The sequence below is a fragment of the Aliiroseovarius sp. genome, from assembly GCF_965228805.1.
GTDB lineage: Bacteria > Pseudomonadota > Alphaproteobacteria > Rhodobacterales > Rhodobacteraceae > JASBTN01.
This window is the reverse complement of record NZ_CBDDIE010000003.1, coordinates 718052-773872: the sequence shown is the minus strand read 5'-3', so window position 1 is coordinate 773872 and position 55821 is coordinate 718052. Positions and strand designations below refer to the sequence as shown.

The window sequence follows — 55821 nt, the reverse complement described above, 5'->3', positions numbered from 1 at the left end:
GGCTGGCGCGCATGCTGAGCGATCTGGAAAGGTTCGAGGCCGCCGGTCAAGCCTGACGACCCGGACCTGCTGCGCATGGCCCGGGTGGCCTCGGCCCCAGGGCTGGCCTGTCAGAGCGGCTCGGCAGGCGCCTCGTAGCGATTAAACCAGTCCAGGTCCTCGACCGTGATCCAGCCCGACAGGATGATGCCCGCAATGATGATCCACAAGACCGTCGCGATCCCCGTGACGATCAGCATCGTGCGTTTCACACGGAAATTGGCCGGGGCGCCCGCGTGGGTCCCCGGCACCACCTCGCCCTCGTCGCCCTGGGTGCGCAGGCGCACCGGCAGGGTCACGAACATGGTCATGAACCAGATCACGGCATAAAGCACGATGGCGGCGGTGATGGACATGGCTCAGACCTGCTCCAGCTCGACCAGGGTGCCGTTGAAATCCTTCGGATGCAGGAACAGGACCGGCTTGCCATGGGCGCCGATCTTGGGCTCGCCGGTGCCCAGCACCCGGGCGCCTTCCGCCTTCAGCTTGTCACGCGCGGCCAGGATGTCCTCGACCTCGTAACAGATGTGGTGAATGCCGCCCGAGGGGTTCTTTTCCAGGAACCCGGCAATCGGGCTGTTGTCGCCCAGCGGGTAGAGCAGCTCGATCTTGGTGTTGGGCAGGGTGATGAAGACGACGGTGACGCCGTGATCGGGTTCGTCCTGCGGCGCGCCCACATCGGCCCCCAGGGTGCCCGCATATTGGGCGGAGGCGGCCTCCAGGTCCGGCACGGCAATGGCCACGTGGTTCAGGCGTCCGATCATCTTCTGTCTCCTCTTTCTCCGTTGGCCCGCTTATGCCGCGTGGGTGCCCCTGGGGCAAGCCGTGACCCTACGTTGAAAACCCGTTGAATGGCCCGCAGGCGGCGTTAACGCCGTATTAGGTAAATGCATGTTCACTCCTTTGGCAGAAAGGAGACATGACATGAGCGATGATCTTGAACGCTATGTCCTGAGCCGTCCGCCCACCGCCGATAGGCCGCTCCAGGGCATGACCGTGCTGGTGGTCGAAGACAGCCGTTTTGCAAGCGAGGCGATCCGCCTTCTGTGTTTGCGCTCCGGCGCCCGGATCAGGCGGGCCGACAGCCTGGCCGCCGCGCACCGCCATCTGGCGGTCTACCGCCCCTCGATCATCATCGTGGACATGGGCCTGCCGGACGGCTCCGGTGCCGATCTGATCCATGAACTTTCCAGCGCCCAGCCCCGTGTGCCGGTGCTGCTGGGGATCAGCGGTGATATGGATGGTGAGGCGCTGGCGCTGGAGGCCGGTGCCGATGGCTTCCTGCCCAAGCCATTGGAGAGTCTGGCACAATTCCAGCAATCCGTACTGGCGCATCTACCCGCAGGCGAGGGGCCGACCGGTCCGCGCAAACTGCCCAGTGAGGTGGTTCACCCGGATATGCTGGCCTATCAGGATGACCTGACCCATATCGCCGAAGTGATCAGCGAAGCCCCCGACGGGCAGACGCTGGACTACATTGCACAGTTCCTGTCGGGCGTGGCCATGTGCGCTCATGACGATAGCCTGGAAGCGGCTGCCGTGAGCCTCGCCAATTCCCGCGCGAAGGGGCGGGGCACCGGTTCCGATGTCGCGCGGGTTGCGGGTATCGTGCAGGAACGGCTGGATCGCCGCGCCTCGATCTGACCCCTCTGCGGGGCGCGCGAATCGCCCCGCACATGTGGCGCAGGCTCCACCGGATTTCCCCGCGTTTTCCCCACTGCCTGCGCAATTTCGCCCCAATCACGCTCAAGACTGACCCCAAGCCCGCAGAATTTGTGCGGGACGTATGTGTAACGTAACTTTGGGAGGTGTCTTGATGATCTCGATTTCGACGCTCAAGCGATTTTTGGCGGAACAGGATGGCAATGCGGTGATTGACTGGACCGTCTTGCTGGCGGGCTCCGTGATGATGGCCCTTGCGGTCGTGATGACCATTACCGACAATGTCGACAGCATTACCGAGGACACCTCGGACCGGATGGAAAGCATCGAGGTCAACCCGACCGGCAGCGCCTGATCCCCCTGGATCAGCGCAACAGTCGCGCCCCTTCCGACAGGTCGATGCCCGGAAACACCCGGGTTTCCAGCTCTGCCTGGGACAGGCCGAACAGGCCCGACAGCACCGTGCCCGCATGGGCGCGGATATCACTTGTCGGCAACAGGTCGCGCCGGTCGTAAAGTTCCGCTTCGCCCAAGCCCGGCCAGTCCCCGTGCACCTGACCGCCCCGAACCGCACCGCCTGCCAGGATCATCGCACCGCCGGTGCCGTGATCGGTCCCGCGCGACCCGTTCTGCCGCGCCGTGCGCCCGAACTCCGTCATCGCCATCACGGCTGTCCGCTCCCACAGCGGCCCCAACCCCTCGCGCAGGGTCAAAAGCGCGCCCGCCAACGCCTTCAGCGGGGCTTGGATAGCGCCTGCCTGGTTGTTATGCGTGTCCCACCCCGTCAGCGAAAAGGCGGCAATGCGACTGTCGCCCCGCAGCTGCTCGGCTGCGAAAGCCGCCAGCTTCCGCGCGCCGATGCCCCGCCCAGAGGCACGCATTGACGCCTCCATGCTGCCCATCATATCCGCCTGCTCCACCAGGCCATCGGCGGGCAGGGCGCCGTCGGTCAGCATGATCGCCTCGTCCAGTGCGGCATTGAACAGCGGGTGGTCGTGATACATGCGCCCCAAGAGACGCTGGGCCTGCGGGGTCAGAAGCAGGCCGGAGCCCGGTGACCATGACGACACCGGGGCCTCGCCGTGCATGACCAGCATCTCGCCCTGGCCGACAGCAAATCCGGTGCGCGATGTTGCGCCCGGCAGCAACGCCAAAACCCGGTTCAGCCAGCCATCGCGAATGCGCCCATCCGGCGCGATCCCGGCCTCCAGCAGGTCCTGCCCGTCGAAATGGCTGCGCTTGTCCCGATAGGGGGTCGAGGTCGCATGCACCGCGCCCAGCTCCCCCGCCTGCCACAGAGGCATCAGATCGACGAGCGTCGGATGCAGGCCGAAGAACCCGTCCAGCGGCAGGGTATCTGCGTCCAGATCCGGGCGCAGCGCCGCGAAACCAGGATCGCCCACCGGGCGCAACACATCCAGCCCGTCCATTGCACCGCGCAGGATGATCACCACCAGGCGATTGTCCCCGGGGGCTGCGGCGAGTGTTACGGGCGTGACCAGCGGGCTGGCGGCCAGGCAGCAGCCCATCGTCGTCAACATCTTGCGGCGGGTCAGGGTCATGCCGGCCTCCTCCTCCTCAACGCATCTGGAAGGCGGGGGAGGCCAGGACCAGCCCGACGCCTTCCCATTTCGTCTGTGCCGCGCGGGCGGCAAATTTCGTCTCCGCATCCAGGCGTGATCCCAGCGCCTGGCGGGCCAGATCGCGCGGGTCGGGCAGGGCGGGGCGCAGCAGCGCGGGCACGGTCATCGCCCATTGCAGCCGCGCCGCCAACCCCTGAGGGGTGATCCAATAGCTGGGCTGTTCGGGCCAGCCATCCGGCCCGGCGGGCTGCTCCCACCGCTGCCCCATCAGCGCCATTGGCTGCAGTGCGCCTTGGCGTATCTGCTTGGGGTCCGCCCCCGCGATTTCGTCCGGAGCCACCCCCAGCGCGCGCAGACTGGCCGAGATGAACTCGATCGGTTGGCGTGCCTTTCGCGCGCGCGGGGCCCAGGCGGCGGGGTGCTCCAACAGCGCAGCATAAACGGCTGTCAGATCGCCGTCGGAGTCGCGATAGCGCGCCGCCAGATGCGCCACCAGGCCTTCATCCGGGGTATCGCTGATGAAATGCACTGCCAGTTTGCGTGCCAGGTGGCGGGCGGTGTCGGGATGGGCGGCGATGTCCTCCAGCGCCGCATGCACGTCCTCGATCCGCGGTTTGGCCCCGCCATAGCGCCTGCCCAGGATGACCTCGGCCCCCGGCGTGCCACGCCCGGGACGATAGACCACCTGCATCTCCTTGCTGAACGCATAGCCCGCCAGGAGCTTGGCCAGTTCCCGCACGTCGCGCTGGTCATATGCCCCGCCGACGCCCAGCGTATGCAGCTCCAGGATCTCGCGCGCCAGGTTCTCGTTCAGCCCACGGCCCGAGCGTTCGGCGGCGCGGCTGCCTTCCCCGACCGAGGCGAACTGATCCAGGTAGGCCAGCATCATGGGGTGTTCCACGGCCGCGCGCAGCATGTCGGCAAAGCGCCCGGTCAGGTGCGGGCGAATGGCATCCTGAGTAAAGGTCGCCCCCAGCGCCCGGGCATCGGCGCGTTTGCCGACCACGGTGAAATGATCGGCCCAGAACAGCTCCAACCGTTCGGCAAACCCCACCGGGGCGGCCACGTGGCGAGCCAGGCGTGCGGCGAACCAGGTCAGCCCGCGTTCGCCCATCTGACGCCGATGGGCGCGCAGGGCCTCGTCAGCGCCCGCCTTGCCCTCCTGCTTGTCGTGCCGCAACCGGCGGGCCGTGCGCAGATCATCCAATTGACTGTCGAACCCGGGGATCCGGTGGGGGCTCGCACCCTCCGTCGCGACGCTTGCCAGCAGCGCGCCGGGTCCATCCACCAACTGCGCGCCCGGCCCAAGCCCGGTGCCGAAACGTATCGCCGCAATGTCTGGGTCGAAACGCAAAGGCGCCTCCCACGCATCGGATGCAAATCACACCCATGATACGCGGAAGGCGCCCGTTTCCGTCGCGAAAATCGCGAGGTTTGCTTATTCCTGCGGAATGACGCGCAGGTTGAGCTCGCGCAGCTGTTCGTTCAGCGGCTCGCTGGGGGCGTTCATCATCAGGTCTTCGGCGCGCTGGTTCATCGGGAACATCATGACTTCGCGGATGTTTTCCTGATCGGCCAGCAGCATGACGATGCGGTCGACACCGGCAGCACAGCCACCGTGCGGCGGGGCGCCGTATTGGAAGGCGTTGACCATGCCGCCAAAGCGCTTCTTCACCTCGTCTTCGCCGTAGCCGGCGATTTCGAAGGCCTTGAACATGATCTCCGGCTTGTGGTTCCGGATCGCGCCCGAGACCAGCTCATAGCCGTTGCAGGCCAGGTCATACTGGAACCCGGTGGCCGACAGCGGGTCGGTCTCCAGGATGTCCATGCCGCCCTGGGGCATCGAGAACGGGTTGTGGTCGAAATCGACCTCGCCGGTTTCCTCGTCCTTCTGGAAGATCGGGAAATCGACGATCCAGGCAAAGGCGAACCGGTCCTGGTCGGTCAGGCCGAGTTCGTTGCCGATGACGGTCCGGGCGCGGCCCGCGACACCTTCAAACGCCTTGGGCTTGCCGCCCAGGAAGAAGGCCGCGTCACCCAGGCCCAGGCCCAGTTGCTGACGAATGGCTTCGGTGCGCTGGGGGCCGATGTTCTTGGCCAGCGGGCCGGCGGCTTCCATGCCACCTTCGACCTCGCCGGATTTCAGCTTGGCCTGGGCCTCCTTGACGGTAATGCCCAGCTCCTGCGCCACCGCATCGGCGGTCTTTTCGCGCCAGAAGATGTAACCCATGCCCGGCAGGCCCTCGCCCTGGGCAAACTTGTTCATCCGGTCGCAGAACTTGCGCCCGCCGCCACCGGGGGCGGGGATGGCGCGCACTTCGGTGCCGTCCTGCTCCAGCAGTTTGGCGAAGATGGCAAAGCCCGAGCCGCGGAAGTGCTCCGACACCACCTGCATCTTGATCGGGTTGCGCAGGTCGGGCTTGTCGGTGCCATACCACAGCGCGCTGTCGGCGTAGGAGATCTGCTCCCACTCCTGGTCCACCTTGCGGCCGCCGCCGAACTCTTCGAAGACGCCGCGCAGCACCGGTTGGATCGTGTCGAACACGTCCTGCTGGGTGACAAAGCTCATCTCCATGTCGAGCTGGTAGAAGTCGGTCGGCGAGCGGTCCGCGCGCGGGTCTTCGTCACGGAAGCACGGCGCAATCTGGAAATACTTGTCGAAGCCTGCGACCATCATCAGCTGTTTGAACTGCTGCGGGGCCTGGGGCAGGGCGTAGAACTTGCCGGGATGAAGCCGCGAGGGCACCAGGAAGTCACGCGCGCCTTCGGGGCTCGATGCCGTGATGATCGGCGTCTGGTACTCGCGGAAGCCCTGATCCCACATGCGCTTGCGCATCGACATGACCACGTCCGAGCGCAGCTTCATGTTCTCCTGCATGACCTCGCGGCGCAGGTCCAGGAAGCGGTATTTCAGGCGGGTTTCTTCCGGGTATTCCTGGTCGCCGAACACCATCAGCGGCAGTTCACCGGCGGCGCCCAGCACCTCCAGGTCACGCACGAAAACCTCGACCTCGCCGGTCGGGATCTTGTCGTTGACCAGCTCCGGGTCACGCGCCTTCACATTGCCGTCGATGCGGATGCACCATTCCGAACGCACCTTTTCCATCTCGGCAAACACCGGGCTGTCCGGGTCGCACAGCACCTGGGTAATGCCGTAATGGTCGCGCAGGTCGATGAACAGGATGCCGCCGTGGTCACGAACACGGTGGACCCAGCCCGACAGGCGAACGGTTTCGCCCACGTTGGATTTGTTCAGATCGGCGCAGGTATGGCTGCGAAAGGCGTGCATGGTCGGCTCCCGATTGGGGGTAAAAGAAGTCACGCGCCGATACACCCGCCTTGGCGGACAAAGTCAAGGCAATAGCGAAATCCTGACCGGTTGGTCAGCTTGTCACCAGTGATTTTTCCGCTAATCTGGCAGCATTGCGTTAGTGGATACGAAAAAAATGTGGATTACGCTTCTGGACCGCGTGTTGCGGAATGTCTTTCGTATGGGGCAGCTGACGGTGACCTGGCCCGACGGGCGGGTCAGTCGTTATGGCGGTGCGCCGGGGCCGTCGGTGGCCGTGTCCGTGCTGGACCCGCATCTGCCGCGACGCTTGGTTATGACGCCCGAGCTGGCTCTGGGCGAAGGCTATCTGGAAGGCGGGTTGACCGTCGCACAGGATGATCTGATGGGATTTCTGACCCTGGCCGCGCGCAATTCGCGGGCGCATGGGCGCGGGCGCTGGGCGGCGGCGGCATCGGGTGCGCGGACGGGGCTTCGGCGGTTGGCGCAGCGCAGCCCGCTGCATGTGGCGCGGCGCAATGTGGCGCATCACTATGACCTGTCGACCCGGCTGTATGAGCTGTTCCTGTGTGACGACCTGCAATACACCTGTGCCTATTTCGCCGACCCGGGGATGAGCCTGGAACAGGCCCAGGCGGCCAAGAAGGCGCATATCGCCGCCAAGCTGCGGCTTCGGCCTGGCATGCGGGTGCTGGATGTTGGGTGCGGCTGGGGCGGCACCGCGCTCAGCCTGGCCCGCGATCACGGGGTGCATGTGACCGCCGTGACCCTGTCCGAGGTACAGCTGGACTATGCCCGGGCGCGGGCCGAGGCGGCGGGTGTGGCCGACCGGATCGACTTTCGCCTGATGGACTACCGCGACCTGCGTGAACAGTTCGACCGCATTGTCGTCGTGGGCATGATGGAACATGTCGGCCAGCCGCAATACGGCGCCTTCATGGAACAGTTGCATGACTGTCTGAGCGCGGATGGCATCGCGCTTGTGCATACGATCGGTCGCGCCACGCCGCCCGGGCGGACCAGCCCCTTCATCCACAAATACATCTTTCCGGGCGGCTATATCCCCGCCATGTCCGAGGTCATGACCGAGGTTGAGCGTGCCGGGCTGGTGGCCTGCGATGTCGAGGTCTGGCGCGGCCACTACGAACGCACCCTGGCCGAATGGCGCGCCCGGTTCGAAGAGAACCTCGACCAGATACGCGCGCTTTATGACGAGGAATTCTGCCGCATGTGGCGTTACTATCTTTCCGCCGCCGAGGTCAGCAAACGCGAGTTGGGTCTGGGGGTGTTCCAGTTCCAGCTGGCCAGGCATGCGGGTGCGGTGCCGATGACGCGGGAGTATCTCTACCGGGTCGACAATGTGCCCGAGGTCAGAATGGCCGGGTAACGTTGCCCGAATAGAAATAGATCCCCATGCCGGTGGCGAAGATCACCACGCCCGCGATGGAATGCAGCGCCACCGCCATCGGGAAACTGCGACGCACCTCATAGGCATGGGCAAAGATCAGCCCGCCCGCGAAGGTCATCGCGGCGACGATCCAGCTCCAATACATCAGATGCGCCAGCGAGAAGAGCGCGGCCCGTCCATCCGGCAGGATCGGGCCGTAGCGGCGAAAGAACAGCGGGCGAAAGACCAGCTCCTGCGGCAGCGCCGAGACCACCGGGTAGAACAGCGCGATTGCCAGCATCATCAGCGGGCGTTCCCGCAGGATATTGAACAGCTGTCCGGGTGCGGTCAGCACCATCAACCCCAGGCAAAGGACCACCATGCCCGCGCCGAACAGAACCACCTGTCGCGTGTTGACCGGCCCCGCCCGCAGCTCGCGCCAGTGAAAGGCGCGGGTGAATTGCAAAAGGACGATGCCCACCAGGGTCACGGCAAACAGCGCCGGAAACATCGCCGTGGCGGGCAGCAGGGCAGCGATGGCGACGGGCGCCAGCACGAAAAGCAGCAGAAACTCGAACCACAGAACCTGTCTGGTCATTGCCAATCCTTCACCCGATCCGCCCGGCGGCCCCTAATCCATCCAAGAGGCCCTAATCCACCCACGTAACGAATTTCCAACAGCGACCCGCGTGAACGGCATGTCCGGGGTCAGAACCGCCTCGCGGACCTGGCCCGCATCCAACAGCTCCGCACGCAAGACGCCCGGCAACAGGCCCGAGGTGATGGGAGGGGTCAGCCACTCCCCGTCAACTTCGGCAAAGACAGAGGTAATCGTGCCCTCGCAGATCTCTCCGCGCGTATTGAGGAACACCAGCTCGTCCACCCCGTCGGGCAGCGTGGCCCGTGCCTGGTCATAGAGCGTGCGGCGGGTGGTCTTGTGGCGCAGGAAATCGTCACCGGGGTCCAGCTGGGCTTCGGCCAATCCCAACACCCAATCCCGCGGTGCCGCCCCCAAAGGCGCGGTGGTCAACCCGAACCGGCCGTCCGGGTCCAGCGTCAGTCGGCAACGCTGCGCCTCCCCGTCGACATCCACCAGTGCCCCACGCGCCGCCGCTCCGTCAAAGGCAATCCCGAACGCCTGCGCCGAATACGCCATACGCGCAAGATGCCGATCGAGCCGCCGAAACCCTTCCCCGGGGTGATACCCGAAGGTCTCGATCAGGGCGAAGCCGGGGTCATCCGGCGGGCAAAGCGTGCTTTCCACAGGGCTTCCTCGTATTCCGATGCGGCGGTGCTGTCCCAGACGACCCCGCCGCCCACGTTCATCACCGCGCGGCCATCTTCGACCATCAGCGTGCGAATGGCCACGTTGAAGCTCGACGCCCCGTCCGGCGCGGCCCAGCCGATCGTGCCGCAATAGATCTCACGCGGATCGGGCTCCAGGTCGTTCAGGATTTCCATCGCCCGGATCTTCGGCGCGCCGGTGATCGACCCGCAAGGAAAGAGCGCGGAGAAAATCTCGGCCAACCCGGCCCCATCCCGCAGCTTCGCCCGCACAAGCGAGGTCATCTGATGCACGGTTGCATAGCTTTCTACCGCAAACAGCTCCGGCACATGCACCGACCCGGGTTCAGCCACCCGGCTGATGTCATTGCGCAGCAGGTCGACGATCATCAGGTTCTCGGCCAGGTTCTTTTCATCCGTTGTAAGGAAGTCCCGCCGCGCGGCGTCTTCCACCGGATCGTCGGCGCGCGGCTGCGTACCCTTCATCGGCCGCGTCTCGATCACACCATCCGCCGAGGTGCGAAAGAACAGCTCCGGCGAGCGGCTGACGATATCGGGCAGCCCCTCCTGCAGCACCAGCGCCCCATGGCCGACCGGCTGCCCCTGCGCCAGCGCCCCGTGCAGCGCCTCGGCCCCGCCGCGCAGGTCCAGCTGCATGGGAAAGGTCAGGTTCGCCTGATAAATGTCGCCGGCCCCGATGAACTCATGCACCACCTCGAAGGCCGCTTTGTACTGCTCTTCGCTCCAGGTTGGGCGCGGCGGCGACAGCCCGACCGGGGCAGGCGCGACCTCCCCCTGGCACGGCGCGCGGAACAGGCCGAATTGCAGCAAGGGCAGACGCCGTGCTTCCGGCATCAGATGGGAAAGCTTCGGCTCCAGCGCATAGCCCAGCTCGTAACTGGCATAACCCGCGACCCAGAACCCGTCCGACCGCGCCTGATCCAAAGCGGCCAGCGCGCCCGGCACTTCCCCAGGCGTCACCGCCCGCACGACCCGTTCGGGCCGGTCGAACCATGTCCCGCCCCCCAAGGGGCCCTGATCGAAGAAAAGGCGCACAACTCACCCCGTTTGTCTGAGGAATCCCCTATACTCCCGCCAGCAGCGGGGAGACAGGGGAAATGCGGCATTTGACGTCGCCTTTCCGATCCCCCTTGCACCTTTCTGCGCGGTGCCTATAACGCAGGACAATTTGGGCGCCGCCGCGCCACTGACTCGCAACCCGGGGGACGAGAGCCATGCCGAAAAGAACCGATATCAACTCCATCATGATCATCGGCGCAGGGCCCATCATCATTGGCCAGGCCTGCGAATTCGACTATTCCGGCGCCCAGGCCTGCAAGGCGCTGCGCGAGGAAGGCTACCGCGTCATCCTGGTGAACTCCAACCCGGCGACGATCATGACCGACCCGGGCCTGGCCGACGCCACCTATATCGAACCCATTACCGCCGAGATGGTCGCCAAGATCATCGAGATCGAAAAGCCCGACGCGCTGCTGCCGACCATGGGCGGTCAAACGGGCCTCAACACCGCGCTCGAGCTCGATGACCTGGGCGTTCTGGCCGAACACAATGTCGAGCTGATCGGCGCCAAGCGCGACGCCATCGAAATGGCCGAGGACCGCAAGCTCTTCCGCGAGGCGATGGACCGTCTGGGCATCGAAAACCCCAAGGCCACCATCGCCAACAACATGGACGAATGCCTGGCGGCGCTTGATGAAGTGGGCCTGCCCGCCATCATCCGCCCCGCCTTTACCCTGGGCGGCACCGGCGGCGGCGTGGCCTACAACCGCGAAGAATATGAACATTTCTGCCGCACGGGCCTCGATGCCAGCCCCGTCAACCAGATCCTGATCGACGAAAGCCTTCTGGGCTGGAAGGAATACGAGATGGAGGTGGTGCGCGACACCGCCGACAACGCCATCATCGTCTGCTCGATCGAAAACGTGGATCCGATGGGCGTGCACACCGGTGACTCGATCACCGTCGCCCCCGCGCTGACGCTGACCGACAAGGAATACCAGCTGATGCGCACCCACTCGATCAACGTGCTGCGCGAAATCGGGGTGGAGACCGGCGGCTCCAACGTGCAATGGGCGGTGAACCCGGAAGACGGCCGCATGGTCGTGATCGAGATGAACCCGCGCGTGTCGCGCTCCTCGGCGCTGGCCTCCAAGGCCACCGGCTTCCCGATCGCCAAGATCGCCGCGAAACTGGCCGTCGGCTACACGCTCGATGAACTGGACAACGACATCACCAAGGTGACCCCGGCCAGCTTCGAGCCGACCATCGACTATGTCGTAACGAAAATTCCGAAATTCGCGTTCGAGAAATTCCCCGGCTCGGAACCCTACCTCACCACCGCGATGAAATCCGTGGGCGAGGCCATGTCGATCGGCCGCACCATTCACGAATCGATGCAGAAGGCGCTGGCCTCGATGGAATCCGGCCTGACCGGGTTCGACGAGGTGGAAATCGAAGGCGCGCCCGAAAAGGCCGCCGTGATCAACGCGATCTCGAAACAGACGCCCGACCGTCTGCGCACCATCGCCCAGGCGATGCGCCACGGGCTGACCAATGACGAGATCTTCGCGATCACCAGCTTCGACCCCTGGTTCCTGGACCGTATCCGCGAAATCGTGGACGCCGAGGAAGCCGTGAAGGCCAACGGCCTGCCGACCGACGAAAAGGGCCTGCGCGCGCTGAAGATGCTGGGCTTTACCGACGCCCGTCTGGCCATTCTGACCGGCCAGTCGGAAACCGAGGTCCGCAAGGCCCGCCGCGCCGTCGGCGTGAACGCGGTGTTCAAGCGCATCGACACCTGCGCCGCCGAATTCGAAGCGCAGACGCCCTACATGTACTCGACCTACGAAGCCCCGATGATGGGCGAGGTCGAATGCGAGGCGCGCCCGTCCGACCGCAAGAAGGTCGTCATCCTCGGCGGTGGCCCGAACCGCATCGGCCAGGGCATCGAGTTCGACTACTGCTGCTGTCACGCCTGTTTCGCGCTGACCGACGCGGGCTATGAAACCATCATGGTCAACTGCAACCCGGAGACCGTGTCGACCGACTATGACACCTCCGACCGCCTGTATTTCGAGCCGCTGACCTTCGAACACGTGATGGAAATCCTGCGCGTGGAACAGGAAAACGGCACCCTGCACGGCGTCATCGTGCAGTTCGGCGGCCAGACCCCGCTGAAACTCGCCAACGCGCTGGAGGCCGAGGGCATCCCGATCCTGGGCACCACCCCGGACGCCATCGACCTGGCCGAGGACCGCGAGCGGTTCCAGGCGCTGGTGAACGAGCTGGAGCTGAAGCAGCCGAAGAACGGCATCGCCTCCACCGATGCCCAAGCCCTTGAGATCGCCGGGGAAATCGGCTTCCCGCTGGTCATCCGCCCGTCCTACGTCCTGGGCGGCCGCGCGATGGAGATCGTGCGCGACATGGCCCAGCTGGAACGCTACATTGCCGAGGCCGTGGTCGTGTCGGGCGACAGCCCGGTTCTGCTCGACAGCTACCTGTCCGGCGCCGTCGAACTGGACGTCGACGCGCTCTGCGACGGTGAAAACGTGCATATCGCCGGCATCATGCAGCATATCGAAGAGGCCGGCGTGCACTCCGGCGACAGCGCCTGCTCGCTGCCGCCCTATTCGCTGTCCGACGAGCTGATCGACGAGATCAAGCGCCAGGCCCACGCGCTGGCCATCGCGCTCAATGTCGTGGGCCTGATGAACGTGCAGTTCGCGGTGAAGGATGACGAGATCTACCTGATCGAAGTGAACCCCCGCGCCTCGCGCACCGTGCCCTTCGTCGCCAAGGCCGTGAACAGCCCGATCGCCTCCATCGCCGCCCGCGTCATGGCCGGTGAGCCGCTGACCAACTTCGACCTCGTCGACCCGCAGATCGACGGTTTCGCGGTCAAGGAAGCCGTGCTGCCGTTTGCCCGTTTCCCGGGCGTCGACACGCTGCTTGGCCCGGAAATGCGCTCGACCGGCGAGGTCATGGGGTCCGATAGCGACTTCCACCGCGCCTTCCTCAAGGCCCAGATGGGCGCCGGTGCCGAGCTCCCGACCGAGGGCAAGGTGTTCCTGTCGATCAAGGATGACGACAAGACCGTCAAGCTGGTCGAAACCGCCCGCGCGCTGACCGAGCTGGGCTTCTCCATCCTTGCCACCAGCGGCACCGCCGCCTTCCTGTCCGACAACGGCATCGCGTCCGAGGGCGTGAACAAGGCCTACGAGGGCGGCCGCACCATCGTCGACGTGATGAAGGATGGCGAAGTGGCCCTGGTCATGAACACCACCGAGGGCACCCAGGCGGTGAACGACTCGCGCTCCATGCGCAACGTCGCGCTGATGGACAAGATCCCCTACTTCACCACCCTCGCCGCCGCCCACGCCGCCGCCTTCGCGATGAAGAGCCGCGAAACCGGCCGCGTCGGCGTGCGCTCGCTGCAGAAGAAGGCGGAGCTGGCGTAAGTCACGCAGCCTTTGACGAGACCCGAAGCGACCGTCCTACTGGGCGGTCGCTTTGTTTTAGAACGGCGCTCCGGGGAGGGTCAAACGACCTACTCATCAAGGCACAACTGGTTTCCTTTGTAGCTTTGAATACAAATGACCGTTCGCCATTAAGTGGTAGAATAGCCGTGTGAGTTATTTGGGGAATTAGGAGCCTAGTTTGATGAAGAGTATTTTGACTTCTGGTGTGCAAGTGGCGGCGTTCGTCCATAGCGGCAAGTCTGGTACAAAGGCCAATGATGATATTTGGTACCATCTTCGCACTGTCGACAAATTTGTTTACCACTACACGACTGCCTCTTCCTTCCAGAAAATCTTCGACACACGGACCCTCCGATTTTCAACTTTTCGGAGGATGAATGACCCCAGAGAGACTAAGGACTTTCCGTTTTCCTTTTCATTTGATGATGAGCGCAACGAAGAGCTGCACCAGCTCAAAGCTGACCTCGCTCAATGTGCCAAGACCTCTTGGTGCCTTGATCCTCCCCCACTGAAGTGGTCCGCCCCTATAGTTAGGAAACGGAGGATCAAAGATGGGAATTAAACGCCACAAACCGGTGATCCTCCCCCACTGAAGTGGTCCGCCCCTATAGTTAGGAAACGGAGGATCAAAGATGGGAATTAAACGCCACAAACCGGAAGAGATTGTCACGAAGTTGCGGCAGGTTGAGGTGCTATGCGGCCAAGGGATGCCGCGAGTTGATGCGATCCGCCAGGTGCAGATAACCGAGCAGACGTTTTACCGCTGGCGTAAGCAATATGGCGGTATGGGAACCGACCAACTGAAAGAACTCAAACGGCTCCAGAAAGAGAATGATCGCTTGCGCCGGGCCGTGTCCGACCTGACGCTGGACAAGCTGATCCTATCGGAGGCCGCACGGGGAAACTACTGAGCCCTTCGCGTCGCCGCGCCTGCGTTGAGCATGTGCGAAGCCAGTTTCACATCTCAGAGCGTCGCGCTTGTCGTGTCTTGGGACAGCATCGATCCACACAAAGACGGATGCCTGTTGGGCGTGCTGACGAAGATCGCCTGGTGGCCGACATGATCGCGCTGACGCGCCAGTATGGTCGCTATGGTTATCGCCGGATCGCCGCTTTGCTGAGAGATGCAGGCTGGCTGGTGAACGACAAGCGTGTCGAACGTCTGTGGCGACGCGAGGGGCTCAAAGTACCGATGAAGCAACCCAAAAAAGGGCGGCTCTGGCTGAATGACGGTTCTTGCGTCCGGCTGCGACCGAAGTATCGCAATCATGTCTGGAGCTATGACTTCGTTCATCATCGAACGGATGATGGAAAGGTGTTTCGCACCCTCAACATCTTGGATGAATATAGTCGGGAATGTCTGGCGATCCGTGTGCAGCGGAAGTTGAACTCGACCGAGGTCATCGACGCGCTGACGGACCTGTTCATCCTGCGTGGTGTCCCTGCTTTCATTCGCTCCGATAACGGCCCTGAGTTTATCGCACAGTCTGTCCGGGACTGGATTGCAGCCGTCGGAGCCAAGACCGCTTACATTGAACCGGGATCACCATGGGAGAATGGATACTGTGAAAGCTTCAATGCCCGGTTCCGCGACGAGCTGCTCAATGGTGAAGTCTTCTACAGCTTACGGGAGGCGCAAATCCTGATTGAACAATGGAGGAAGCACTACAACACCAAACGGCCACATAGTGCCTTGGGCTACCGCCCACCGGCCCCGGAAACCATCGTCCCGATGGAACCCAGGCCAATCATGCACTAACATTCAGACTGGACCACTTAGGTGGGGCTGATCAGGGGTTAGATGATGCCCAAGCCAACTTTCACCGCGGGTACTGCAAACCTCGAATGTGGGCGCAGTACGGAGAAGGGCACAAGGGTGTTTGCCTTGTTTTTGATCGGCGAAGGCTAGTCGCGAGCCTTGGAGACCTTGCGAGAGAGCAAAATCGACAGTTCTTCTATGGTGACGTTAATTACGCTGACATTCCGAGCAGCATTCTTCGAAAAGGCGCCGACCCTTACTCGATTGATCTCGACTTGGCGGAAAGGCTTGGGGTTTCGACCTTTGTTCGGCAGCACACCGTGAGGTATTGGCGAGAGCTGTATTTTCTCAAACATAGAGATTGGCAAACGGAGAACGAATATAGGGTGATGCTCTCTAACCGAGATGAAGACTATGTGTTTGTTAGTATTTTGGGCTCATTGGTTGGAGTCGCCTTTGGTGAAGAGTTTGGTTTCGATGCGAGCAATAAATATGCGGAGGAGTTTGAGAGAAACGGGATAAGAGGGTGCCTATTGCACTGGAAGGGGCACCAGCCAGAACCCCACCCTTTGATGTCTTCTAATGGTTGGGTTTTCTAACCCAACCGCCCCCACAAATCATACTCCCCCGCCTCATCCACTTCAACGCGAACGATCTCACCCACGGATAGCCCCTCCGTCCCCTCGTCGATGAACAGGTTCCCGTCGATTTCCGGCGCATCTGCTTTGGTCCGGCAGGTCGCAATCCCGTCCGCGTCGATGTCATCCACGATCACGTCCATCACCTGGCCAACCTTCGCCGCCAGCTTGGCCTCGGAAATCGCCTGGGCCTTCTCCATGAACCGCTCCCAGCGCTCCTGTTTGACCTCGGCGGGCACGTGGTCGGGCAGGGCGTTTGACCGCGCGCCGTCGACGTTTTCGTATTGGAAGCAGCCGACGCGATCCAGCTGCGCCTCGTCCATCCAGTCGAGCAGCACCTGAAACTCCGCCTCGGTCTCGCCCGGGTAGCCGACGATGAAGGTGGAGCGCAGGGTGATATCCGGGCAGTCGCGCCGCCAGGCGGCAATTTCGTCCAGCGTCTTGGCCGCCGCCGCCGGCCGCGCCATGCGTTTCAGCACCCCGGGGTCGGCATGTTGGAACGGGATATCCAGATAGGGCAGGATCAGCCCCTCCGCCATCAGCGGGATCAGCTGGCGCACATGAGGGTAGGGGTAGACGTAGTGCATGCGCACCCAGGCCCCCAGTGAGCCCAGATCCCGCGCCAGATCGGTGATATGCGCGCGATGGCCACGATCCTCCGCGTGCCGGATATCGACGCCGTAGGCCGAGGTATCCTGCGAAATGACCAGCAGCTCCTGCACCCCGGCCTCCACCAGCTTCTCCGCCTCCCGCATCACCGCGTGCGCGGGCCGCGAGGCCAGCTTGCCGCGCATGTCCGGGATGATGCAGAACTTGCAGGCGTGATTGCAGCCTTCCGAGATCTTCAGGTAGCTGTAATGGCGCGGGGTCAGCTTGACGCCGGTCGACGGCAGCAGGTCCACGAACGGGTCGGGGTCCGGCGGCACCGCGTCATGGATCGCGTCCAGAACCTGTTCATATTGATGCGGGCCGGTGACGGCCAGCACGCTGGGGTGCGTGCCGCGAATGTAATCCTCTTCCGCGCCCAGACATCCGGTGACGATGACGCGCCCGTTCTCGACCAGAGCTTCGCCAATGGCCTCTAGGCTCTCCGCCTTGGCGCTGTCCAGGAAGCCGCAGGTGTTCACCACCACCGCATCCGCGCCGGAGTAATCCGGGCTGATCGCATAGCCCTCTGCGCGCAGCCGGGTCAGGATGCGCTCGCTGTCCACCAGGGCCTTGGGGCAACCCAGCGAGACCATGCCGATCTTCGGCTGTCCCGGGCGCGCGGTGTCCTGGATCCGCGCGGGCGGCGCGAGGTCTGGGCGGAGGTTCGGCGGGTTCGTACTCATGGCCGGGGGGTATAGAGGGTCCGGGCCAGGCAGGGAAGGGTTGAATGCAGCCCCGCCCGGCGTAGGGTGGGCGCATTGAAGGAGTGATTTCGATGGACGACCCCGCCCGCAAGCTGACCCCGGCGAATGAGAACCCCTGGTATGTGCTGATGACGCTTTACGGGGAGCAGGAGGGGGACGAGATTGATTGGGGCCTGCATGAAAAGAACCGCAGGGCGTGGAATGCTTGGGCGGGGCAGGTGTTGAATGACGAGCAAAGGCAAGAAGCGGCAGGGGCGGTAGGCATCAAGGTCGGCGAATTATGGCCTGCAACGGGGGGCTTTCTCAACGTTGGCCAGATATATGAGAAGAGGAAAAAGGCCTTGGCTTCAAAGGGGTTTGACCTTCCCGCCATTCCCAAAGTCGAAAGCGCGGTTGACCTTTCCAATACGGAGTTCTCGGAAGCTGTGGTTCTTGACAAGTTCGTGTTCACACATGAAGTTTCATTCGAAGACTCTAGATTCGCTAAGGCAGCAAACTTCCACCTTGCTTGCTTTGATCGCACGGCCAAATTCAATGCCACAGAATTTCATGGTGGCGTCTCCTTCAGACGCACTCGCTTCAAAGCTTCTGCGTTATTTCGTGATTTAATGGCTTTGCATTGGGCCTTTTTTACTAAGGCCTCATTTCTTGGAGATAGTACATTCTTTCGAGCAAAGCTTTCTGGTGAGGTCTCATTCAAAGATTCTACCTTTTCGCGAGAAGCATCGTTCTACGGATCAACATTTCTCAATGGAGCAACGTTTCTAAGGACCACTTTTTGCGGATCGGTCGACTTCGACTATTCATCGTTCGAACACCTGGCAGCCTTTTATGGCGCATCGTTTAGCGGTTTTGCCTACTTCGGGGAGGCAACATTTGGGGAGTTCGAGGCTTGTGAAGTGCTTTTCTCTGAAAGCCAATTCGAGAAACCCACCACCTTCCGCAACGCCCATTTCTCCAGCCACTACCCCGATTTCTCCGGTGCGGTTCTTCACGACAAGACCACCTTCTCCGCTCGCGATGACCTCTGGCCCTCCGGCCCACAAGACGACCCCGAACAGGCCCGGGCCTCCTGCGCCGTGATCCGCCATGCGCTGGGCAAGCAGGGGTTGCCGGAGGAGGAGCATTTCTTCTTCCGGCGCGAGATGGGGTTTGCCGGACAGATCGGGCCGTGGTGGCAGCGGTTGCCGTATCGGTTGTTTGGCGCCGTGTCCGGCTATGGCCATTCCATCGAGTTGCCGCTGCGCTGGTTGATGCTGACCTTCGGGCTGCCCTTCGGCATCTACCTGGCCGCGCTGCAGGAGGGACCGCTCGGCGCCGATGATGCGTTCCGCGCCTTGGGGCTGTGTTTCTCCAACACGTTCCGGTTCTTCGGGTTTCAACGGCTCTATTTCGGCGAGTTCCTGCAAAGCGCGGATCAGCTGATCGCCGGGCTGGCCTCGGCACAGACGGTGTTCGGCTACACCTTTCTCTTCTTCCTCGGCCTCGGCCTGCGCACGCGGTTCCGCCTGCGCTAACAAAAAACCCGCCTCCAAATGGGGCGGGCTCCTCGTTGTCTCTCGGGCTGGCCTTACCGCTTGCGGTCGCGGCGCGAGCTCATGGGTTGGAAGGCGACGCCGACATGGGCCTCGCAATAGGGTTTGCCCTGTTGCACGGGCAACCCGCAGAACCAGAAATCGTCGGTCGCCGGGTCGCCGATCGGCCATTTGCAGGTGCGTTCGGTCAGCTGCATCAGGGTCAGCTTCTTCGCGCCCTTCTCGATCTCGTTGACCTTGGCCAGGGCCTCGGGGCTGATCTCGTTGGCCGAGGGCTGCGGCGGCAGCGGCTGGCCAGCGGGGATGATCGCCTTGCGTGCGGGCGCGGCCGGTTTGGCGGCCGGTTCCGGGCTGGCCTCGGCGGCGGGCGCGGGCTCCGGTGCTTTCTTCGGTGCGGCCGGTTTCTTCGGCGCGGCCTTGGGCTTGGGCGCGGCTTTCGCGGCCTCCGGCTTGTCCTTTGCGGGCGCCTTGCTGGCCCCACCACCCGAACGGTTGGACAGGCCCAGGCGGTGCACCTTGCCGATCACCGCATTGCGGGTCACGCCGCCCAGCTCTTTCGCGATGACGGAGGCCGACTGGCCCTCGCCCCACATCTTCTTCAGAATTTCGACGCGCTCATCGGTCCAGGACATATGGTTTCCCTCGGCATCCGGTCCAGATGGCCCGGTCATTCAACATGGGCGCATACGGCCCGGTCATTCAACAGGCGCCTATCCTAATCATCCCGGCGGCGGATACAACCTCTTTGCTTTGCGCTTTAAGCATTGCGGGTTTCGCGCCAGACCAGCACCAGTGCAGCGGCGACGATGATCGCCGCACCCATCAGGCTGGTGGGCACAGGAATGACGCCGAAGACGGCGAAATCGTAAAGACCGGCAAAGACCAGCGTGGCGTAGCTGAAGGGCACGGCAAACGAGGCATCGGCCCGTTTCATCGACTGGATGAACAGGCTCTGCGCTCCTGCCATCATCAGGCCAAGTGCGGCCAGCGCGGCCCATTGTTCCGGGCTGGGCCAGCGAAACACGAAACTCACCGCCACCGTCGCAACCGTCAGTCCGATCGCATTGTTGATCAGCAGGATTTGCAGCGGCCTTTCGCGCCCGGAGAGGCGCTTGATCAGGATGATCTCGACCCCCAGCACCAGCGCCGAGGCCAGCGCCAGCAAGGCGCCAGGTTGGAACGTGCCCGCGCCCGGGCGGATCAGCACCACCGCGCCCAGCACCGCCAGCCCGGCAGCGCCCCAGCGCCAGGGCCCCACACGTTCGCCCAGCAGGGGGATCGCCAGCACCATGGCAAAGACCGGGTTCAGGAAGGAGATCGCCGTGGCATCCGCCATCGGGATGAAGCTGACGGCGGCAAACATCAGGGTCACGCCGCTCCACCCGGCGATGGACCGCGCGGCATGGCTGCGCAGGTCGGGCTGCGCGATCCTGAGCCGCGTCACCGCCGCCACGCTGCCAATGGCCAGAAAGGCGAACAGGAACCGCCCGTGGCTGATCTGCAAGGGATGCAATGGATCGCCCAGGCTGTCCCCGCCCAGCAGCTTCGCCATCAGGGTCGTGCCCGCGATCAGCAGGGTTGCGGTCAGCATGAAGGCGGCCGAGGCGGCGGGGTTCTGTCCCGGGACCTGAACGGAGGTGTTGCGCGTTTCCATCCGCTACCGCTAACGCCCCCGCGCGCGATTGAAAAGTCTGGACAGCCAGCCCCGCGCGCCCTATGAGGCCCCCATGATCAAACGCCTGCATATCACTGCCGACCGACGCCGACGCACCCGCGCCTGACGTCCGTTTCCGTTTGATCTTGTGCCAAAGCGGCACACCCACCCCGAAAATGTTGACACGAGCCTGCCGATCCGGCACCCAAAGGCTTCTTTCTACGTGGAGTTTCCCATGATGCCGTCGCTTCTGCCGACCTACAACCGTGCAAACCTGGCTTTCGAACAAGGCGAAGGCAGCTGGCTGATCGAACGCGGTGGCGACCGATACCTGGATCTGGGTGCGGGCATTGCCGTGAACGCGCTGGGCCACGCGAACCCCGCCCTGGTGGCGGCCCTGACCGAACAGGCCGGCAAGCTCTGGCATGTCTCGAACCTCTACCAGATCCCCGGCCAGCAGGCGCTGGCCGACCGGCTGGTCGAGGCGACCTTTGCCGACACCGTCTTCTTCACCAACTCGGGCACCGAGGCCTGCGAGCTCTCCGTGAAGATGGCGCGCAAGTATTGGCACGACAAGGGCAACCCCGAACGGGTCGAGATCATCGGCTTTCATGACAGCTTCCATGGCCGGTCCTCCGCAGGCATCGCCGCCGCCGGTGGCGCCAAGCTGGTGACCGGCTTCGGCCCGCTGCTGCCCGGGTTCAAGCACCTTCAGCTGGGCGACATGGAGGCGCTGGCGCAAGCCGTCACCGACCAGACCGCCGCGATCATCCTCGAACCCGTGCAGGGCGAGGGCGGTATCATTCCGGTACCCGACGAGACCCTGCGCGCCATCCGCGCCCTGTGTGACGACACCGGCCCCCTGCTGATCTATGACGAGGTGCAATGCGGCATGGGCCGCACCGGTCGCCTGTTCGCCCATGAATATTCCGGTGCCACGCCCGACATCATGATGGTCGCCAAGGGCATCGGCGGCGGCTTCCCCCTGGGCGCGGTGCTGGCGACCGAGGATGCGGCCAGCGGCATGGTCGCGGGCACGCACGGGACGACATACGGCGGCAACCCGCTGGCCTGCGCCGTCGGCAATAAGGTGATGGAGATCGTCGCAGACGAGGCTTTCCTGGCCGAGGTGAACCGCAAGTCGGGCCTCCTGCGCCAGAAACTCGAAGGGCTGATCGCCGCCCACCCGGAGGTGTTCGAAGAGGTGCGCGGCCAGGGCCTCATGCTGGGCCTCAAATGCAAGGCGACCAACGTGGACGTGGTCACTGCGGGCTATGACGCCCATGTGCTGACCGTGCCCGGTGGCGACAATGTCGTGCGCCTGCTGCCGCCCCTCACCATTACCGATGATGAGATTTCCGAGGCCGTCACGCGCCTCGACGAAGCCGCCAAAGCCGTGGAGGCAAAGCTATGAACCACTTTCTGGACATTCACAAAACCGACCCCGCCGAGCTGAAGGGCATCATCGCCCAGGCCCGCGCCATGAAGGACGCGCGCATGGGCCGCCCCAAGGGCACCCCGGATGACGACCAGCCGCTGGCTGGCCAGATGGTCGCGCTGATTTTCGAAAAACCCTCGACCCGGACGCGGGTCAGCTTCGACATGGGGGTGCGCCAGATGGGCGGCCAGACCATGGTGCTGTCCGGCGCCGAGATGCAGCTGGGCCATGGCGAGTCGATCGCCGACACCGCCCGCGTGCTGTCGCGTTATGTCGATATGATCATGATCCGCACGTTTGAGGAAGCCGCCCTGCTGGAGCTTGCCGAAAATGCCACCGTGCCGGTGATCAACGGGCTGACCAACCGCTCGCATCCCTGCCAGATCATGGCCGACATCCAGACTTACGAGGAACACCGCGGGCCTATTGCTGGCAAGAAGGTGGTCTGGACCGGCGACGGCAACAATGTCTGCGCGTCCTTCATCCACGCCGCCGGGCAGTTCGGCTTTGATGTGACCTTTACCGGCCCCGCGCCGCTGGATCCGGAAGCCGAGTTCGTGAATGACGCCCGCGCCAAGGGTGCCAGGATCGAGATTGAACGCGACCCGCTGAAGGCGGTCGAGGGCGCGGACCTGGTGGTCACCGACACCTGGATCTCGATGCATGATGCCCAATCGGCCCGCGAACGCCGCCACAACCTGCTGCGCCCCTATCAGGTCAACGACCACCTGATGGCCGCCGCCAAACCCGACGCGCTGTTCATGCACTGCCTGCCCGCACACCGCGAAGAGGAAGTCACCAATTCGGTCATGGATGGCCCCCGGTCGGTGATCTTCGACGAGGCCGAAAACCGCCTGCACGCGCAGAAGGCGGTGATGCGCTGGTGCCTGGGGGTGTAAACCCCTCCGGGTTGCGCCCCGGCCCCTGCGCGGCTTCGCCGCTTGTGCCCGGGTCGCGGCAGGCTCGCTGCGCTCGCCTGGGATACGGGTGACCTAAGACCATAGGCTGCCACGCGGCCGCAAGCGATTACGCGCCACGCTTTCAGCGCAGAATAGAAGACCCCGCCCCTTTCGGGACGGGGCGGTCAGAAGAGATCCTTCTGAGCCTTTCACCTTTCACGGTCATCGGCGTCCCCGCCTGTACCGCACGTTAAGGTTAATGGGCCATTCCTTTCATCTTTCTTAAAATATCCCCGCCGGAGGCACATAATCGGAGCGAAGCGACACGCCGGGCACCGGCGTACCACCGCTGCGGCTGCGGCTCTTCGAGGGTTCAGCGATTTTATTGCCTTCGGCGAGGATACTTTTGGAAAGATGAAAAGGCCAAGCGATGCGAGGCCTCGCCCCGACATCGTTGCCTCTTGATGGGGGGAGCGGCAAAGAAAAAGGGGGCCGCATGGCCCCCTTAGCGTTCGCAGGTGGTGGGGCGCTTACCCCACGATCGCGTTCAGCACGTAGAAGATCATCGCCGACATGATCGCGGCGGCGGGCACGGTGATGACCCAGGCCGCGACGATGGTCATGAAATGCGAGCGGCGCACCAGTTTGCGACGGCGGCGTTCCTCGGGCGCGATGCGTTTTTCCGCCGGGCGTTTGGCGGCGGAGGCGCGCAGGCGTTTCTCCATATGCCATTCGCGGTAGAAACCGACGCCGAATACCCCGCCCACGGCGATATGGGTCGAGCTGACCGGCAGGCCCAGCCACGATGCCACGATCACCGTGATGGCCGCCGACAGCGCTACGCAATAGGCGCGCATCGGGTTCAGCTTGGTGATCTGGCTGCCGACCATGCGAATGAGTTTCGGGCCGAACAGCACCAGGCCGAAGGAAATGCCGAAGGCGCCGATCACCATGACCCAGGTCGGGATCGACACCTTGGCGGCGAAATCGCCGAACTGTTCGGCATGTACGATGGCCGCCAGGGGCCCGACCGCGTTGGCCACGTCATTGGCGCCATGGGCAAAGGAGAGGAGCGCCGCCGAAAAGATCAGCGGCAGGCCGAACAGGGCCTTCAGCGACTTGGTGCGGTTCTCCAACCCCTCGGCCTGTTTGGCGATGAGCGGCGCGGTGACCACATAGGCGATCGCGCCCACGGCGGCGCCGATCATCAGCGCGGTGCCCAGGTCGATCTTGACGATGCGCTTCAGACCCTTGATCGACAGGTAGGCGCCGAAGGCGGCGGCCATGATGCCGATCAGCACCGGCACCCAGCGTTTGGCGGCGGCGATCTTGTCCTCTTGATAGACGATGCGCGCCTTGATGAAGGCCAGGAAGGCGGCGGCGATGATGCCGCCCAGCACCGGCGAGATCACCCAGCTGGCGGCGATCTTTCCCATCGTCGGCCAGTTCACCGCGGCAAAACCGGCCGCCGCGATACCCGCGCCCATCACGCCACCCACGACCGAATGGGTGGTGGACACCGGCGCGCCGACCCAGGTCGCCAGGTTCACCCACAGGGCCGAGCTGATCAGCGCCGCCATCATCGCCCAGATGAAGATGCGCCCCTGCGCCATGCCGGCCGGGTCGATGATCCCCTTCGAGATGGTCGAGACCACGTCGCCCCCTGCCAGCAGCGCGCCCATGCTCTCGAACAGGGCCGCGATGACGATGGCGCCGCCCATGGTCAGCGCATTCGCGCCCACCGCCGGGCCCATGTTGTTGGCCACGTCATTGGCGCCGATGTTGATCGCCATATAGGCACCGAAGGCGGCGGCCATGACCACCACAAAAGACGTCGGGGTCTGGCCGAAGAACACGCCTGCGGCCAAGGCCGCGATCACGATGAAGGCCAGCGCGACCCCCATGCCCACCAGCGGGCGCGAGACATATTGCGTCGCGTATTCAAACTGGCTGATCCGGTTCAGATCCTTGTCCAGCGTGCGCCACTGGTTGCCGCCGCCGTTCGAACTGTTGCCCTCGCTCATGGCCCCTCATCCCTCGCTTGGCCGCATCTGTTACAAAACCGACGCAAAACCGTTACATTCGGGGCGCACCGCTAGCCTGTCGCGGCCTGTTTGGCAACGATTCAGTGCAGGCGCAGCATGGGCTGCGACATTAATCCAACTGATCGGGGGGAAGTTCGCTCAGAAGGCGCGCAGAAGCTGCTGCAGCTCGCGCTCGCGGACCATTTCGGCGGCCTTGCGGGCGGGCACCCATTTGCGGCGGCGCTGGTCGGATTCGGGGAACTGATCGGCCAGCCGCTTGACCTTGATCGGATAGACCGTGGCCGAGACAGGGGCCACGCCACCGGTGTCCAGCTCCTTGTCATAGCGGAACTCGCCCAGCGGTTCCTCGTCCAGCTTGCCCTTTTCGACGCCGGCCTCTTCCCAGGCTTCCTGCATTGCCGCTTCGGGGGCTTCCAACCCGTCGATCGGCCAGCCCTTGGGCAGGATCCAGCGCCCGGTCCCGCGCGAGGTGACCAACAGCACTTCCTTCTCCGCCCCTTCGCCACGCCAGCACAGCGCCGCGACCTGAACCCGGTCGGGACGTTTGAACATGGGCCGAATGACCTCGGACCAGGCCTTTTCGAACAGAGTGGACATGTGAACCGCCTGTACTGAACTTTTCTTATTGAACGGGTTACTTATGGCAAATGCTGCGGCGAATCAAGGTGCACACGTGTGCGGTGAGGTCACGGTGTGTTTACGAAGGCACGCCCATCGGGCGCGTCGCGGCCGCGCCTCACCGCTTCCGCGGCTTCGCCCGGAGCGTCGGGTCCGCCTCCAGCGGGTCTTCGGGCCAGGGATGTTTCGGATAACGCCCGCGCATGTCCTTGCGCACATCGGCATAGGAACTGGCCCAGAACCCGGGCAGGTCCATGGTTGTCTGCACCGGTTTCTGCCCGGGGTTCAGCAGGGTGATGCGCAGGGGGGTGTGGCCGACCTTGGGATGGGTGGCCACGCCGAACATCTCCTGCAGGCGCACCTCGATCGAGGGATGTTCGCCCGCGTAATCAATCGGCACCTTGCGGTCCATCGGGGTCACGAAATGTGCAGGCGCCTCGGCGTCCAACCGGCTCATCTGTCCCCAGTCCAGCATCGCGCGCAGGGCATTCAGGATGTCGAAGCGTTTCCAGTCCTCGGCGCTTTTGACCTTGCCCAGATGCGGCAGCAGCCAGTCGTCCAGGGTGTCCATCAACGCGGCCTCGGACATGTCCGGCATCCCGTCGACCAGCGCCACCCGGGCCAGGAAGCGTGTCGCGGCATCGGACGGCCGCAGCCCCAGATCGCGCACGCCGTCGAGCATGGCGCGGGCCACCGCCTCCCCTGGCGCGTCCTTCCAGATGCGGTCGTCCAGAACCAGCGCGCCAAAGACCTCCTGGCGGCGCGCAATCACCCGACGCTCGCGTTTCGACCAATGGCAGCGATCCTCCCAGCGGATCTGATCGCCATGCACCTCGCGCAACTCGGCTTCCGTGATCGCCACCGCCTGGCGCACCTTTGCCTCGCGCGGGTTGCCGTCCGTGTCTGTCACCACGATCAGCCGGGTCGCGGCCAGCGTATCCTCCGGGTCCAAAACGGCCCCCTTGCCGCCGGACAACACATAGCGCGGGTCATCCCCCGGACGGCGCAGGCCCACCCGGTCGGGATAGGCAAGCGCGGCCATTTGCGCTGGGCTGAGGGAGGTCTCGCCCGTTACCATGCGCGCCAGCCGCTTGGCCTCCGCCCGCGTCCGTTCGATCACGCCGCGGTTGGCTTGCCACGGGCGGCGATCGGCAAACCTGCGCGGGTCGTTCAAGGCCTCCAGCCGCAGCGACAGGTCCACCGGGGCCGAAAAGGGCAGGGGATCGCGCTCCGCCAGCAGGGCCGCCAGCCCCGCAGCCCCCTTGCCCGCCACGGTCACCATATGCCCCAAACGCGGATGCAGCGGCAGGCGGGCGAGCTGGCGGCCATGCTCGGTGATCTTGCCACCCTTCAACGCCCCCAACTGGGTCAGCAACGCCTGCGCCTCGCCCAAGACACCCGCATTTGGTGGGGTCAGAAAGGCCAGGTCCGAACCGTCCGCCGATCCCCAGAGCGCCAGTTCCAGCGCCAGGCCCGTCAGGTCGGCCGCTTCGATCTCGGCGGGCGGGAAGGGCGGCAAGCCGCCCTCTTCGCCCTTGGTCCAGAGCCGATAACAGGTGCCCTCGGCCACCCGCCCCGCGCGGCCCCGGCGCTGTTCCGCCTCGGCCTTCGACACCCGTTCCGTCACCAGCCGCGACATGCCGGACCCCGCATCGAACCGTGCCCGCCGCGCGCGGCCCGCGTCCACCACCACGCGAATGTCCTGAATGGTCAGCGAGGTTTCGGCAATCGCCGTTGCCAACACCACCTTGCGGCCCGTCTGAGCGGGCGCAATCGCCGCGCGCTGATCCTTGAAGGGCATAGCGCCGTATAGCGGCCGGATCTGGCAGTCAGCAGGCAGGCGCAGCGCGGCAGCCACCCGCCGGATTTCGCCTTCGCCGGGTAGAAACACCAGCACACCGCCCTCGGTTTCGCGGGCGGCCTGTTCCACCAACCCGGCCACAGCCCCTTCAAACCGCACTTTCTTGTCGACAGGTCGCTCCAGCCAGCGCGTGCTAACCCGATAGGCCCGGCCTTCGGAACTGACCACCGGCGCGTCCTCCAGCAACCGCGCGACTGGCTGGGCGTCGAGCGTTGCGGACATGACCACCAGCAGCAGGTCCTCGCGCAGGGCCTGCACCGCCTCCCAGGTCAGGGCCAGCCCCAGGTCAGCATTCAGGGAGCGTTCGTGAAACTCGTCGAAGATCACCGCGCCGACGCCATCGAGCGACGGGTCCGACTGCAACATGCGGGTCAGGATACCCTCGGTCACCACCTCGATCCGGGTCGCCTTCGACACTTTGGCCTCGCCACGAATGCGGTAGCCGACAGTTTGCCCGGCAGCCTCGCCCAGGCTCTCCGACATGCGCTCGGCAGCCGCCCGCGCGGCCAGGCGGCGCGGCTCCAACATCAGGATGCGCCCGGCGCACAGCCCCGCGTCCAGCAGGGCCAGAGGCACCACCGTGGTCTTGCCCGCCCCCGGCGGCGCCATCAGCACCGCGCGACCGTCCGCGCGCAGGGCGTCCAACAAGGGGGGCAGGGCGTCATCAATGGGCAGGCCGGTCTTCATGGCCTCTTATGGGCGCAGGATCAAAGCGGACGCAAGATCGCTTTGCCATGCAGCGTGTGTACCTTGAGTTGGTGAAACCGCAGCAGATCACCGACCCGCCGATAGGTCGCCTCGACCGGGAAGGCACGCCGCTGGGCCAGTTCCTCGGCCGTATAGCCCGCCCCGCGCCGCACCTCGCCCACGCAGGTCACCGTCGTGGCGCTTTCGCCCGCCGGGCGCAGGGTGACCCGCAGCTCGCGGGTGCCATCGAAGGTCCGTGCCTCCAGCGCGCAGCCCAGGGCGACCGGGCGGTCGCGCAGCCCCAGCCAGAAGGCGCTCATCAGATCGAGCCGCCCGTCCCCCGCCGCGAAACTCAAATCGGCGGAAGAGACCCGCCGCCCGGTGTCCATCTCCTCGTGATAGCTGCGCGGCGACAGCCAGGGCCCGTTCACCCGACCTGTGGCCTGCATGTCGAACCGCACCCGCGCCAGCAGGCCCGCCACCCCGGTGGTGCGAAACCGCGCCGCCAGCGCATAGTCGCGCGTCCCTTCGCGTGTCTCCAGCTGCATCTGCCCGACCCGCACCCCGAACATCGACACCGCGTAACGATGACTGTCGGCGAACGCAGGCGTGGCCAGCAGGACAAAAACCAAAACGAATCGCATCTTCCCGGTCCCCCACCCACAGGATAGGCCATTTCCCTGCCATTCCCCGATGACAAGCGCTTGACGCTATGCCCGCAGCCCGGGCAAAACAGCGCGAACGAACGAGGAGGGCGGCATGGACATCCAGGACCTGGCAGGGCGCATTCAGAACGGCGAGCGGCGCGCGCTGGCCCGGGCCATTACCCTGGTGGAAAGCGGCCGGAGCGATCACCGCGCCCAGGCAGGCGAGCTTCTGGAGGCGCTGAAACCCGCTGGCCGCCAGGCCCTGCGCATCGGCCTCTCCGGCACGCCCGGCGTGGGCAAATCCACCTTCATCGAGGCCTTCGGCATGCACCTCATCGCGCAAGGCCTGCGCGTCGCGGTGCTGGCGGTCGATCCCTCCTCGGCACGCTCCGGCGGCTCGATCCTGGGCGACAAGACCCGGATGGAAAGCCTGTCGCGTGAAAGGAATGCCTTCATCCGCCCCTCGCCCTCGCAGGCGCAGATGGGTGGCGTCGCGCGGCGCACGCGGGAGGCGGTGGCGCTGTGCGAGGCGGCCGGCTTCGACGTGGTGCTGATCGAGACCGTCGGCGTGGGCCAGTCGGAAACCGTGGTGGCGGAAATGTCCGACCTGTTCCTGTTGCTGATTGCGCCTGCCGGTGGTGACGAGCTGCAGGGCGTCAAACGCGGCATCATGGAGATCGCCGACCTGATCCTGGTGAACAAGGCCGATGGCGCGCTGAAGGACACGGCGACGCGCACCTGCGCCGATTATGCGGGCGCCCTGCGCCTGCTGCGCAAACGTCCCCAAGACCCGGAAGGGTTTCCAAAGGCCCTGACCGTCTCGGCGGTGACCGAAGACGGGTTGGAGAAAGCCTGGGGCGAGATGCAGGCGCTGAGCGACTGGCGCCGCGAGAACGGTCATTGGGACAGGCGCCGCGCGGACCAGGCCCGCCACTGGTTCGAGGAAGAGGTGCGCCTGCGCCTGCTCGCTGCCCTCGACAAGCCCGCCGCCCGCGCGGCGCTGAGCAGCCTGGGCCAGGATGTGGCAGGTGGGCAAATGTCGCCCTCCCACGCCGCCGAACAGATGCTCGACCTGCTGGGAACATCGCAAGCCGGATAAACGGCCCGGCTCCCACCCTGGACGGCGCCCGCCCGGGGCGGCCCGCGTGGCAACCCACCCCGCCGGGCCTTGTTGCCCTTTGGCCAGCGCCGCGCCATGCTGCGCCCATGTTGATCCGCCCGCTTGAGCCCACCCGTGACCTTCAAACTGTGACCGATTTCTACGCCGAGGCGCCGGACTATTGGCGTATGCTCGACGGTGTGGACCCCGGCCCGGAGAAGGCGCATGCGTTCTTTACCGACATCCCGCCGGGCTGCGACCCTGCCACCTCGCATCACCTGGGCCTGTTTCTGGAGGGTCGCCTGTCCGGCCTCGCGGATCTCTCGTTCGGCTTTCCCGACCCGGGCGACGCCTATATGGGCCTGATGCTGCTGGGCCCCTGGGCGCGTGGGGGCGGGCACGGTGCGCGGTTCCTGTCCCATGTCGAAGGGCTTGCCCGCGCCCAGGGGGCGACCCGGCTCTTGCTTGCGGTGGCCGAACGCAACCCGCGCGGCGGCGCCTTCTGGAGGCGCGAAGGGTTTACCGACACCGGGCGCAGTGGCCTGTCTGGCGCCGGGCCGTCGCCCCAGGTTCTGCACCGGCTGGTCAAACCGCTCTGACAGGCCCGCCAAAATGGGCCCCCGCTACCCGCTCTCTTTCATCTTTCCAAAAATATCCCGGGGGAACGCGCCCTGGCGCGTGGGGGCTGGCCCCCAGCAACCTGAACGTCCGGAAACCCGGACTTTGACAAGCGCTAACAACTGCGCTACCCATTTTCCCGTGAACATGCAGGAGATCCGTTGGATGTATCAATTCAGGACCCCATACCGCGACTGATCGCCAGTCCAGGTCGGTGACCTGATGGGCTGCGCGTCAGCCCCGTCCCACGTGTTTCCCCCCACTATTCCAGCGCATGGAGCGCCCACATGTTCCGTTATTTCGAAAACCTCGTGAATCCCTTCGCCCCCCATGCGGGCGACACCCCGCCCGCCACGCTCTGGGCCTTCCTGCGCACGCAGCTGGCCCCGTATAAACGCCTGATGATCTGGATGGCGCTCAGCGGCGTCGTTGTCGCGGTGATGGAGACGGGGATCATCTTCTACTCCGGCCGCGTGATCGACCTGATGGGCGGATCGACCCCTGGTTCCTTCTGGTCCGACCACGGGATGGAACTGGCCCTGGCCGCCGCGTTCATCCTGTTCCTCAGGCCCTTCATGATCGGTTTGAACCACCTGCTGCTGGAACAGACCCTGGCCGGTAACCTGCAGGAACAGGTGCGTTGGCGCGCGCATAAGCACCTGCTGGGCCAGTCGCTGGGCTTTTTCCAGAACGACTTCGCCGGTCGGCTCTCGAACCGCGTCATGCAGCTGGGCCCGGCGGTCGAGGATTCGGCCTATATGTCCTTCGAGGCGCTCTGGTACGCGATCACCTATGTGCTCTCGGCCATGGTCATCCTGGGCCAGCTTGATATTCGCCTGGCGATCCCGCTGGCGCTCTGGCTCGTGCTCTACGTGGCCTATGTGCGCTATGTCGCCCGCCGCGTCGCGGTCGCGTCCGAGAAATGGTCGGACGCGCGTTCGCTGGTCACCGGCCGGGTCGTGGACGCCTATGCCAATATCGAAAGCGTGAAGCTCTTTGCCCAGGGGCAGGGCGAGGAACGCTATGTGCTCTCCGCCCTGAAACGCCTGCGCCTCAGATTCCAGCGCTTCCTGCGGCTGATGACCGAGCTGTCCATCGGGCTGAACCTGATCAACGGTCTGCTGATCACCGGCGTGCTTGGCCCGGCGATCTGGCTCTGGACCCGCGATATCGTCTCGTTGGGCGAGGTCGCCGCGGCCTCCGCGCTGGTCTTGCGCCTCAATGGCATGTCCGGCTGGATCATGTGGGTGACCATTCGCCTGTTCGAACATGCGGGCGTCATTCGCGAGGGGCTGCGCTCCATCGCCGTGCCGCATGAGCTGACCGACGCCCCGGATGCGGGTGAGTTGGAGGTCAGCCATGGCGCGATCCGGTTCGACGATATCAGCCACCATTACGGCAAGGGTGCCGGTGGGCTGGACCATGTCACCATCGACATCCCTGCGGGGCAGAAGGTCGGCCTGGTGGGCCGTTCAGGTGCCGGTAAATCCTCGCTGGTGAACCTGCTCCTGCGTTTCCGCGACGCCGAAGCGGGCCGCATTCTGATCGACGGTCAGGACGTGGGGCAGGTCACCCAGGACAGCTTGCGCGGTGCCATCGGCATGGTGACCCAGGACAGTTCCCTGCTGCACCGCTCCGTGCGCGCGAACATCCTCTATGGCCGCCCCGCCGCCACCCAGGCACAGATGGAGGCCGCAGCCGAACGGGCCGAAGCGCAGGAGTTCATTGCCACGCTCGAAGACCCGCAGGGCCGCAAGGGCTACAACGCCCATGTGGGTGAACGCGGCGTGAAACTGTCCGGCGGGCAGCGCCAGCGCATCGCGATTGCCCGGGTCATGCTGAAGGACGCGCCGATCCTGGTGCTGGACGAGGCCACATCCGCGCTCGACAGCGAGGTCGAGGCGGCGATCCAGAAGACGCTTTACGGCATGATGCAGGGCAAGACGGTCATCGCCATTGCCCACCGCCTGTCGACCATTGCCCAGATGGACCGCATCATCGTGCTGGATCAGGGCCGGGTGGTCGAGGATGGCTCGCATGACGAGCTGCTGGCGGCAGACGGCACCTATGCCGGGCTCTGGGCGCGCCAGTCGGGCGGTTTCCTGGCCGAGGACTGAGGCCGCAAAAAGAAACAGGCGGGGGCGGGGAAACCGCCCCCATTAACCTTCTGTTCAGCATTCTCGGCAAAAGATGAGGAAACGGGCGGGGGCCCGAATCTTCACCGCGTCGGGGAGGCGCTGACAGATGCCACAGGACATGCAGAACATCGGTCTTTCCGCCAGCCGCTGGGCGGACAGTGGCGGCCCGACCATTCGTCCGGAATGTCGCTACCCGGATCCGCGCGCCGCTGGCAGCGGTTGGCTGTCAGGGATCTGGTCACGGCTCCGCAGCCTGATCTCTTTCTAAACCCCGGCTTTTCCTCAACCGGGCCTTGATTTGGCCCGAAAGACTCACGCAGACTGCGCCCATTCACGTCCAGAAGGGTGCCTTTGTGATTTTCGATCGTTACCTGTGTCTCGCCGCCATTCTCGCGGCCATCCTGATCTTTCCCAGCCACGAGGTCATGGCCGTCGTCGCCATCCTTGCCCTGCTTGTGCTGCTGCCCCTGATGGCAATCTTCGTCGTCGCGATCCTTTGGCAGGAACTTGTGCGTCTGTTTGGCGGCGTGGCCCGACGCAAGCTCATCTGGCTGCGCTGGAACAAGAGCTTTTCCTTCGAATTCAACGCGGCGGGAAAACGCGACACGGCGATCAAGGCGCTCGCGAAGCATTATGGCCTGACCACCGATGTCTTTGCCGAGGACCAGAAGGCGCCCCAGCGCCGTCTGCTGGCCGATGCCTGGCGGATCAACGCGCTCTCGCCGCCGGTTTGGCAAGCGCCGCTCGGCGCCTCTGACCTGGCCGCCCATGTGGCCCGTGTGGCCGGGCTGGATGTCGAGGATGCCCATGCGCTCGAAGGCCGCTTTCGTGGTCTGTCCCCGCAGGAGGCGCAGCCGGGCTGGTACTTGCGCCTGCGCTGGGCGCGCAACTGGTTGCTGTCCTGGCTGACGGGTCGGCCGCGCGATCATCAGGCGCTGGCCGAGGTCTATCGCCTGCTGATCTCCTCCAGCCCGCACGCCCGGCTGGAAACCGTGCGCTTTCTGAACGGGGTAATGTTTCAAAAACGCCTGGACGCGGGCCTGTCGCCGATTGCCTTCGGGACCGACGCTTCGCGCCAGCTGCCGCCTTCGGTGCAGCGTGACCTGGTGGTGATGCACCGGCTGATGAGCGGCCGCGCGACGCTCTCGCAACTGCAGTTCACCGATCCCAGCCGCCTGAAACAGCTACGCAAGGTGGCGGCACTGCTTGACCACCTGCCGCCCATGCCCGCCCACCTGGCCGACCCGGACCAGGCCGCCGCCGATCAGGCCCGCCGGGACGCGGAACAGAAGGCCGCCGAGGCCGCCCGCCCGCCGGAACCTCAGGGCCCACCCAGCCCCACCAAGCTGCGCGAAAAACTGGAAGAGGGCGCGACAAGCGCCATCTACCTGCGCCGCGCATGGCCGCTTACAGGCGAGGGTGCCCAGGACTGGCCCGAGGTGAACAGCCACCTCGGCGGTCGGCCCAGCCTGCCCCCCGGCACGCCCTGGCCGCGCAATGGCCAGACCGGCCAGCCCCTGCATTTCCTGGCCCAGGTCGACTGCGCCGAACTGCCCCGGGTCGAGACGGATACGCCCCTGCCCGAGGACGGCACGCTGCTGTTCTTCGCTGGCCTGGATGAGGAAATGGTCTGGGAAGGCCCCAACGACCCCGGCGCCGGGACCGAGGGCGATGATTTCACCCGCGTGCTTTATGTGCCCGCCGAACAGGCAGCGGGGCAGGGCACCCCGGAACCGGACGACCTGCCCGACATCGGCCACGCCCCGGGGCAAAGCAGCGGCGGCCATGCCGATCCCGGTGTGCGCAGTCATCCCGCCTGGCCCATTACCGCCCATGCCATGCGCGCCTATCCGATCGAGGAATACGGCATTGAAGTGGACATGGCCCGGGCCCTGCACGAGGCGCAGATGCGCATCCATCTGCCCGAACCCACGCCTTCCACCCCGGGGCAGCTGATCGAAAGCGAAGTGCTGCGCGACGAGGCGGGGCAAGCGCTTGCGGATGGCAAGGGTGGATTGGTCACGCAGTTCCGCCTTTGCGAGGCGCTGGCGAAGGATCCGGCCTTTCCCTGGCTCGGCGATGTGCCCCAGGAGCTTTATGACATCCTCTCGGCACGGGTTCTGAAACACCTGGCCGGCGCGCATCGCATGGTGGACTTCTACCGCAAGGATCAGGGGAGCTCGCGTACGCCGGAGCAGCGCGAGGCGCTGATTAGCAAGCAGCTCAACCTGGTGCGCAAACTGTCGGCGGAACTGACCGCGCTTGAGGAGGCGGCGCCGATGCTCACCGCCACGCCCCACGGTGCGCCGGTGCCGCCCGACCAGGCCCGCGCCTTTGTCGACTGGCTGATGGGACCGGCACATGCGTTTTCGCCTTGGCACGGGTCCAATGTCGCCGCGCCCTTGACCAAGGCCATCGCCCGGCTTTGCCAGAGCGCAGCTTCGGATCCCGCGTTGCGGGCCAGGTTGCCCGAGGCGGTAATTGACCTGGTGGGCGAGGGTCTGAACCCGGGCTCCACCGTGCCCGAACACATCATGCTGGGCCACGCCCAGGCCAAGACCAACCCGACACCGGGCACCGGCGTGCGCCTTCTGGTGCTGGACAGCGACGACGGCGTGGACTTCATGTTCTGCGATGTCGGCGTGGTCGAATTCTGGATCGACCCCGAAGACCTCGCCGCGCGCGACTTTTCCCGCGCCCATGGCGTGACGGCAGGGGGGTAGGGCGCGCCAGCCCAATTTTCTTCAGAAGAAAATTGCCAAGAAAATTCTGAATTTTCTTGTTCCGCGTTGCCATGGTCGCCCCGCAGCTCATTGACCACCCCGCCCGGACCTGCCAAAAGCCCGTCAAAGCACGGATTCCATCCGCCGACTCACTTGACGGGGTCGGTCAACAGGTCTAAAGACCCCGGACGGAATTCGGGGCGCTGCCATTGCGGCGCCCGTTTGTGTTGACCGGCTTGACGTGGGCCCTTGATCTGGGACCGCCTGCGAAAACGGCCTGAAGAGCAAGGAAGAGAACCATGTCGCGCCGCTGCGAACTGACCGGTAAGGGCCCGATGACGGGCAACAACGTGAGCCACGCCAAGAACCGCACCCGCCGTCGGTTCCTGCCCAACCTGAACGATGTGACCCTGCAGTCCGAAGCGCTGGGTCGTGCCTTCAAACTGCGCATCTCGGCTCACGCCCTGCGCTCGGTTGACCACCGTGGTGGTCTGGACGCCTTCCTGGCCAAAGCCAAGGACGCGGACCTGTCGGCCAACGCGCTGAAAATCAAGAAAGACATCGCCAAGGCTCAGGCCGCCGCCTGATCGCTTGCGCGACGCTGAATGAGCCGCCCCGGCACCAGTCGTGGGCGGCTTTTCGCATGTCTGGGCGCCGGGTGTTTCGGCGTGGCGATTTGTCCCTTGCAAAGCCAGCGCTGGACGCATAGCCCTAGGGCATGATCCGTGCGTTGTTCGCATATTTCCTGGCCCTCGCCCTGACGGTCACCGGTTTCTCCTTCGCCCAGGCGCGGGGGACAAATCCCGATTTCGGGATGGAAATGGTGATCTGTTCCGGTGTCGGCCTGACGACGATCACCATTGGCCCCGATGGCCAACCCGTGGAAAAATCCCATGTCTGCCCCGACGCTGCGTCCTATGTCGTGGCCGACTTCTCGATGCCGGTGATGGAGCTGCCTGAGCGCCGCCTGATCGCCCGCATCACGCCCGTGACCGCGAATTCGTCACTCGCGCAGCACGAGCTTTCTCCCTCTGCCCGGGGGCCGCCGGCCCGCGTCTGATCCCTTCTCAGACCCCAGAGCGCCTGCGTGAACTCAGGCTCTTGGTGTGCCTGACGGCCTTTCAGACCCAGAACATCCGGACAGACAGGAGAAAGAAACATGTCCCTGACCAAAACCCTTGGTGTGGCGGTTGCCACCCTGACCTTCGCCCTGCCTGCTTTCGCCGAAAGCAAGATCATGATCGAAGACGCCTATGCCCGCGCCGCCGGTGCGAATGCCATGGCAGGCGCCGCCTTCATGCAGATCATGAACATGGGCGACGAGGGCGACCGCCTGATCGGTGCCAAGTCCGACATCGCCAAACGTGTCGAACTGCACACGCATATCGAAAACGCCGAGGGCGTGATGCAGATGGTCGAGGTCGAGGAAGGCTTTCCCGTCGCTGCCGGCAGCACCCATATGCTGCAACGCGGGGGCGATCATGTCATGTTCATGGGTCTGAACGACACGCTCGAGCACGGATCGAATGTCACTGTCACCCTGGTCTTCGAGAAGGCTGGCGAGATGGTGGTCGAGATCCCCGTTGATCTGGAGCGCAAGCCGATGCACGGCATGGGCCATGGTGCGATGGACCACGGGTCGAACAACTAAGCACAGGATTCGGGTTTCGGGTGGGTGCTTTTTTGCGTCCTGCGTCTGTCCGAGCCGCCTGAATGAAGCGTTTCGCAAGGGTGGACGTTTCAGCATCGAACGTTGATCCGACTTGATCCGAAATGCTTCAGGGGTTCGTCACCCCGAGAACCCGCGCCGGGACCGGCGTGGGTTTCTTTGTGTCCACCGTTGCCGAAAGGGCTGCGCGTGCCGCGCAGGCGCGATGTCTCGCCGGGCCCTCGGCCCGGCTCGGGCTGTTACATGCGGCGAGGTCTTGCGCCTCAGCTACCGGTCACTCGGCGGCCAGCACCTCATCGACCCAGGCGGGAACGGTTTCCGTGGCCGGGCCCAGCCGCGCCTCGTCGAATTGACCCGCGACCGAGCTGGGCTCCAGGTTCAGCTCCAGCGTGCGTGCGCCCGCGCCCCGCGCCTCGCTGACGAACCCCGCAGCCGGGTAGACATTGCCGCTGGTGCCGATCGCCACGAACAGAAGGGCCTGGGCCAGCGCGCGGTAGATCTCGTCCATGTGGTAGGGCATTTCGCCGAACCAGACGATATCGGGCCGGGTTTCCGGCAGGCGGCAGCTGGGGCAGGGGGCCAGCGGGTCCATCACCTCTGGCGCGGGCCAGCGGGTGTTGCAACTGTGGCAGAGCGCCCCGGACAGCGCGCCATGCATGTGCAGCACCTCCGCCGCGCCGCCGCGTTCATGCAGATCATCCACGTTCTGGGTCACGATGGTGACCTTGTGGCGGCTTTCGCGCTGCAGGCGACCCAGGGCCTCATGGGCAGCATTGGGGGCAGCGTTCAGGCAGTTCTCGCGCCGGGCGTTGTAGAAGTCATGCACCAGGCGCGGATTGCGCGAGAAGCCTTCCGGCGTGCAGACGTCATTGAGGTCATATTGCGTCCACAGCCCGTCCTCGTCGCGAAAGGTGCCCAGCCCGCTTTCCGCCGAGATGCCAGCGCCGGTCAGGATCAGAATATCGGTCATTGCAGTGCCTCCGCCGCCAGGTGCAGGGCGGTGTTCAGGTCCGGTGGCAAGGCCATGCCGACCAGGCTGCGGCTGCGTTCCGGTGTGAACAGGCGGGCGGTGGTTTCACCGTTTCGGTGGTCGAACAGCACCGCGCGGGTAAAGCAGGCGCCATTGTCCAAGAGGAACAGGAAGAGTTTTTCGCGCGGTGCCGATGTAGCAGAGGTCACGGGGCCGAAGGCAAAGCCCACCACGCGCCCCTCGTCATGGGGCCAGAGCCCGATCGGACGGGGCTCCTGCGCGCCGGGGGTCAGGGCTGCGGCACGGGTCGGGTCGAGGCAGCTTGGTGCGTCCGGCACATGGGGTGCGCCTTGGGCGGGCAGGAGGGAAAGAAGCAGAAGTGCAAGGCAGGGTCGTTCGAGTCGCATGGATCAATTCACTCTCTATTAACCCGGTTAATCAACCCCTCCCTATGGGCAGGTCCGCTTGACACATTGCATTCTGCAAGGGCAGGCTTGGGTATGGTTCTGACGCGCGCACCCGAGCCGATGCCGCCAGATGTCCACCGGCGTCTGGACGAGACCGGGTTGCGCCCCGCCTATGACGACCGTCCCCCTTATCAGCGCAATGACTACCTGGGCTGGATCAACCGTGCCAAGCGCCCTTGTGAACTCAAGTTAGGTTGCGACATTTCTTGTTATCCAAGTTTTCTCAGTTCTTCGGTGAATGCTTCTGTTGGCGTTCGCCACCCAAGACATTTCCTTGGTGTTCCGTTCAGGCGGTCACAAATCGCCTTCATGTCGCGATTTGAGAGCGCCGCGATCGGGGTATCGCGCGGCAAATACCTTCGAGCCCGTTTGTTCAGGTTCTCAACCGAGCCTTTTTGCCATGGGGCCTGCGGATCACAGAACCAGGCGCTCGTTCCAATTCCTGATTCCAGCTTTCGCCATCCCGAGAACTCAATTCCGCGATCAAAAGTAATAGACTGGCGCGCGATCTGGGGCAGGGGTTCCATTACGTTCATGAGTTTCGCCATGAAGTGTTTCGAACTGCGATCATTGTTGCGGAACAAGACTGCAAAGCGGGTCTTCCGTTCGACCAACGATGCGACGTTTGCTTTCCCGTGCTCTTGCCGGAAAATCATAAGATCACCTTCCCATTCCCCAAAAGTTGAACGTTCTTTTATGTACTCAGGCCTGTTGTGGATCGATCTTTCAAGCGGGAACATCATGCCGCGAGGTGTGCGAGAATAGCGCGGTTTTCGCTTCTTCCGCCGTTCTGGAAGGTAACGTGCCAACGCCTGTGATTGACCGTCTGGGCTGTAGACATAGGCGTAAATCGTCTCATGACTGACGGTCGTTGCATGACCTTCAAGCTTTAGACGACCTGCAATCTGTTCCGGTGACCAACCTTCTTGGAGCCGTCCTATCACAGCTTCCCGGAGTTCAGGAATACGCACCAGTTTGCGACGTCTTGCACGGCGATCAGCCGCCGATTTCTGGGCAAGCATCCCGTAGTAGCCATTGAGCTGAGGCAACTCTTCATCCTTGAAGAAATTGCGTTTGATCTCACGATAGACAGTCGCACGGTGGCGATTGATCTGGCGCGCAATCTCGGCGACTTTTACCTTCCTATGCAAAAGGTCCTCGATTTTGCGCCGTTCGGCTAGATTTAGCTCGGTTCGTTTCATAAACTGTTCTCCTGACTTTCCAGTAGGATAGAGGAAAAGTCGCTTCCCAGTTTAGAATGTGCCCCTGCGACGCGGGAAAAGCGCATAACACAGATGCTCGACGAACTTGCGGGTGGCACCCATTACATGAAGATGCTCTGGCGCCAGCCGCTGGGCTGAGCGGCAATAGACGGTTCCGATCCACCCGGATTGGCGCTACACCCGGGGTATGACCACGCGCATTCTCTTCGTCTGTCTCGGCAATATCTGCCGTTCCCCCACCGCCGAGGGTGTCTTTGCGACGCTCGCCGCCGATCTCGACGTGATGCTGGACAGCGCCGGTACGTCCGACTGGCATGTGGGGGAGCCGCCTTACGGCCCGATGCAGAAGGCCGCCCGGGCGCGGGGCTATGACCTGTCCAACCTGCGCGCCCGGCAGTTCGTGGCGGCGGATTTCGACCGGTTCGACCTGATCATCGGCATGGATGCGGACAACCTCGCGCGCATCGAAGCTTTGCGCCCCGCGGGCAATGACACCCCCGTCGCCGTCTTTACCGACTACGCGCCCGAGGCAGGTTGCGACCATGTGCCCGATCCCTATTACACGCGCGATTTCGACCAGACGCTGGATCTGGTCGAACAGGCATCACAGGGGTTGATCGCGGAACTGGACCGCTAGGCGTCAGCTGCAATAGGTGCCGACCGCCTCGCCGAACTGCTTGTATTTCTGCCAGAACCGCTCGTCCGAGTTGCGGTCGGACTGACGCAGCACCTGGGTCAGGTGCGGGTCTTCGAAGTATTCCGCCACGCGCTTGCGCTCCGAGCGGTTCAGCATCGCCTCGGCCACGTCCTGCACGCAGCCGCACAGCTGCCGCGTCGCCGCCGCGCGATCCGCCTGCAGACAGGCGCGTTCGATCTTGCCGGCGGCCAATGCGCCGGAGGATGTCATGAGGGTGGAGGCGGCCATCAGGCCCGCCCCAAGGATCAGGTGCTTCATCATTCTGCCTCTGTTTTGCCAGGTGGTCCCGGTCGCTATTGCCGCGAACCTAGCAGAATCACGCGCTTTTCTCAATTGCTCGAATGGTCACGGGGCAAAACCGGCCAGCAGATGCCGAAGCCTCAGACCGAGGTCACCTCAACCGCCCCCGCCAATCGCGCCACATCGCCCGGCAGGCACAGCGCGGTGGCATCCGACATTACCGCCGCCGAGGCCGCCGCGACCCCATCCGCCAGCGCCGTCTCCCAGGTCGCCCCGCGCGACAGCGCAAGCGTAAAGGCGCCAACAAAACTGTCCCCCGCCCCCACCTTGCTTTTCACCCGCACCGGCGGGGTCTGCGCGTGCCAGCAATGCCCGTCCTGCGCCAGCAGAGAGCCCTTTTCCCCCAGCGCCAGCACGACCACCTCGGCCACACCACGCGTCACCAGCCCATGGGCAAACTCCGCCACATCGCCGATTTCCGGCAGCGCCCGCCCGGCCAGATCTTCGCTTTCGGCCCCATCCAGCCGCAGCACATGCTGCCGTGCAGACCCCACACCCAGCAGCGCCCGCAAAGGCGCGCCTGAAGTGTCCAGCACCAGCTTCGCGCCTGCCTCTTCCACGGCCGCTGCCAGTTGCGTGGGGAAATGCACCGGCACCCCCGGCGGCTGGCTGCCCGACAGCACGACGTAGCCGCCCTTGGGCGCGTTGTCCGCAATCGCCTCAAGCGCCCGATGCGCCTCCTCCGGTGTCCAGCGCGGCCCGGGCATGACGAACCGGTATTGCTCCCCCGTCGCGGCATCCGTCACCGCCAGCGACAGCCGCGTTTCGCCCTCGATATGAAACGGCACCGCCTCGACGCCTTCCTCGGCCAACAGCCCGGCAAACTGCTGCCCGCGATAGCCCGCCAGCGCGACAAAGGCCTTGGCATGCCCGCCCAACAGCCGAATGGCCCGCGCCACATTCGTGCCGCCCCCGCCCGGATCCAGATCCGGCAAAACGCAGCGCAGCTTGTCTTCGGGGCGTACATGATCAACCGAGGACGACATGTCCAAAGCAGGGTTCAGCGTGACGGTGAGAATATCGGACATGGCGGCCTCACGGGGTTTCGTTAGCGCAAACATATGCGCCGCCCAGAGCCCCGACAATGATCCAAGTCAAGTCACCAGCTCAGCGCCGGATATCGAACCCGGATAGCCCGGGTTCGGCCGCAACTTCCTCCGCCTGAACATCCTGAACCCGCGCAGCACCAGGCCCCTGCCACATGTGGGTCAACAGCTCATCCACCCGCGCCTTGTCGCCCTCCAGATGCGCCAGGACCGAGCCATCATCCCGGTTCCTCACCCAACCCGTCAGCCCCAGCTTCTCCGCCGCCGCCTGCGTCCAGGCACGATAGGCAACGCCCTGCACACGGCCAGTGATACGCGCTTGCACGATCTTCTGCATGGGGCGGGTCCTCTCAGTGAAGCCTCCCCCAATCCTGCCCCGTATGGGGGGAGGTTGGCACCGGTTGGGGGGGCCTGAGGGGAGTTTACCACCGCAAACGCGGTCCGACTCGGGAAGAGATATTCCCGTTTTCAGGTGGTTCCGCCGGGCGGGGTAATTAGAAGCCAAGCAGCTTCAACAAGGCTCCGATCACCTTGTCAAATAGCGGCAAGAGTACCGAAAACCAAACTGCCAGCCCGGCGTGTTCCGCAGACTTGTCGCGCGCGGTTTCGGCGGCCTTCGCTGCCCAAGAAGCCAACTCTTCGCGAACCCGCGTCAACACGCTGATCTTGCCTTTGATGCTCTCTTTCGAGGCCTTCTCAAGCTGGTCATCTGCCGCCAGTTCCATCAACACGCTGCCCAGAATCCGGTGATCCTCATCAGTCAACGGCAGGCACTCAACCTCTTCCGGCGGCCGATTGTGCCCCATACCCGGCGACGCGGCGCCCAGCCGCGTGACCTCGTCCCGCAACGCCCGCGCGGCTTCCTGCGCCTCGAAGCCCGCCCGGATATGTTCGATTTTCTCGGCAATATGCTCCGGCCCCAACGCCCAATCCGCATCCGGGATCAGAGCCACCCGGCGTTGCAACTCCCAATCGAGCGGCTTGCCGTCGAGAAAGCCTTGGTACCACTCGCGCCAGAAGGACCAGAGGGGAGCGGAGGATAGAAAGTTTACCAACGGCCCATGATTGCACTCGGCAAATTCCGGAAGCTCTTTGCCGGAGAGGCTCTCGCGTGAAATACTTCGTTCGAATATTGAACGTTGGGAGTGGTTGGTGAGGCCTCTTTCGACGGCGTGCGAAATTTGCACCATGACAGCTCTATCTTCGACCGTCTTCTGCGGGGAGAGCTTGGAGAAATGCGCAAGGGTCATTGCTAGAGCATCGCCTAGGCCATAGAAGCCTTCGGTTCCTAGTCGATCGAGTGTATCGACACGTCGGCTGAGGTCTGAAGTCGTGGTCAAATACCCTCCAAAATTGCTTTGCAGAAATTGTGCAGCGAGCAGCGAGATGTCGGAATCAAAGCTCTCAAGTGTCTCTTGAGGTGCGCGCGTTTGGCGCAGGCATACGTCCAGCGAGAAAAGTCCGCGAAGAAGTGAAAGCACAGCGATTGGTGCAAGCTCAATACTCGCGGAAGTCTGTGCGGTTAAGCTGCCTGTGACAAGGGAACCTCCCTCGGTTGGAAGGCTGATAGGGGCGGTTGTTTCCTCAGACATTTCTCGGATTGGGCCGGTTAGGCCAAAGCCGAATAAAAGAAGGTTGAAAATTCCTTCTACGTTAGTCGTACCCATTTTCTTCTCACAACGATAAGCTTTGGGATGGGTTACTCGGGCTTCCCACCTTGACCAACCCCAAAATCCCGCTAATACCCCACTCATGACAGACCTCAAACATATCCGCAATTTCTCGATCGTCGCACATATCGACCACGGGAAGTCCACGCTCGCCGACCGCCTGATCCAGGAGACCGGGACCGTCAAGGAACGGGACATGCAGGCGCAGCTGCTCGACAGCATGGATATCGAGCGTGAGCGTGGCATTACCATCAAGGCCAACACGGTGCGCATCGAATACACGGCGGATGATGGCGAGGATTACGTCCTGAACCTGATCGACACCCCCGGCCACGTCGACTTCGCCTATGAGGTCAGCCGCTCGATGCGCGCGGTCGAGGGCTCGCTGCTGGTCGTCGACTCGACGCAAGGGGTCGAGGCGCAGACGCTCGCGAATGTCTACCAGGCCATCGACGCGGATCATGAGATCGTGCCGGTCCTGAACAAGATCGACCTGCCCGCCTCCGACTGCGACCGCGTGGCCGAACAGATCGAGGATGTGATTGGCATCGACGCCACCGGCGCGATCCAGGTCTCGGCCAAGACCGGCCAGGGCATCCACGAAACGCTCGAGGCCATCGTCACCGAACTGCCAGCGCCCCAGGGCAATGCCGACGCGCCGCTGAAAGCCATGCTGGTTGACAGCTGGTACGACGCCTACTTGGGCGTCATCGTCCTGATCCGCGTGATCGACGGCAAGCTGAAGAAGGGCGAGCGCATCCGCATGCTCTCGACCAACGCCGTCTACCCGGTGGACCGCGTCGGTGTCTTCACGCCTGAGATGAAGCCCGTCGACGTGCTGGGCCCGGGTGAGATCGGCTTCCTCACCGCCTCGATCAAACAGGTCCGCGACACCCGCGTCGGCGACACGATCACCCATGAACGCAAGGGCACCGAGGACGCGCTACCCGGCTTCAAACCGGCCCAACCGGTGGTCTTCTGCGGCCTCTTCCCGGTGGACAACGCGGAATTCGAGGACCTACGCGACTCGATCGAAAAACTCGCCCTGAACGACGCCAGCTTCTCCTTCGAAATGGAAACCTCCGCCGCCCTCGGCTTCGGCTTCCGCTGCGGCTTCCTCGGCCTCCTCCACCTCGAAGTCATCCGCGACCGCATCGAACGCGAATATAATATCGAGCTGATCACCACCGCGCCCTCGGTCATCTACCACGTCTACATGAAAGACGGCTCGATGATCGAGCTGCACAACCCCGCCGACATGCCCGACCCCTCGACCATCGACCACATGGAAGAGCCGCGCATCAAGGCCACCATCCTGGTGCCCGACGACTACCTCGGCGACGTCCTGAAACTCTGCCAGGACCGCCGCGGCATCCAGCTGGACCTGACCTACGCGGGCTCGCGCGCCATGGTCGTCTATGACCTGCCGCTGAACGAGGTCGTCTTCGACTTCTACGACCGCCTGAAATCGGTCACCAAGGGCTATGCTTCCTTCGACTACCAGATGGAGGGCTACCGCGAGGACAACCTGGTCAAGATGTCGATCCTGGTGAACGACGAACCGGTCGACGCACTGTCAACCATGGTCCACCGCGACCGCGCCGAACTGCGCGGCCGCGCCATGTGCGAGAAACTCAAGGACCTGATCCCGCGCCACATGTTCAAGATCCCGATCCAGGCGGCCATCGGCGGCAAGGTGATTGCCCGCGAGACCCTGTCCGCCCTGCGCAAGGACGTGACCGCCAAATGCTACGGCGGCGACGCCACGCGGAAAAAGAAACTGCTGGAGAAGCAGAAGGCCGGTAAAAAGAAGATGCGCCAGTTTGGCAAGGTGGATATTCCGCAAGAGGCCTTTATTAGCGCACTCAAAATGGACAGCTAACAGCTGGCCATTTTCGAGTGCGAGTGCGCGGCAGCGCGTTGTAAAGCAGCGTGCGTCCATAGAGTATTTCAAGCGGGTCGCGAATGTTTCGCCAACTTTGGATGCAGCAGTTTCTCCTCAAGGTTCGCATTTTCTGCGGTTCCTTGAGAGCGCTCTCGAAAACACGTGAAGTTTTGGAGAGTCGAACTGCTATTCTTGTGATGCATTCACTGGAGAGTGTTAGAAAGTTCACTCTAAAATGCGCGACGAGTTATTGACTCCTTAGTATTTTGCGTATTTATCTGCATTCGGAGGTTCGGCTCACGGGTGTTCCCCTGACGCAGGTCAGATCGGAATGCAGCGCGATGCATTACCTCCTTTTTTTTAGCCGAATTTCTTGCGACCCACATATGGGTCGGGAACGTAGACGATGCCAAAAATCTGGTGGGTTTTTCCGTTATTTACGCTTTGACCTTTGTGTTGCAAGTCCCCGCAGAAGCCAGCAAACTCGGCATGAATATCGTCCCGTTTGGCGCCCTTGAAATTCCACTCAGGGCGCCGAAATCCCCAGTTGATACAGTAAAGGCACAAGTCTGCTGCTTGTACTCCCGGTGCAAGTTCCGAGTCTACAAACATGGGTGAAGGCACAATCCACCTTGCGCGCTGTTTCCCATTCCGTGTGCATTTGTAGTAGTCATGTAGGCGTCGGATATACCGCTTGTCATTTTGCTTCTCTGTTTGGTCCATTACAAACAGCCCGTTTTCTTGTTGAGCCTCTAGAAACCAATAGAACCTCTCTTGCATGAAGATTTGATCTTTGCGCAAGAAGTCGGAGTAAGCGTAGTCCGCGGGCGGCTTAATTCCACGAGGAATTATGCCTGCGAATATCCGCGCTTCATGCTGTTTTAGCGCTCTAAAAGTGGAGTGAGCCATCAACTTGCACGCTTGCCCATAGGCTGTAAAATCGCGTTTAGAGGGGGCCGCTTTCTGCTGGCTTTTTGTTACGAACCGATTGACGCCATTGTGGCGCTCTTTTTCACTAAGTGTCGCTTCTTGGTTTGCCCACTCGCACCGTTTGTTTTCTAGGAGTTTGCTGCCCTTGAGCTCTAGGCCGCGGTCTGAAAGCTGAAACCCAAAGGCCGCTACTTCGGCCTTTTGCATAGCTTGAATAAATGGCCAAACTTTAGATGCGTGGATCGCGACACCACCCCGAACCTCAAGGGGCATATTTTTGTGATCATGACCGCTCTCGTCCATGAATAGTAGCCAACTCAATGCGATCGCCTCTAATAGGTAACACTGCTTGGCAGACCATAACGAGGTGGTAGGGGGTGTGCAAACTTAGCCTCGTGACAATCCATGTACGCACCAACCTGATGCACGTTGCGGCGTGTCAGCTTCCAAACCACCCCCACCACCCCCGCTTCCGCTCCACCGTCTCCCCCGCACCGGACCGATCCCCGTCCGCCTCCGTCCCCTCTTCCCACGGGGCGGGCATGCCTCTCTTCCACCCGGTCTTCTGCACCCAGGCCGCGCCCATGGGGCGGCCGGTCTTGGGGTTGATCGGGCCGAACAGGTCGATGTCCTCATCCGCCCAGATCCGTTTGACCTGGTTCATCGACACGATCGCCGCGACGGTTCTGCCGTGGCGGGTGACAAGCACGAAATCGCGTTCGGCAATCGCCGTGTCCAGCGCGTGGGTCAGGCGGGCGCGCAGGTGGGATGTGGGGATGATCAGCGGCATGGCGGGGCCTTTAAAGTTGTTAAAACCGGGGGCTGCGACCCTTTAAAGAGTTGCAAGTTTGCCCCTCAGCGTCGTTAAAGACATTAAAGAACCCGCAACCCCACCGAACGGAGCCCCCCATGGTCCGCCTCGCCCTTCTGTTCCAAGGCATCATCGGATCCACCCTCGCCAGCGTGCTGGTCGTCGTCGCCTTGGTGAATGGCGTCACCGGTCTCTGGCCGCTGTTGGGCCTTGCAGCATTGGGTCTTTTGCTGGGTTTCCCCGTCGCCCTGGTCATTGCAAAGCGAATGATGGGCGGGGACTGACATAGATCAAAGATATATCCGGCAATTGTAATATCCCTGTCCCGACGCGCAGTTCGGACAAGGAGTTCCACATGTTCCGTTTGGCCCTGATTCTCTATGCCATGATCGGTACCTCGCTGGCCGGCATCCTGATGGTTGCCGCTCTGACCGCGGGGTATGATACCACGCAACCCGTTGTTATATCGGCGCTTATCGGCTTCGTCATCGGCGCGCCGGCGGCCTGGATGGTGGCCAAGGCGATCAGCTGAGCGCTGTTTTTGCCTGACCCAAATAACGGTTGAAAGGGGCCGCTCTCCACGGGTATTCCTGCGGGGCAGCGGCCCCTTAGCTCAACTGGATAGAGCAGCTGACTTCTAATCAGCAGGTTGAGGGTTCGAGTCCTTCAGGGGTCGCCAGTGATTTCAACGACTTAATTGGTGTAGAGTGTCGTGGTGATCCTCCCCCACTGAAGTGGTCCGCCCCTATAGTTAGGAAACGGAGGATCAAAGATGGGAATTAAACGCCACAAACCGGAAGAGATTGTCACGAAGTTGCGGCAGGTTGAGGTGCTATGCGGCCAAGGGATGCCGCGAGTTGATGCGATCCGCCAGGTGCAGATAACCGAGCAGACGTTTTACCGCTGGCGTAAGCAATATGGCGGTATGGGAACCGACCAACTGAAAGAACTCAAACGGCTCCAGAAAGAGAATGATCGCTTGCGCCGGGCCGTGTCCGACCTGACGCTGGACAAGCTGATCCTATCGGAGGCCGCACGGGGAAACTACTGAGCCCTTCGCGTCGCCGCGCCTGCGTTGAGCATGTGCGAAGCCAGTTTCACATCTCAGAGCGTCGCGCTTGTCGTGTCTTGGGACAGCATCGATCCACACAAAGACGGATGCCTGTTGGGCGTGCTGACGAAGATCGCCTGGTGGCCGACATGATCGCGCTGACGCGCCAGTATGGTCGCTATGGTTATCGCCGGATCGCCGCTTTGCTGAGAGATGCAGGCTGGCTGGTGAACGACAAGCGTGTCGAACGTCTGTGGCGACGCGAGGGGCTCAAAGTACCGATGAAGCAACCCAAAAAAGGGCGGCTCTGGCTGAATGACGGTTCTTGCGTCCGGCTGCGACCGAAGTATCGCAATCATGTCTGGAGCTATGACTTCGTTCATCATCGAACGGATGATGGAAAGGTGTTTCGCACCCTCAACATCTTGGATGAATATAGTCGGGAATGTCTGGCGATCCGTGTGCAGCGGAAGTTGAACTCGACCGAGGTCATCGACGCGCTGACGGACCTGTTCATCCTGCGTGGTGTCCCTGCTTTCATTCGCTCCGATAACGGCCCTGAGTTTATCGCACAGTCTGTCCGGGACTGGATTGCAGCCGTCGGAGCCAAGACCGCTTACATTGAACCGGGATCACCATGGGAGAATGGATACTGTGAAAGCTTCAATGCCCGGTTCCGCGACGAGCTGCTCAATGGTGAAGTCTTCTACAGCTTACGGGAGGCGCAAATCCTGATTGAACAATGGAGGAAGCACTACAACACCAAACGGCCACATAGTGCCTTGGGCTACCGCCCACCGGCCCCGGAAACCATCGTCCCGATGGAACCCAGGCCAATCATGCACTAACATTCAGACTGGACCACTTAGGTGGGGCTGATCAGTGGGCTTTGATGCCGGTACATGCCTGGCACACACCGTGATCGATTTCACAGCTATTCCGCTGTATTCGCCGCCCCCAGATTGGATCAACTCACTCGGCGTGCCCTCGGGTGCGGGGAACCGTCAAGCGCCGCAAACCGCGTCAATGTCTTCTATCAAACGAGTGCGCTCTGACCTGCCTCCGGAGATGATCCAGAAAAAGGCTGACCCTGCGGGGTTGGAAAGCCTTTTCCGGGTAGATGGCAAAGATGCCGACCTGAGAGAATTGCCCCGTGAGGTTTATTGGTTGAAGTTGCCCGGCAGCCACCAGATCCGCCACCATTACTTCTGGCAGCAGCCCGATCCCCATCCCTCGCTCCAATGCCTCGCGGCATATTCTGGCAGGGTGATTGCTGCCCCCAAGCTCATGAGGAAAACGATAGCGACTGTCGAAAACGGCTTGGAGTTCATTGTGCTTTCTCCTTCCCAATACACAGGCATCCTCTGCCAACTAGGGGGGGCAAGCGGACTTCTCCATTTTTCTGTGGGAAAACGTCGCAGCAACTGCCGGTTCGAAACGGTCCTTCACGTCGTCTTTCGTTCCCTCACATCAAGCCGTCATGCTGCCTACGAGAATAGAGTTGGCAAATTGTGTGGCCGTTGCAATGGTTGAACGTCGTATTTCTACTTCACGAGTTTCCCGCCGTCGGGGCCAAGACCGAGACGCAAAAAAGGATCGACAAGCTCCAGGTCGTAGATCTCAGAGAAAACAAAATAGTCCGGTGCTTGAGGTCCAACGTGTGGGGCTGTTCTTTCTGGCGCTACAGGTGTCGGATCAGGTGCGGACCCGAAGGAAGTTCTTGAGGACGGGAAGGCGGCTTTGGGGGCGCCTGCACCACTTGTAGCTTTTTCGGATCATGCACAGTCATTGGACACCCCTATTTGTCTGGGCACATTTTGGTGGGGTCGGCTTGAAAAGGGTTTTGGTGACGGCGACTCTAAGCGACCATTGGTTTCAAAGGGCAAGCAGGGCGCTGAACGAGAGTAAATTGCCGCAAATTGCTGCGGTCATTGCGAACGCAATTGAGCATTCACGACTGTGCGTAAGTGCACTTGGGTCGCATCGACTATCCAGCATGACCGGAACTAAGCTACTGAGAAACTGAATTTAGGGGAAATGTAATGAAGTTTGTGAAACTAGCGATAATGGCCTTGCTGGGAGGTGTCGGACAAGCGGCTGCAGACCCAATTACCGAAGCCAGTTTCGTGACGGGGCTTAGTGTTTGCTTGAATTTCGGCAACGACGCCTGGTTCGCGGCCGACCGTCTCGAAGGTGCTGGTTGGCATGGGCAATATGATGACTACTATCAAGCCAAAATCTATACGAGCCCGGACGGCTCGGCTTGGGTCATTCCGCCGGGTGAAGGAGACGGGTTCCCTGCGTGGTGCACGGTGTTCAGCAGTTCTGTTGGACCAGACTATGCAGAGTTTGCTGTACGCTCGGTCCTTGCCAGCATCGACCTGGGATTTTCAGAATATGACAATGAAGGGTGTTATGGGTTCCACACCGCGTTGAGGCAGCAGATATTGGTGTACTCTGACGGGCAAGACGACTTCTGCAATGACCCTACCAGTGCTCGGGTCAATGTTATTTGGCATTCAGACCCCGTTGCAGGGCAATGATTTCGGCCCCTTAGGCGGAACACACAACCACTCCAGGGCTAACACCAGTGCCTGTTTCAGAGAGTCCTAAGGCTCTACCAGGACTCTCGCCGACTGCGCAAAATAAGATGGTAGGTTGTCTTGCCAACGTCCGGTTGGCGATGCCGCAGGGCGTGGCGGATCGCGTCAAAGTCCAACAGCCAGTCGATCCGGCGCAAAAGGTGGCCCTGGGGGACATGATCCTCGATCCGAAACCGATAGAACAGGTTCTCCTGCGTCTCCAGCAGTCCCATCATCGCCCGATCCTCCCCGCCGATAAGGCAAGTGAATCAGTGATTTGTGGGTGGATCAAGGGATTGGGCACCGATAGCATGCAGGTAAATGATTGAGACAGAACTTTAGGTGACTGCTATGCGACGTGTTGGCGCTTTGATCTTCCCAGGTTTTGAACTGCTCGATCTGTTCGGGCCGCTTGAGATGTTCGGGTTGCTCAAAGATGACTTTGACCTCCAACTGGTCGCAGAGACCTCTGAACCCGTTGCAAGCAATCAGCAGGTGCGCGCCAATCCGGACGTGACGTTCAAAGATGCAGATCGCTTTGATGTCCTGTTCGTTCCTGGAGGCATGGGAACACGCCGAGAGGTGAGCAACATGGCTCTCTTGGATTGGATCAGGACCGTATCGGAACCGGCGGAGTATGTCCTGAGTGTGTGTACCGGCAGTTTACTTCTCGCCGGTGCGGGAGTTCTGGACGGGCGGCGCGCAACGACGAATAAAGCCGCATTCACCAAAATTGCGGATCAATATCCGAAGGTCGATTGGGTGAAGCAAGCTCGATGGGTGGAGGACGATAAATTCATCACCTCGTCCGGTGTCTCAGCCGGGATGGATATGGCTTTGAGCGCAATCGCTTTGATGCACGACCATGAGACTGCCGAAAAGGTCGCAACATGGAGCGAGTATGACTGGCACCAAGACAAACATTGGGACCCGTTCGCAAAGAAACATGGCCTCGTCTAATCAGGCCGAGTTTTTCACCAGTATCGACCGTTTTTGACCGGGCACGCTTTGCAAGAAGGGGAACTTGGTACGGCGGCGGTGAATGCCCCATTTCCCATGCGCACGCGACTGGCCTGACATTTTCATCCCGCCGAAAGGGCTACGTGCGGCAAGGCCTGCGCCGTTGATGTGAACCATGCCAGCCTGAAGTGATCGTTGCATGTGTTCCTGCCGGGACGGGTCATGGGTTTGCACGTATGCCGCAAGGCCTTAGGGCGTATCATTTGCAATCTCAATTGCCTCTTGCTCGGTTTCAAATGGCATAATGCAGAGCGCCGGTCCGAGAATCTCTTCCCGTGCGATGCTCATGTCATTGTTGACCTCCGCGAAAACGGTAGGGCGCACGAAATACCCAACACTGAGCCCCTCAGGACGACCTGTGCCGCCAGCAACCAGCCGCGCTTCTGATGTACCTTTTGCGATAAATCCCTGTACTTTCTCAAACTGGGCCGCGGACGCCAAAGGGCCAAGGTGAGAGCCTTCCAAACTCGGCGCATTGACGGATTTCTTGTCAGCCAGTTCCACGGTGTGATCAGCGCGCAACCCCCGACTGGGTCCCTTAAACACTCAGTGGGGGTTAACCCATCCGCAATGGTCTCGGACAATTCGCAATGCTGCACAAAGCATGAATGTCCGGTCTGGTGAAGCTGCACCGCAGCGCTTGGCCAAGACGCGCAGGGCAGGTAAGGACCGTTCCCGTTGAGATTGCGAAGCGCTCTGGGCGGTTGAAGGACACTCTCTGCGAATGTTGCACATGTCTGCATTCCGCGTGACAGCAACACACCTGTCTACTGTCCCGATGAGCCCGGCGCCCTTTCATTCACCCTGTCTTCCGTCGCGGTCAATCCGAACTGTCGCCGGTAGGCCCGGGCAAAGCTTTCCGGATTGTCGAAACCGCAGGCAGCCGAGATGTCGCTGACGCGCAGGCTGGAGTTGCGCAGGAGGTTGCGCGCCTCCGACAGGCGCAGCCCGCGGTAGTAGGTCGCGGGGCTGGCCTTCAGATAGTGTTTGAACAGCCGCCCAAGGGTCCAGACCGGCACGCCGACCCGACTGGCGATTTCGGTGATCGGCAGGGGCTGATCCAGGGTGGCCAGCATCAGGTCCACCGCCCGGGCCAGGTTGCGGTCCAGCCGCGCAAGCGAGGTATCGGTCAACAGTTTCTGCTGCGGCCCGTCATGGCCGGTGGGCCGGTAGGTCAGGATCTCGGCCACACGCTTTGCCAGGTCCTGCCCGTTGAACCGCGCGATCAGGCCCAACGTCATGTCGAAGGTCGCCACCCCTCCCGCGCTGGAGCAGCGTTGGCCCGACAGGTTGAACAGGCGGTCAACGAACATTTCCTCGGCGAACTGTTCACGAAAGCCGCGTAGGGCTTCGAAATGCACGGCGGCGGGCACGCGCGACAGCAGCCCGGCCTCGGCAAAGATCAGCGCGCCGGTGTCGACACAGCCCATGACGGCCCCTGCCCGGGCGCGCCGTTTCAGCCAGCTCAGCAGGGCGGGCACGAGCGAGGATTCGGGCCGGTAGGAGGACAGCAACAGGACCACGTCGGATGGGCTGTCATCCAGGGGCTCGGTGTCGACCTGCATGCCGCTGGAGCTCACCATCGGCCCGCCCCCGATCGACAGGAAACGCCAGCGCCACAGGTGTTCGACGCTTTCCCGGTTGGCCACGCGAAGCGGTTCCGTGACCAGGGTCAGGGACAGGATGGGAAAGGTCTCGGTCAGCACGATATCAACGGTGGGCAGGGCGGTTGCCTCCTGGTTTTGCAAGATACTGTCAAGAAGTTGCGAATTGAGGTCAAGGTGAATTGCGATTTGCGCGCTACCGTTTCGGGAAACGGAGGACACCGCATGACAGATCTGCCCTGGACACCGGATTTCGACAGCTGGCCCATCACCCATGGCGCGATGGCGACGACGCATACCGGGGACGTGCTCAGCGTGACCTGGTCGGATGGGGCGACCAGCCAGTATCACGCGCTGCTCTTGCGCGAAAACAGCGCAGATCCCGCGACGATCCACCCCAAGGCGCGCGAGATGTGCCTGTCGCCCTGTGCGATCCCGCCAGAGCTGGAGATCTGCGCGGCCGGGGTCGAGGACAACGGCGCCATCTGGGTGCGCTTCAGCGATGCGACCCGCAGCGCCTTTCACCCCGGCTGGCTGCGTGGCATCGCCTGGTTCGGTGAAGAGCAGCCGCCCGCGCCGGTCCTGTGGCGCGGCGAGGACCAGCCCGAACCGCCCAGTTTCGACGGGCCCGAGGCGCTGAGTGACCCGGCCGTGTTCCTGCAATGGTTGGAGGCGCTGCGCGATTACGGCGTGGCGCGGCTGCGCGGCCTGCCGCAGGAAGACGGTCTGCTGGAGCGGATCGTCACGCGCATCGGCCCGGTGCGCGAAAGCAACTTCGGTCGCCAGTACACGCTGGAGATCAAGGATGATCCCGACAGCCAGGCCTTTACATCGGACATGCTGTTGCAGCATATCGACCTGCCCACGCGCGAGACCCCGCACGGGTTGCAGTTCCTGTACACGCGCGACAACACAACCACGGGCGGCGAAGGGCTCTATGCGGATGCCTACCGGATCGCCGAGGACATGCGGCTGGAAGAGCCTGCGCATTTCCATTCGCTGGTCACGGATGTCTGGGAATACAGCAATCGCGCGCGCGGGTCGGATTATCGTGGCTGGGGACCGGTGGTGGAAACGGACCCGGCGGGGCACATCACCGGAATCCGCTACAACACTTTCCTGCGCGCACCGCTGAAGGCGCCGGTCCATGTGCAGCGCCGGGCCTACAAGGCCTATCGCGCCTTCTGTGCCCGCGCCCAGGATGCCCGCTACCTGATGGCCTTCCGCTATGCCCCCGGAGACCTTCTGGCCTTTGACAACCGCCGTGCCCTGCATGGGCGGGCCGGTTACGAGGCCAAGGGTGGCACGCGGTTCATCGAAGGCATCTATGCCGACCGCGACGACCTTCAGTCACGCATTCGTACCCTGAGACGGCAGATGCGTGCCGAAGCCGAGGCAGGTGCCGGGGTCGGGGCATGAGCCGGGCGGACCGGCTGCGCAGGCTTCTGGCACCGCAGCGGGTGGCTTGGATCGGCGGTGGCGGCATCGCCCCGGCCATCGCCAACATGCGGGCCAACGGCTTTGCCGGTGCGGCACTGGCGGTCAACCCGAAACGGGCCGAGATCGGCGGCCTGCCCTGTGTCGCCTCGGTGAACGATCTGCCCTGGGTGCCGGACCTCGCGGTGCTGGTGATCCCGAAAGAGGCCGTGGTCGACATGGTCGCGGCCCTGTCGCGCATCGGCTGTGGCGGTGTGATCTGCATCACCTCGGGCTTTTCCGAAAGCGCCGATGGGGCCGCGCGCGAGGCGTCCCTGATCGCCGCGGCGGGCGAGATGCCGGTGATCGGGCCGAACTGTCCGGGGGTGGCCAACTTCCTGGATGGCGGCGCCTTCATGATGGACCATTTCGGACATCATGCGCCGGAAAGGGGAGTCGCCGTGATCTCCAACGGCGGGGCCTACCTGTCTGACCTGGGCTGTGCCGACCGCGCGCAGCCCATCGCCTATCTGATCGGACTGGGCAACCAGGCGATGGTCGACGTGGCCGACATGCTGGACGTGGTGCTGGACGACGAACGCGTCACCGCCGTGAACATCTATTTCGAAGCGCTGCCCGATGCCGCAGCGCTGAGCCGGGCGGCAGCCAAGGCGGCGCGCAGGGGCATTCCCGTCGTGGCGATCAAGGGGGGGCGGTCCGCGGCTGGCATGCGCGCGGCGCAGTCGCACACGGCCTCGCTGGCTGGCGATGCGGTGATTGCCTCGGCCCTGTTCCGGCGTTTCGGCTGGATCGAGGTCGACACCCCGTCCGAGGCAATCGAAACCCTGAAGATGCTGAGCTTCACACAGGTGCCGAAGGGTGCAAGGACCGGTTTCGTGACCTCGTCGGGCTCCTATGCGGTGCTGGGTGGGGACATGGCGGAACGGCTGGGGCTGCGCATGGAGCCGCCCTCGCAGGGCACCGCCCCGGCAATCGACGCGGCCCTGCCGCCCTATGTGGGCCCGG

53 protein-coding genes, 1 tRNA gene and 2 pseudogenes (2 of these 56 only partly in view) are annotated in these 55821 nt (G+C 63.2%); 29 read left to right on the top strand and 27 right to left on the bottom strand.

What is annotated here, in order from left to right; translation table 11 throughout:
• Positions 1-56 (top strand): annotated as a pseudogene (locus ACO07D_RS04950) (YrbL family protein); it begins 600 nt to the left of the window's first position.
• A 54-nt stretch (positions 57-110) separates the two neighbouring features.
• Here the strand turns inward: ACO07D_RS04950 and ACO07D_RS04945 are convergent.
• The gene (locus ACO07D_RS04945; RefSeq protein ID WP_421701847.1) at positions 111-395 is read right to left on the bottom strand and encodes a DUF1467 family protein; all 285 of its coding nucleotides are present in this window, start codon (positions 393-395) and stop codon (positions 111-113) included.
• Between the two features lie 3 nt (positions 396-398).
• Positions 399-803, bottom strand: coding sequence for a methylmalonyl-CoA epimerase (gene mce / locus ACO07D_RS04940; protein WP_421701846.1), 405 nt, complete (start codon positions 801-803; stop codon positions 399-401).
• Between the two features lie 160 nt (positions 804-963).
• Here mce and ACO07D_RS04935 point away from each other — a divergent pair, with 160 nt between their 5' ends.
• Both ACO07D_RS04935 and ACO07D_RS04930 read left to right on the top strand, forming a co-directional pair.
• Positions 964-1683, top strand: coding sequence for a response regulator (locus ACO07D_RS04935; RefSeq protein WP_421701845.1), 720 nt, complete (start codon positions 964-966; stop codon positions 1681-1683).
• 172 nt (positions 1684-1855) lie between these two features.
• On the top strand, positions 1856-2056 hold the full coding sequence (locus ACO07D_RS04930; RefSeq protein WP_421701844.1) for a hypothetical protein: 201 nt from the start codon (positions 1856-1858) through the stop codon (positions 2054-2056).
• Between the two features lie 10 nt (positions 2057-2066).
• Here the strand turns inward: ACO07D_RS04930 and ACO07D_RS04925 are convergent, their stop codons facing one another.
• The 3 genes from ACO07D_RS04925 to aspS form a co-directional block, all read right to left on the bottom strand.
• Positions 2067-3263 (bottom strand): DUF1501 domain-containing protein, encoded by a 1197-nt coding sequence (locus ACO07D_RS04925; protein ID WP_421701843.1) that lies wholly within the window; start codon positions 3261-3263, stop codon positions 2067-2069.
• A gap of 16 nt (positions 3264-3279) precedes the next feature.
• Positions 3280-4638, bottom strand: coding sequence for a DUF1800 domain-containing protein (locus ACO07D_RS04920; RefSeq protein ID WP_421701842.1), 1359 nt, complete (start codon positions 4636-4638; stop codon positions 3280-3282).
• Positions 4639-4722: 84 nt separating this feature from the next.
• Positions 4723-6573 carry an aspartate--tRNA ligase gene (gene aspS, locus ACO07D_RS04915; RefSeq protein ID WP_421701841.1) on the bottom strand — a complete coding sequence of 617 codons (1851 nt, stop codon included), beginning with the start codon at positions 6571-6573 and terminating at the stop codon, positions 4723-4725.
• A 157-nt stretch (positions 6574-6730) separates the two neighbouring features.
• On the opposite strand from aspS, the gene ACO07D_RS04910 reads away from it, so the two are divergent.
• Positions 6731-7960 carry a class I SAM-dependent methyltransferase gene (locus ACO07D_RS04910; RefSeq protein ID WP_421701840.1) on the top strand — a complete coding sequence of 410 codons (1230 nt, stop codon included), beginning with the start codon at positions 6731-6733 and terminating at the stop codon, positions 7958-7960.
• Here the strand turns inward: ACO07D_RS04910 and ACO07D_RS04905 are convergent.
• From ACO07D_RS04905 to ACO07D_RS04895, 3 genes are read right to left on the bottom strand one after another with little or no spacing between them, the layout of a single operon-like run.
• Positions 7944-8558 (bottom strand): CPBP family intramembrane glutamic endopeptidase, encoded by a 615-nt coding sequence (locus tag ACO07D_RS04905; RefSeq protein WP_421701839.1) that lies wholly within the window; start codon positions 8556-8558, stop codon positions 7944-7946. The genes ACO07D_RS04910 and ACO07D_RS04905 overlap by 17 nt on opposite strands.
• A 33-nt stretch (positions 8559-8591) precedes the next feature.
• Positions 8592-9224 carry an aminotransferase class IV family protein gene (locus ACO07D_RS04900; RefSeq protein WP_421701838.1) on the bottom strand — a complete coding sequence of 211 codons (633 nt, stop codon included), beginning with the start codon at positions 9222-9224 and terminating at the stop codon, positions 8592-8594.
• Complete coding sequence (locus ACO07D_RS04895; protein WP_421701837.1) at positions 9179-10300, bottom strand: aminodeoxychorismate synthase component I; 1122 nt, start codon at positions 10298-10300, stop codon at positions 9179-9181. The genes ACO07D_RS04900 and ACO07D_RS04895 overlap by 46 nt, the downstream gene beginning before the upstream one ends.
• Before the next feature lie 179 nt (positions 10301-10479).
• Here ACO07D_RS04895 and carB point away from each other — a divergent pair, with 179 nt between their 5' ends.
• From carB to ACO07D_RS04880, 3 genes are all read left to right on the top strand, one after another.
• Entirely contained in the window at positions 10480-13722 is a 3243-nt protein-coding gene (gene carB / locus ACO07D_RS04890) for a carbamoyl-phosphate synthase large subunit (protein WP_421701836.1), read from the top strand.
• A 653-nt stretch (positions 13723-14375) separates the two neighbouring features.
• Positions 14376-15502 (top strand): IS3 family transposase gene (locus tag ACO07D_RS04885; protein WP_421701028.1). Its coding sequence is split into 2 segments (ribosomal slippage): positions 14376-14640 and positions 14640-15502, totalling 1128 coding nucleotides; the frame shifts between segments, so codons are not numbered across the junction.
• An 86-nt stretch (positions 15503-15588) separates the two neighbouring features.
• Positions 15589-16101 carry a DUF2971 domain-containing protein gene (locus ACO07D_RS04880; RefSeq protein ID WP_421701835.1) on the top strand — a complete coding sequence of 171 codons (513 nt, stop codon included), beginning with the start codon at positions 15589-15591 and terminating at the stop codon, positions 16099-16101.
• Here ACO07D_RS04880 and rimO read toward each other — a convergent pair.
• The gene (gene rimO / locus ACO07D_RS04875) at positions 16098-17471 is read right to left on the bottom strand and encodes a 30S ribosomal protein S12 methylthiotransferase RimO (RefSeq protein ID WP_421701834.1); all 1374 of its coding nucleotides are present in this window, start codon (positions 17469-17471) and stop codon (positions 16098-16100) included. The two genes, ACO07D_RS04880 and rimO, sit on opposite strands and share 4 nt — an antisense overlap.
• A gap of 92 nt (positions 17472-17563) precedes the next feature.
• Here rimO and ACO07D_RS04870 point away from each other — a divergent pair, with 92 nt between their 5' ends.
• On the top strand, positions 17564-19009 hold the full coding sequence (locus ACO07D_RS04870) for a pentapeptide repeat-containing protein (protein ID WP_421701833.1): 1446 nt from the start codon (positions 17564-17566) through the stop codon (positions 19007-19009).
• A gap of 53 nt (positions 19010-19062) precedes the next feature.
• On the opposite strand, the gene ACO07D_RS04865 is transcribed toward ACO07D_RS04870, so the two are convergent.
• Positions 19063-19659: a GcrA family cell cycle regulator gene (locus ACO07D_RS04865; RefSeq protein WP_421704988.1), complete on the bottom strand. Its 597-nt coding sequence runs from the start codon at positions 19657-19659 to the stop codon at positions 19063-19065.
• Between the two features lie 125 nt (positions 19660-19784).
• On the bottom strand, positions 19785-20681 hold the full coding sequence (locus tag ACO07D_RS04860; RefSeq protein ID WP_421701831.1) for a DMT family transporter: 897 nt from the start codon (positions 20679-20681) through the stop codon (positions 19785-19787).
• A gap of 235 nt (positions 20682-20916) precedes the next feature.
• Between ACO07D_RS04860 and ACO07D_RS04855 the strand changes: the two genes are divergently transcribed.
• Both ACO07D_RS04855 and argF read left to right on the top strand, forming a co-directional pair.
• Positions 20917-22095 carry an aspartate aminotransferase family protein gene (locus tag ACO07D_RS04855; RefSeq protein WP_421701830.1) on the top strand — a complete coding sequence of 393 codons (1179 nt, stop codon included), beginning with the start codon at positions 20917-20919 and terminating at the stop codon, positions 22093-22095.
• On the top strand, positions 22092-23018 hold the full coding sequence (gene argF, locus ACO07D_RS04850; protein WP_421701829.1) for an ornithine carbamoyltransferase: 927 nt from the start codon (positions 22092-22094) through the stop codon (positions 23016-23018). Before ACO07D_RS04855 ends, argF begins: the two co-directional genes overlap by 4 nt.
• Positions 23019-23548: 530 nt before the next feature.
• On the opposite strand, the gene ACO07D_RS04845 is transcribed toward argF, so the two are convergent.
• The 4 genes from ACO07D_RS04845 to ACO07D_RS04830 form a co-directional block, all read right to left on the bottom strand.
• The gene (locus tag ACO07D_RS04845) at positions 23549-25042 is read right to left on the bottom strand and encodes an inorganic phosphate transporter (RefSeq protein WP_421701828.1); all 1494 of its coding nucleotides are present in this window, start codon (positions 25040-25042) and stop codon (positions 23549-23551) included.
• Between the two features lie 159 nt (positions 25043-25201).
• On the bottom strand, positions 25202-25660 hold the full coding sequence (locus tag ACO07D_RS04840) for an NUDIX hydrolase (protein WP_421701827.1): 459 nt from the start codon (positions 25658-25660) through the stop codon (positions 25202-25204).
• A gap of 139 nt (positions 25661-25799) precedes the next feature.
• Positions 25800-28229 (bottom strand): ATP-dependent helicase HrpB, encoded by a 2430-nt coding sequence (gene hrpB / locus ACO07D_RS04835; protein WP_421701826.1) that lies wholly within the window; start codon positions 28227-28229, stop codon positions 25800-25802.
• A gap of 20 nt (positions 28230-28249) precedes the next feature.
• Positions 28250-28873, bottom strand: coding sequence for a DUF3108 domain-containing protein (locus tag ACO07D_RS04830; RefSeq protein ID WP_421701825.1), 624 nt, complete (start codon positions 28871-28873; stop codon positions 28250-28252).
• A 115-nt stretch (positions 28874-28988) separates the two neighbouring features.
• On the opposite strand from ACO07D_RS04830, the gene meaB reads away from it, so the two are divergent.
• From meaB to ACO07D_RS04790, 8 genes are all read left to right on the top strand, one after another.
• Positions 28989-29975 (top strand): methylmalonyl Co-A mutase-associated GTPase MeaB, encoded by a 987-nt coding sequence (gene meaB / locus ACO07D_RS04825; protein ID WP_421701824.1) that lies wholly within the window; start codon positions 28989-28991, stop codon positions 29973-29975.
• A gap of 107 nt (positions 29976-30082) precedes the next feature.
• Complete coding sequence (locus tag ACO07D_RS04820) at positions 30083-30574, top strand: GNAT family N-acetyltransferase (protein ID WP_421701823.1); 492 nt, start codon at positions 30083-30085, stop codon at positions 30572-30574.
• 306 nt (positions 30575-30880) lie between these two features.
• The gene (locus tag ACO07D_RS04815) at positions 30881-32710 is read left to right on the top strand and encodes an ABC transporter ATP-binding protein (RefSeq protein WP_421701822.1); all 1830 of its coding nucleotides are present in this window, start codon (positions 30881-30883) and stop codon (positions 32708-32710) included.
• A 127-nt stretch (positions 32711-32837) separates the two neighbouring features.
• Positions 32838-32999 carry a hypothetical protein gene (locus ACO07D_RS04810; protein WP_421701821.1) on the top strand — a complete coding sequence of 54 codons (162 nt, stop codon included), beginning with the start codon at positions 32838-32840 and terminating at the stop codon, positions 32997-32999.
• Between the two features lie 85 nt (positions 33000-33084).
• Entirely contained in the window at positions 33085-35454 is a 2370-nt protein-coding gene (locus ACO07D_RS04805) for a DUF1963 domain-containing protein (protein ID WP_421701820.1), read from the top strand.
• A gap of 299 nt (positions 35455-35753) precedes the next feature.
• Positions 35754-36041 carry a 50S ribosomal protein L28 gene (gene rpmB / locus ACO07D_RS04800; RefSeq protein ID WP_421701819.1) on the top strand — a complete coding sequence of 96 codons (288 nt, stop codon included), beginning with the start codon at positions 35754-35756 and terminating at the stop codon, positions 36039-36041.
• A 131-nt stretch (positions 36042-36172) separates the two neighbouring features.
• Positions 36173-36514: a hypothetical protein gene (locus ACO07D_RS04795; protein ID WP_421701818.1), complete on the top strand. Its 342-nt coding sequence runs from the start codon at positions 36173-36175 to the stop codon at positions 36512-36514.
• 99 nt (positions 36515-36613) lie between these two features.
• On the top strand, positions 36614-37105 hold the full coding sequence (locus tag ACO07D_RS04790; protein ID WP_421701817.1) for a copper chaperone PCu(A)C: 492 nt from the start codon (positions 36614-36616) through the stop codon (positions 37103-37105).
• Positions 37106-37397: 292 nt separating this feature from the next.
• Here the strand turns inward: ACO07D_RS04790 and ACO07D_RS04785 are convergent, their stop codons facing one another.
• The 3 genes from ACO07D_RS04785 to ACO07D_RS04775 all read right to left on the bottom strand — a co-directional run bounded on the left by ACO07D_RS04785 (position 37398) and on the right by ACO07D_RS04775 (position 39762).
• The gene (locus tag ACO07D_RS04785) at positions 37398-38093 is read right to left on the bottom strand and encodes an NAD-dependent deacylase (RefSeq protein WP_421701816.1); all 696 of its coding nucleotides are present in this window, start codon (positions 38091-38093) and stop codon (positions 37398-37400) included.
• Positions 38090-38500, bottom strand: a complete 411-nt coding sequence (locus tag ACO07D_RS04780; protein ID WP_421701815.1) for a hypothetical protein — start codon at positions 38498-38500, stop codon at positions 38090-38092. The genes ACO07D_RS04785 and ACO07D_RS04780 overlap by 4 nt, the downstream gene beginning before the upstream one ends.
• 269 nt (positions 38501-38769) lie before the next feature.
• Complete coding sequence (locus tag ACO07D_RS04775) at positions 38770-39762, bottom strand: IS30 family transposase (protein WP_421701032.1); 993 nt, start codon at positions 39760-39762, stop codon at positions 38770-38772.
• A 208-nt stretch (positions 39763-39970) separates the two neighbouring features.
• Here ACO07D_RS04775 and ACO07D_RS04770 point away from each other — a divergent pair, with 208 nt between their 5' ends.
• The gene (locus ACO07D_RS04770) at positions 39971-40420 is read left to right on the top strand and encodes a low molecular weight protein-tyrosine-phosphatase (RefSeq protein ID WP_421701814.1); all 450 of its coding nucleotides are present in this window, start codon (positions 39971-39973) and stop codon (positions 40418-40420) included.
• Positions 40421-40423: 3 nt separating this feature from the next.
• Here ACO07D_RS04770 and ACO07D_RS04765 read toward each other — a convergent pair whose 3' ends face one another.
• The 4 genes from ACO07D_RS04765 to ACO07D_RS04750 all read right to left on the bottom strand — a co-directional run bounded on the left by ACO07D_RS04765 (position 40424) and on the right by ACO07D_RS04750 (position 43493).
• Positions 40424-40738 (bottom strand): hypothetical protein, encoded by a 315-nt coding sequence (locus tag ACO07D_RS04765; RefSeq protein WP_421701813.1) that lies wholly within the window; start codon positions 40736-40738, stop codon positions 40424-40426.
• 122 nt (positions 40739-40860) lie between these two features.
• A complete protein-coding gene (locus tag ACO07D_RS04760) occupies positions 40861-41808 on the bottom strand; it encodes a 1-phosphofructokinase family hexose kinase (RefSeq protein ID WP_421701812.1) in 948 nt (315 codons plus the stop codon).
• A 79-nt stretch (positions 41809-41887) separates the two neighbouring features.
• Positions 41888-42163, bottom strand: a complete 276-nt coding sequence (locus ACO07D_RS04755) for an acylphosphatase (RefSeq protein ID WP_421701811.1) — start codon at positions 42161-42163, stop codon at positions 41888-41890.
• Between the two features lie 157 nt (positions 42164-42320).
• Entirely contained in the window at positions 42321-43493 is a 1173-nt protein-coding gene (locus ACO07D_RS04750; RefSeq protein ID WP_421701810.1) for a hypothetical protein, read from the bottom strand.
• An 85-nt stretch (positions 43494-43578) separates the two neighbouring features.
• Here ACO07D_RS04750 and lepA point away from each other — a divergent pair, with 85 nt between their 5' ends.
• Positions 43579-45378, top strand: a complete 1800-nt coding sequence (gene lepA / locus ACO07D_RS04745) for a translation elongation factor 4 (protein WP_421701809.1) — start codon at positions 43579-43581, stop codon at positions 45376-45378.
• Positions 45379-45741: 363 nt separating this feature from the next.
• Here the strand turns inward: lepA and ACO07D_RS04740 are convergent, their stop codons facing one another.
• Both ACO07D_RS04740 and ACO07D_RS04735 read right to left on the bottom strand, forming a co-directional pair.
• Entirely contained in the window at positions 45742-46614 is an 873-nt protein-coding gene (locus tag ACO07D_RS04740) for a DUF3800 domain-containing protein (RefSeq protein WP_421701808.1), read from the bottom strand.
• Positions 46615-46750: 136 nt separating this feature from the next.
• Positions 46751-47101 (bottom strand): type II toxin-antitoxin system Phd/YefM family antitoxin, encoded by a 351-nt coding sequence (locus ACO07D_RS04735; RefSeq protein WP_421701807.1) that lies wholly within the window; start codon positions 47099-47101, stop codon positions 46751-46753.
• Positions 47102-47220: 119 nt separating this feature from the next.
• Between ACO07D_RS04735 and ACO07D_RS04730 the strand changes: the two genes are divergently transcribed.
• The 6 genes from ACO07D_RS04730 to ACO07D_RS04705 all read left to right on the top strand — a co-directional run bounded on the left by ACO07D_RS04730 (position 47221) and on the right by ACO07D_RS04705 (position 50716).
• On the top strand, positions 47221-47406 hold the full coding sequence (locus ACO07D_RS04730) for a CTP synthetase (protein ID WP_421701806.1): 186 nt from the start codon (positions 47221-47223) through the stop codon (positions 47404-47406).
• 71 nt (positions 47407-47477) lie between these two features.
• Positions 47478-47654: a CTP synthetase gene (locus ACO07D_RS04725; RefSeq protein WP_421701805.1), complete on the top strand. Its 177-nt coding sequence runs from the start codon at positions 47478-47480 to the stop codon at positions 47652-47654.
• Between the two features lie 70 nt (positions 47655-47724).
• A tRNA-Arg gene (locus ACO07D_RS04720) sits at positions 47725-47801 on the top strand.
• 93 nt (positions 47802-47894) lie between these two features.
• Positions 47895-49021 (top strand): IS3 family transposase gene (locus ACO07D_RS04715; RefSeq protein ID WP_421701028.1). Its coding sequence is split into 2 segments (ribosomal slippage): positions 47895-48159 and positions 48159-49021, totalling 1128 coding nucleotides; the frame shifts between segments, so codons are not numbered across the junction.
• Positions 49022-49091: 70 nt separating this feature from the next.
• Entirely contained in the window at positions 49092-49706 is a 615-nt protein-coding gene (locus tag ACO07D_RS04710; RefSeq protein WP_421701804.1) for a hypothetical protein, read from the top strand.
• A gap of 509 nt (positions 49707-50215) precedes the next feature.
• Positions 50216-50716, top strand: a complete 501-nt coding sequence (locus tag ACO07D_RS04705; RefSeq protein ID WP_421701803.1) for a hypothetical protein — start codon at positions 50216-50218, stop codon at positions 50714-50716.
• A 74-nt stretch (positions 50717-50790) separates the two neighbouring features.
• Here the strand turns inward: ACO07D_RS04705 and ACO07D_RS04700 are convergent, their stop codons facing one another.
• Entirely contained in the window at positions 50791-50991 is a 201-nt protein-coding gene (locus ACO07D_RS04700; protein ID WP_421701802.1) for a hypothetical protein, read from the bottom strand.
• Positions 50992-51106: 115 nt separating this feature from the next.
• On the opposite strand from ACO07D_RS04700, the gene ACO07D_RS04695 reads away from it, so the two are divergent.
• Entirely contained in the window at positions 51107-51715 is a 609-nt protein-coding gene (locus ACO07D_RS04695) for a DJ-1/PfpI family protein (RefSeq protein ID WP_421701801.1), read from the top strand.
• On the opposite strand, the pseudogene ACO07D_RS04690 reads toward ACO07D_RS04695, so the two are convergent.
• Positions 51716-52279, bottom strand: a pseudogene (locus tag ACO07D_RS04690) (aldehyde dehydrogenase family protein).
• Between the two features lie 263 nt (positions 52280-52542).
• Positions 52543-53523 carry a GlxA family transcriptional regulator gene (locus ACO07D_RS04685; RefSeq protein WP_421701800.1) on the bottom strand — a complete coding sequence of 327 codons (981 nt, stop codon included), beginning with the start codon at positions 53521-53523 and terminating at the stop codon, positions 52543-52545.
• A gap of 81 nt (positions 53524-53604) precedes the next feature.
• Here ACO07D_RS04685 and ACO07D_RS04680 point away from each other — a divergent pair, with 81 nt between their 5' ends.
• Both ACO07D_RS04680 and ACO07D_RS04675 read left to right on the top strand, forming a co-directional pair.
• On the top strand, positions 53605-54798 hold the full coding sequence (locus ACO07D_RS04680) for a TauD/TfdA family dioxygenase (RefSeq protein ID WP_421701799.1): 1194 nt from the start codon (positions 53605-53607) through the stop codon (positions 54796-54798).
• Positions 54795-55821 carry the 5' portion of an acetate--CoA ligase family protein gene (locus tag ACO07D_RS04675; protein ID WP_421701798.1) on the top strand. The gene runs 1037 nt beyond the window's last position, so only the first 1027 of its 2064 coding nucleotides appear in the window; its start codon is at positions 54795-54797; its stop codon lies off the right edge, out of view. Before ACO07D_RS04680 ends, ACO07D_RS04675 begins: the two co-directional genes overlap by 4 nt.

What these genes read in the sequence shown, in the direction of transcription:
- ACO07D_RS04765 (WP_421701813.1), bottom strand. Translation starts at nt 40,738, where the DNA reads ATGAAGCACCTGATCCTTGGGGCGGGCCTGATGGCCGCCTCCACCCTC.
- ACO07D_RS04775 (WP_421701032.1), bottom strand. Translation starts at nt 39,762, where the DNA reads ATGAAACGAACCGAGCTAAATCTAGCCGAACGGCGCAAAATCGAGGAC.
- ACO07D_RS04730 (WP_421701806.1), top strand. Translation starts at nt 47,221, where the DNA reads ATGGTCCGCCTCGCCCTTCTGTTCCAAGGCATCATCGGATCCACCCTC.
- ACO07D_RS04735 (WP_421701807.1), bottom strand. Translation starts at nt 47,101, where the DNA reads ATGCCGCTGATCATCCCCACATCCCACCTGCGCGCCCGCCTGACCCAC.
- ACO07D_RS04830 (WP_421701825.1), bottom strand. Translation starts at nt 28,873, where the DNA reads ATGCGATTCGTTTTGGTTTTTGTCCTGCTGGCCACGCCTGCGTTCGCC.
- ACO07D_RS04935 (WP_421701845.1), top strand. Translation starts at nt 964, where the DNA reads ATGAGCGATGATCTTGAACGCTATGTCCTGAGCCGTCCGCCCACCGCC.
- ACO07D_RS04680 (WP_421701799.1), top strand. Translation starts at nt 53,605, where the DNA reads ATGACAGATCTGCCCTGGACACCGGATTTCGACAGCTGGCCCATCACC.
- ACO07D_RS04865 (WP_421704988.1), bottom strand. Translation starts at nt 19,659, where the DNA reads ATGTCCTGGACCGATGAGCGCGTCGAAATTCTGAAGAAGATGTGGGGC.
- lepA (WP_421701809.1), top strand. Translation starts at nt 43,579, where the DNA reads ATGACAGACCTCAAACATATCCGCAATTTCTCGATCGTCGCACATATC.
- mce (WP_421701846.1), bottom strand. Translation starts at nt 803, where the DNA reads ATGATCGGACGCCTGAACCACGTGGCCATTGCCGTGCCGGACCTGGAG.
- ACO07D_RS04770 (WP_421701814.1), top strand. Translation starts at nt 39,971, where the DNA reads ATGACCACGCGCATTCTCTTCGTCTGTCTCGGCAATATCTGCCGTTCC.
- rimO (WP_421701834.1), bottom strand. Translation starts at nt 17,471, where the DNA reads ATGAGTACGAACCCGCCGAACCTCCGCCCAGACCTCGCGCCGCCCGCG.
- ACO07D_RS04760 (WP_421701812.1), bottom strand. Translation starts at nt 41,808, where the DNA reads ATGTCCGATATTCTCACCGTCACGCTGAACCCTGCTTTGGACATGTCG.
- ACO07D_RS04855 (WP_421701830.1), top strand. Translation starts at nt 20,917, where the DNA reads ATGATGCCGTCGCTTCTGCCGACCTACAACCGTGCAAACCTGGCTTTC.
- ACO07D_RS04870 (WP_421701833.1), top strand. Translation starts at nt 17,564, where the DNA reads ATGGACGACCCCGCCCGCAAGCTGACCCCGGCGAATGAGAACCCCTGG.
- ACO07D_RS04785 (WP_421701816.1), bottom strand. Translation starts at nt 38,093, where the DNA reads ATGACCGATATTCTGATCCTGACCGGCGCTGGCATCTCGGCGGAAAGC.
- rpmB (WP_421701819.1), top strand. Translation starts at nt 35,754, where the DNA reads ATGTCGCGCCGCTGCGAACTGACCGGTAAGGGCCCGATGACGGGCAAC.
- ACO07D_RS04880 (WP_421701835.1), top strand. Translation starts at nt 15,589, where the DNA reads ATGTGGGCGCAGTACGGAGAAGGGCACAAGGGTGTTTGCCTTGTTTTT.
- ACO07D_RS04795 (WP_421701818.1), top strand. Translation starts at nt 36,173, where the DNA reads ATGATCCGTGCGTTGTTCGCATATTTCCTGGCCCTCGCCCTGACGGTC.
- meaB (WP_421701824.1), top strand. Translation starts at nt 28,989, where the DNA reads ATGGACATCCAGGACCTGGCAGGGCGCATTCAGAACGGCGAGCGGCGC.
- carB (WP_421701836.1), top strand. Translation starts at nt 10,480, where the DNA reads ATGCCGAAAAGAACCGATATCAACTCCATCATGATCATCGGCGCAGGG.
- ACO07D_RS04705 (WP_421701803.1), top strand. Translation starts at nt 50,216, where the DNA reads ATGAAGTTTGTGAAACTAGCGATAATGGCCTTGCTGGGAGGTGTCGGA.
- ACO07D_RS04790 (WP_421701817.1), top strand. Translation starts at nt 36,614, where the DNA reads ATGTCCCTGACCAAAACCCTTGGTGTGGCGGTTGCCACCCTGACCTTC.
- ACO07D_RS04810 (WP_421701821.1), top strand. Translation starts at nt 32,838, where the DNA reads ATGCCACAGGACATGCAGAACATCGGTCTTTCCGCCAGCCGCTGGGCG.
- ACO07D_RS04780 (WP_421701815.1), bottom strand. Translation starts at nt 38,500, where the DNA reads ATGCGACTCGAACGACCCTGCCTTGCACTTCTGCTTCTTTCCCTCCTG.
- ACO07D_RS04860 (WP_421701831.1), bottom strand. Translation starts at nt 20,681, where the DNA reads ATGGAAACGCGCAACACCTCCGTTCAGGTCCCGGGACAGAACCCCGCC.
- ACO07D_RS04845 (WP_421701828.1), bottom strand. Translation starts at nt 25,042, where the DNA reads ATGAGCGAGGGCAACAGTTCGAACGGCGGCGGCAACCAGTGGCGCACG.
- aspS (WP_421701841.1), bottom strand. Translation starts at nt 6,573, where the DNA reads ATGCACGCCTTTCGCAGCCATACCTGCGCCGATCTGAACAAATCCAAC.
- ACO07D_RS04695 (WP_421701801.1), top strand. Translation starts at nt 51,107, where the DNA reads ATGCGACGTGTTGGCGCTTTGATCTTCCCAGGTTTTGAACTGCTCGAT.
- hrpB (WP_421701826.1), bottom strand. Translation starts at nt 28,229, where the DNA reads ATGAAGACCGGCCTGCCCATTGATGACGCCCTGCCCCCCTTGTTGGAC.
- ACO07D_RS04755 (WP_421701811.1), bottom strand. Translation starts at nt 42,163, where the DNA reads ATGCAGAAGATCGTGCAAGCGCGTATCACTGGCCGTGTGCAGGGCGTT.
- ACO07D_RS04910 (WP_421701840.1), top strand. Translation starts at nt 6,731, where the DNA reads ATGTGGATTACGCTTCTGGACCGCGTGTTGCGGAATGTCTTTCGTATG.
- ACO07D_RS04820 (WP_421701823.1), top strand. Translation starts at nt 30,083, where the DNA reads ATGTTGATCCGCCCGCTTGAGCCCACCCGTGACCTTCAAACTGTGACC.
- ACO07D_RS04700 (WP_421701802.1), bottom strand. Translation starts at nt 50,991, where the DNA reads ATGATGGGACTGCTGGAGACGCAGGAGAACCTGTTCTATCGGTTTCGG.
- ACO07D_RS04905 (WP_421701839.1), bottom strand. Translation starts at nt 8,558, where the DNA reads ATGACCAGACAGGTTCTGTGGTTCGAGTTTCTGCTGCTTTTCGTGCTG.
- argF (WP_421701829.1), top strand. Translation starts at nt 22,092, where the DNA reads ATGAACCACTTTCTGGACATTCACAAAACCGACCCCGCCGAGCTGAAG.
- ACO07D_RS04815 (WP_421701822.1), top strand. Translation starts at nt 30,881, where the DNA reads ATGTTCCGTTATTTCGAAAACCTCGTGAATCCCTTCGCCCCCCATGCG.
- ACO07D_RS04930 (WP_421701844.1), top strand. Translation starts at nt 1,856, where the DNA reads ATGATCTCGATTTCGACGCTCAAGCGATTTTTGGCGGAACAGGATGGC.
- ACO07D_RS04840 (WP_421701827.1), bottom strand. Translation starts at nt 25,660, where the DNA reads ATGTCCACTCTGTTCGAAAAGGCCTGGTCCGAGGTCATTCGGCCCATG.
- ACO07D_RS04945 (WP_421701847.1), bottom strand. Translation starts at nt 395, where the DNA reads ATGTCCATCACCGCCGCCATCGTGCTTTATGCCGTGATCTGGTTCATG.
- ACO07D_RS04740 (WP_421701808.1), bottom strand. Translation starts at nt 46,614, where the DNA reads ATGGACGAGAGCGGTCATGATCACAAAAATATGCCCCTTGAGGTTCGG.
- ACO07D_RS04725 (WP_421701805.1), top strand. Translation starts at nt 47,478, where the DNA reads ATGTTCCGTTTGGCCCTGATTCTCTATGCCATGATCGGTACCTCGCTG.
- ACO07D_RS04750 (WP_421701810.1), bottom strand. Translation starts at nt 43,493, where the DNA reads ATGGGTACGACTAACGTAGAAGGAATTTTCAACCTTCTTTTATTCGGC.
- ACO07D_RS04925 (WP_421701843.1), bottom strand. Translation starts at nt 3,263, where the DNA reads ATGACCCTGACCCGCCGCAAGATGTTGACGACGATGGGCTGCTGCCTG.